Below are 56,004 nucleotides of genomic sequence, written 5' to 3'. Positions count from 1 at the left end.
GCAGCGGCTTCCATGCGGGCGCTGCCGGCGGGCTGAAGGGTTTGAATCAGCAGCGAGCCGCTGCTGCAGGCTACCTGAATACTGTTTTTATCGGCTTGCAACACGCTGCCGGCCACGCCATTGGCCGGGCAGATTTGTGCAGCCCAGATTTTCAGCGGTTTGCCGTGGTAGTCGCACCAGGCGCCGGGCACGGGGTTGAAGGCACGGATGCGGCGTTCGATAGTTTTGGCGGGCTGCGTCCAATCGATTTGGGCATCGGCTTTACTTAATTTGTGGGCGTAAGTGATACCGTGTTCAGGCTGGGGCTGGGCGTTGCGTTGAGAATAGTGTTGCAAATCGGCAACAATGGCGCGCGCACCGATTTCGGCCAGTTTGTCGTGCAGGGTTTGGGCGTTGTCGCTGGGGAGAATCGGGCAGGGATGGCGGCTGATAACGGCACCGGTGTCAAGCCCGGCGTCCATTTGCATGATGCAGATGCCAGTTTCGCTATCGCCTGCTTCAATAGCGCGCTGGATGGGTGCGGCACCGCGCCAGCGCGGCAACAGCGAAGCATGGATGTTGAGGCAACCGTGGTGCGGAATGTCGAGCACGGCTTGCGGCAGTAACAGACCGTAGGCGGCCACCACCATGACGTCGGCTTCCACAGTGCACAGCATTTCTTGTGCAGATTCGCTTTTCAGGCTTTCGGGTTGGGCTACCTGAAAACCGAGTTCGAGCGCGGTTTCTTTCACGGGCGAAGCTTGCAGCTTCATACCGCGCCCTTTGGGGCGGTCTGGCTGGGTGAGCACCAGCGGGATGTCGAAGCCGGCCTGGGCAATGGCGCGCAGGGCGGTGGCGGCGAAATCGGGGGTGCCGGCAAAAATGACTTTGCGAATCATGGTTTCAGGTAGCCTCTTGCTCGGGTTAGAGCGTGTGTTTGTCGAGTTTCTTCATTTTGGTTTTGATGCGTTCCTGCTTCAGGCGTGACAGATATTGCACGAAAACTTTGCCGTCAAGATGGTCGACTTCGTGTTGGATGCAGATGGCTTGTAGGCCGTCGGCATGAATGGTGTAGGGCTTGCCTTCGGCATCCAGCGCTTCGGCCACGATGCTTTCGGCACGGGTTACTTTGTCGTATACACCCGGCACCGAGAGGCAGCCTTCTTCATACACGGTTTCGCCGTTGCGCTCCAAAATTACAGGGTTAATCAGCACTTGCAGCTGGTCGCGGCTTTCAGACAAGTCCATCACCACCACACGCTCGTGCACGTCCACCTGTGTGGCGGCTAGGCCGATGCCCTTTGCTTCGTACATGGTGTCGGCCATGTCGGCCACCAGTTTTTTGATGCGTTCGTCCACTTGTTTTACCGGTTTGGCCACCAGGTTTAGGCGGGGGTCGGGATAGCGCAAAATATTTAGTAAAGCCATTTGATTTCTCTCTTAAGTGTGCATAGATAGATACGTTCTTATTGCAGTTGTAACGGTTTTTTCGCCTGAATACTGGCGCAAGATACCTAAAATGTTCTATGATTCCGTTAATTTCATCAACAACAACGTAAATAAAGCGTTATCAGGTTCGTTAATCCTAAAGGGAAGCTCTCTCATGAGAAAACATATTATAACCTTGCTTTGCGCCATTGGCTTGACTGTTTCTGTTCTGCCCGCCGAGGCCGCGCCTCTGCGCGTACGCCCCAACGCCCCCGCACGCTATACCGTGCGTACTGGCGACACCTTGTGGGGCATTTCCGGCAGATACCTTTACCGTCCGTGGAAATGGCCGCAGCTGTGGGGCGCCAACCGTCGCACCATCCGCAACCCTCATCTGATTTATCCAGGTCAAGTGCTGGTGTTGCACTATGTCAACGGACAGCCGCGCCTGCGTGTGGATAACGCCGGTGGTATTCCCACCGTTAAACTGCAGCCGCGCGTGCGCGAAACTTCTTCCGGCTACGGCATCTCCACCCTCAATCTGAACTACTACCGTATGTTCATGAAACACCCACAGGTGATTGCCCGCCGCGCCACCCAAGATGCACCGCGCATCATCGCCGGCCCGGAAGGCAAAACCATGTATTCTCTGGGCGACCGCATTTATGCCTACGGCGTTACCGAATCAGGTGAATACCTAGTTTACCGCCCGATTAAAGATATTCGTGATCCCGAAACAGGCAAATTCATCGGTCAGCTGGTAACCTTTAGTGGTAAACTGGCTACCTTGCCGGTAACCAGCACCGCCTTGGCCGAGCGTTCCGAGCGCGACCGCCGAGCCCTGCCTGACAACCAATACTACACCCGCCTACACCCTTTGGTGAAAGTGCCGACCGAAACCGCACAGGCATTGCAGATTCGTGAGCAAGTGGCTGAAATCCGCCAAGGCGATTACCTGCTGCGTTATAACGGCGAAGAAAACGCTTTCAATATGATGCCCCACGAGCCCGAAAACCAGGTGCGTGCCCGCATCGTGGATGTGTTGGACGGCATCAGCGAAGCTGGTCGCTTCAGCACTGTTATCCTGAACAAAGGTTCGGCTGATGGTTTGGATAAAGGTACTGTGGTGAGCCTGTACCGTCAGAGCCGCCAAGTGCGCACCGATATCAATCCGAGCCCGACTGTGAAATACGTGAGCATCCCGGCTGAAGAAATTGGTTTGGCCATGGTGTATAACGTGGGCGAACACGTTTCTTCTGCCATTGTGCTGGAATCTAGGGTAAACGTATCAGTGGGCGATTTAGCTACTGAGCCCGGCCACGATTTGGATGACATGGGTCATCAGTACCGCCATGCACCCAATGACCCGCAAGGCCCGTATGAATACGACCACCATCAATACGACTTCCGCAGCAATATCGATCCAACCCGCTAAGCATGAAACAGTGTGATTGAATAAAAGGCTACCTGAAAAGTTCAGGTAGCCTTTTTGTTGCGGGAGAGGGCAGAGTGTTGAATAAGGAGTAGGGATACAGTTGAAGCAGACAGCGGGTAGTGTGGGTTTGAGCTCGCTGTGTACTAATCTATATTCACATTGTTGTTGATGGGTGTGTGTTAGTGGGTGTGGTTGGCATTGCGATATCGATATTTTGTTTTACCTGCTGTTTCCAGGTTTCAGGTAGCCTTGAGTTAAGCATTATATCGGACATAAGTATCCAAGCTATGGCTAGTTGAAATGCTGTGTCCAAAGTTTCTGCATGGTAGGGGTGATGTGGAATTCGTCGTCCGAGTCTTCGTCGAGCAGTGCCAATAGTGTACGAGCGGATGGGAATTCTGCCATTGCTGCTCCAGCAGGGCGGAAATGGTATGTTCGATTGCCGGATCGTGGATGGCTTCTACAGCTAGGTAGATATTGAATGAGGCAAGGTGAGCCCCATCAGGGTGTGCTGTTCTTGGCATGAAAAACTGCCGGTTTCGTAGGCAGAGATGAATTCGGGCAGGTGTCTGGGGTTGGCGTTCCCAATTCCCTGTCTTGCATATCGGGGAGGTAGACAAGGCCGGGAAGGCTGCTGAGTTTTCCATAGAAGTACATAGTTTAGATATGTTTTTCTATTAGAAGGCTACCTGAAAACCACTTGCGGTTATTTCAGGTAGCCTTTTGCTATTTGGACTGGCAGAATCCGCTTACCAAATCGATTTAATAGTTCAGCCGTTGCAGGCGGGCGATGCGGTCGTCGAGGGTGGGGTGGGTGCTGAACAGAGAACGCAGGGTGTTGTCGTTGATGCCCATGGCGGCCATGGGGGGCGGCAGGCTGCTGTGGCTGCCTTTGAGCCGTTGCAGGGCACAGATCATTTTGGGCGCCCCCACCAGTTTGGCAGCTCCGGCATCGGCACGATATTCGCGCTGGCGGCTGAACCACATCACGATGATGCCAGCCAGCCAGCCGAAGATCACTTGGAATACCATGCTGACTACGGTTTGGATGGCGCTGCTGCCGCCATCGTGCTGCCGGTTTTGACGCAGGGAGGAGGCAATAACGGAGGCGATGATTTGGGAGAAAAACAGTACAAAGGTGTTCACCACACCTTGAACCAGGGTGAGCGTAACCATGTCGCCGTTGCCGACGTGTGCCATTTCGTGTGCGAGCACGGCTTCCACCTCGTCACGGTTCATGATTTGCAAGAGGCCGGTGCTGACGGCAACCAGTGAGCTGTTGCGGCTGGCGCCGGTGGCGAAGGCGTTGGGCTCAGGCGACTCATAAATGGCAATTTCGGGGGTTTGCAGGTTCCATTGTTTGGCCTGGACTTCCACCACGCGCACGAGCCAATCTTCGGTTTCGTTGCGCGGCTGGCGGATAACGTGGGCGCCCACGGCCTGCTTGGCGCTGCTTTTCGACATGATGAGGGCAATCAACGAGCCGGAAAAGCCGGTGATGGCGGAGAGCAGCAGCAGGCCGGAGATATCTTGCGGATTGAGGCCGAGCAACCCGAACAGCAGGCGGGCAGCCAGGAGTACGGCCATATTGGTGAGGAGAAAGAGGATTATGCGCTTCACGGTATTGGTCTGGGCGGTTTGATTTCAGGTAGCTTTTTGGCTTCTGCTTTTGTTTACTGCAGGCTGCTGCGGCATAGTGCCGCTGTGCCGCTTTAGCGGGAATGCTGTTTGGTGTGCTGTTTGACGTGGCAGTTTCTTGGCGAAACTGGTTTATTGCTTTTATGCGGTAAAGCTGAGGTTTCAGGTAGCCTTTTATTGTTGCGGCAATCAGGCAATATATTGCCATAAAATCGCTGCTTTGAGGCTACCTGAAAATCAGTTTCTTGGTTTCTTATCGTTAAATCAACCGGCCATCAATCCAGCTGGGCGACGGTTTTGCCGATGCCGCGCAGTTGGGCGAGTTTTTGTTCCACAGTTTGCTGCTGGCGACGGAATTCGGCCAGCTCGGCAGTGGTGAGCCGTTTGGCGGGCAGGGCGACACCGGCGGGGTTGACCGGCACGCCGTTTAGGCGCACTTCATAGTGCAGGTGCGGGCCGGTACTGCGGCCGGTGGTGCCGATGAAGCCGATGATGTCACCGGCGCGCACGCGCTGACCGGGGGCGGCGTTGGCGGAAAACGCGCTCATGTGGCCATAGAGCGTTTGCATGCTGTCGCTGTGGCGCAGGATCACGGTGTTGCCATAGCCGCCTTTGGGGCCGCGGAATTCCACGATGCCGTCTGAGGGGGCGTGAATCGGTGTGCCGGTGGGGGCGGCGTAGTCAATGCCGGTGTGCATGCGCAAATAGCCCAATATCGGGTGGACGCGCACGCCGAAGGGTGAGCTGATGCGGCTGCCGGGCACGGGTTGGGTTTCGAAGCCTTTTTTCAGTGGCTGGCCGTGTTCGTCGTAGTAGCGGCCGTTGCCGTCTTCGCCGAAATAGTAGGCGCGGTAGAGCTTGCCTTGGTGGCTGATTTCCACGGCGAGGATGTCGCCCATGGAAATCTGCTGGCCGTGAAAGTAGTTTACCTGATAAAGGATGCGCACGGTGTCGCCAGCTTCGAGCTTATAGAGATCTAGCCGGTTGCTGAACAGTTCGCGCAGGGAATCGCGTACTTCGGCAGGGATTTCGGCACGCGACATGGCGCCGGCGGTGGTGCCGCTGGAGCGGATGATAACGGATTTGAGCGTGGACAGGGTGGTGGTTTTCACGTCATCGGTTTTGGCCTGCCAGCGGTTGCCGGCATAGGCTAAATCAACCAGTTGGGTTTCGCCGTTATCGTCGTCGTTGAAAAATTGCACTTGCACGGGGCGGCGCTGGGCATCGAGCCTGAGGCTGACGGTTTGGTCGGGGTGCAGGTGGGGCTGTTTGCCTTCTGAGGCGGCAGCTTGGGTGATGTCTTGAATTTGCTGGGCGGAAAGGTTGAAACGCTCCAACACGTTGCGCAGGGAGTCGCCGGGCTGGATGACTTCATCGCTCCAGTAGCCGGTGGCCGGGGTTTTGCCTTTGGCGCGCACGGTGGCGAGTTTTTCCACAATGCGTTTGCTCTGCATCGCGCCTTCCGGCTTGGCGGAGGCGGCAGCGATGATGGCAATTAAAATGAACACGCCCAGCAGCGCAGCGGCCGCAACAAGGACGATGCGGGCACGGCGTGGCAGGCGGGAAAATAGGGCGGATGGGGACACGATTTGGCAGGATGCCGTTGTGGCAAACGGGTCTATCAGAAGCGCGCTATTTTAATGGATAGGCAGGGCAGGGCGGGTGCCGCTTTGCGGTTTTTTACTTGTTATTGAACTAGGGTGCGGCTGGAAACCGACACAGGGGATGCAAATGGTTGGGCTTAATTGGGGATTTTGGCTTCAGGTAGCCGGTTTTTTGCGTAAAGGGCTACCTGAAATCCATATAACGCTTTCGTGTGTTAACCATCTTACTGCTGATTGAGCTGGATAAATTCGGCCATGGTCATATCAGCGGCGGTGATGGCTGGGGTCATGATTTGCTGCACGGTACGGCCGATGGAATCGTTGGTGTGGGTATGGCTGCCATACACGAACAGCTGGAATAAGTCGGCCACGCGGATGGCTTCGGGGCTGGTTTTCAGCATCCAGCCGTTGCGCAGGCTTTGCGCAATGTAGCCGCGTCGGGCAAGTTGTTCCAACAGATCGCCAAGCTCGTCGTAGCCCAGCTGGATGTGGCGTCGGAACTGTTGGGTTTTCAGGCTTTTGCCTTGGCTTTGCGCTTGGGCGAGCAGGGTGAGGATGCCTAAGGCGTCGTGAAACCGCGTGCCGTGGCAGCCTTGGCGGCGGAAAGCGTCGCCCTCCCAATAGGAAAGCGAGGCGGCCAGGAGCGCGCCGCTGAGGATGACAATCCAGTTTAAGTTGAGCCACAGCAGAAACATTGGCACGGCGGCAAAGGTGCCGTACACCAACTGATAGTTGTTGAAGTTGGCCACATACACGCCGAAACCGCGCCGCAACAGCTCAATAGACACCGCCGCCAGCGCGGCGCTGATCAGGGCGTGGCGGATGGGCACATAGCGGGCGGGCACGAGCTTGTAGAGCAGGCAGAGCATGCTCCAGGTGGCGGTGAGCGCCACGCCGAACTGTACGGCGGATGCGAGGAGCGGGTAGTGCAGGTAAAACAGGGTGCGCCGCAGAAACACGCCCCACAGCGAGAGCCCGAGCCCAACCAGCAGGGGGCCGATGCTCAGCAGCGCCCAATACACCAACACGCGGGTTACGATGCTGCGCGGGCGTTTCACCCGCCAAATTTGGTTGAATGTGCGCTCGATGGTGTGCACCAGCATTAGCGAGGTGATGATCATCATGGCGATACCGATGGCGGTGAGGCGGCTGGCGTGGTCGCGGAATTGGAAAATGTAGTCGCTCACCGCCGCCACGCCTGCCGGCATCATGATTTCCGACACCAAGCGGTGAAACTGAGCGGAAAAATCAGCAAACACGGGAAAGGCAGATACCACCACCACGACCACGGTAAACAGCGGCACCAAGGCCAGCAGTGTGGTAAATGTGAGGCTTGACGACACCTGCGGAATGTTCACTTCATAAAAACGCGTATAGAGGAAACGGGCAAACGCCAGCGTACGCGAGTGGCGCAGGGGTTCGGGCAGGGAGAATTTGGGCAGTAGGCGCATGGCGTGTTGGGGCTGCCTGAAAACCTGTTTTGGTTTTTCAGGTAGCCTGTGTATTTGGTTTAAATGATGCTGGCTGAATGTTTTAAAATAATAGAGTTGCGGGCCAACCGAATCAGTCGGCCTGCCGTATTGTAAAATAATGTTATTGAAAAGACAAAACCACCCTGCTAGGGCAGGGCGGGAGCGAGGCAAACCATGAACATCACCATATTGGCCGTGGGCAGCAAAATGCCCAGTTGGGTGGACAAAGCCGTGAAGGAATATGCCAAACGCTTCGGCCGCGACATCAAATACACCCTGAAAGAAATCAAGCCGGAAAAGCGCGGTGCGGGCGTGAATGCGGCGCAGGGCATGGCGGCGGAAGAAAAACGCATCTTGGAAGCCATGCCGGCCGATGCGTTTTTGGTGGTGTTAGACGAGCGCGGCGTTGCGCCCACTTCGCAGGAGCTGGCAGGCTACCTGAAAAAATGGCAGCAGAACGGGCGGCATGTTTGCATGGTAATCGGCGGGGCAGACGGGCTCACCAAGCGCATCAAACAACAAGCCGGCCTGATGCTGCGCCTCTCTAGCCTCACCCTGCCGCACGGCATGGTGCGCGTGTTGCTCACCGAACAGCTGTATCGGGCGGTGTCGATTCTGCATAATCATCCGTATCATCGTGAATAATGTTTCATTTTTAATATGATTTGAATATAGCTAAAGCGCTTATTTCTTCCTACTGCATAGGCTCGCCTTGTCGTAACTACTCGTACTGTCTGTGGCTTGCAGCCTTGTATAAAAATATGTTTTAGCTATTTACATATACCTATGCCGCACATAAAAAATTGCCCCGGCAAAAGCGGGGCGCAAAAAGGAACACAAACCACTACCAAAACTAAACATCTCGTAACAGAGCGAAATGCTGAAATTTAGCAGTTCAGCACAAGATAGAACCGTCTTACTTTACTGAACGTGCATGTATTATACCGAAGAATGGCTATATCATCAAATGATAATTATTACTATTAACGTAGATATCGTGTAATAATTTGTTAATCCTACAAATCATTTTTACTGCCAGATAAGCTAATTCGAAGTATTGCCGCATTGCCGGCCAAGCAGTCTTTGCTGCAGTCTAACAAACTAGTATGTGTTGGCTTGCCTTACTGCATGTGTGTACTATCTGCGGCTCGCTGCCTTGCCTTGATTTAAAGTTAGTCCGCTATGAGTTAAGATGCTTCCCATTTGCCAACATTATTAAAGCTATACTCCGATGAAACATTTGCGCCAAATCATTCTTGATACAGAAACCACCGGTTTTTATTATGATCGCGACGATCGCCTCATCGAATTTGCCGGCCTGGAAATGATCGACCGCCGACTTACCGGCAACTATCTGCATTTATACGTCCACCCCGAGCGCGACATTCCTGAAGAAGCCGTCAAAGTGCACGGCATTACGCTGGATAAGCTCGAAGGCAAACCCAAGTTTGCCGAAATCGGGCAACAGATTGCCGATTTTATTGCCGGTGCCGAGCTGGTTATCCACAACGCTCCCTTCGATGTGGGCTTTCTCAACGCCGAATTCCGCCGAGCCGGCCTGCCGAGCGTGGAGGAGCTGACTGCTAATGTAGTGGATACGCTGGTGATGGCGCGCGCCATGTATCCCGGCCAGAAAAACTCACTGGATGCCTTGTGTACCCGCCTCGAAGTGGATCGCAGCAAACGCGTATTCCACGGCGCATTAATCGACTGCGAACTGCTGAGTGAAGTTTATCTGGGCATGACCCGCTCGCAATTCAGCTTGGCCGACCAGTTTGCCGAAGAAGAAAGTGCCGAAGCCGATGCGCCCGCTGTGGTGATCGCGCCTACCGAACGCCCGGCGCAACTGAAAGTGCTGGCTGCCAATGCCGAGGAAAACGCTGCACATGAAGCCTACCTGGACGAGTTGGACAAAAAAGCCGAAGGCGGCAGCATCTGGCGGAAAACGCCATGAGCCGCTATTTCGCCCTCGTGCCCGCGGCCGGCGTGGGCAGCCGCTTCGGCGCCGCCCTGCCCAAACAATACGTGCGGATAGCAGGCCGCACCGTGCTGGAGCACACCCTGTGTCGCCTATTGGCCGAGCCGCAGATTGTTCAGGTAGCCGTGGTGTTGGCGCGGGATGATGCGTGGTTTGAACAGGAAGTGGGGGTACCTGAAAACTTGGCTGCCAAACTGCGAACGCTGTATTGCGGCGGCGAGAGCCGTGCCGAAAGCGTGTTTAACGGGCTGAATTCGCTGCTGAAACACGGCGTGATGCGGCCGGACGATAAAGTGCTGGTGCACGATGCCGCCCGCTGCTGCCTGCCTGCTGAAGCCTTGCGGCGGCTGTTGCAAGAAGCAGGGCAGCATCCGGTTGGCGGCATTTTGGCTTTGCCCGTGGCCGATACCCTCAAACGTGGCAACGGCGAAAATCACATTGCCGAAACGGTGAGCCGAAGCGGTTTGTGGCAGGCACAAACCCCGCAGCTTTTTCCCGCCGAGTTGCTGCAACGGGCGCTGGCTGCCGCCAATCCGGCGGAGATTACCGACGAGGCCTCCGCCGTTGAACAGCTGGGTTTGCAACCCCTGCTGGTGCAGGGCGACAGCCGCAATTTGAAACTGACTTGGCCGGCAGACGAGAGGATTGCACGGCTGCTGTTGCAAGATGAGGCTACCTGAAAAAGCCAAGCTTCTTTTGCTTGGCTGAATATTTTTCAGGTAGCCCTTATTGTGCTTGAGGCTACCTGAAAGTTCCATCTGGTTTTCAGGTAGCCTGAAATAACGGGCAAACTGCTATTTGGAAGCGGTTTGCCCGTTGGTTTTGGCTGGATGGTTTAAGCGGCTTCCCCGGAAGTCACCGAATACACCTTACCATCATGCCCGTCTTCATCGATGATTTGGCGCACGGCGGTGGCGAGGGCGGTGCGGGTCATGTATTGGCGGGGGATGGCGGGGAGCTGTTCGTGCAGCTGATAGGTGGTGTCGTCGCCGTTGGCAAGGCCGCAGGGGCGCAGGATGGTCCAGGCGAGGGGGCTTTGGCGCAGGGCGTTTTCGGCTTCGGTTTTGGCGGCCACGGCTTCGCCCAGAGCTTGTTTGAACATGTCACTCATCAGCGCGTATTGTTTGCCACAGCCCATGCTGGTAACGAGGATGAGGTAGGCTTGGGGGGCGTGCTGTTCGAGGGCGCGGATGATGTGGATGTTGCCGGTGGCGTCGCTGCGGATGCCTTGTTCGTTTTTGCCGCCGACAAAGCTGACGACGGTATCGGGCCGGTATTGCTGTATGGCTTGGGCGACGGCTTCTGCGTCGAGTGCGTCGGCAACGGTGGTGCGGATGTGGTGTCGGGCGAAGAAGTCATCGGTTTCAGGTAGCCTTAATGCGGCTACAGCAGCTTGGGGGTTGGGAAGCCGTTGGATGAGTTGGCGGCCGCTGGAGCCGTTGGCGCCGAATATCATCAGCATGGTGGTGCTCCTGTGGGGAAATGGTTGGGAGGTTTGCGCGGATAAATATTCCGGCAAGAGTGCAGGCTGCCTTTTGGTTTTAGCTTCACAGAAACTACGCCTTCACTATGTGAAGACTGCATTTCCAGGTAGCCTTCAAACTATCCGGGTGGGTTTAGGCGAACAGGGCGCGCATGGCTTGGATTTGGTTTTGTTTGAGTTCGCCGGCTTCATCGCGGCCGACGAAGATTTTGAACATGGCGCCGCCGTTGCGGTTGACGAAGTTGAGCGACACGGTGTCTTTGCCCATGAAGGGGCGTTCGATCAGGTAGATGGCGGCGCAGTTTTCATAATAAATGTGGCCGTGGATGCCGCCTTCTTCGGCATGTTCGAAGTTGTAGAAGCCGCGGCCGACTTTACCGTTGGGGATTTTCCCGGTTACTTCGGCAATCACGTCGGGGGTGTGGGCGATGAAGGTAACGGCTTCGTCCCAGCCGGCAAGGGCTTGCATGATTTCGACAAAGCGGTTGCCTTCGGTTTTCTTGATGAGCTGTGCAGGCAGGCAGTTGATCACGTCTTCAAAGCTGCATTGGTGCTGGCCGGCAAGCATTTCGAGGATTTGGCCGGGTTTTTCGGCCAGAGAGTTGCGCAATACGGTTTGCTGTTCGGTAGAGAGTTTTTGCATAGTGCTTTCCTTTTCATCAGGTGGGAGGGATATCATCAGTTTACGGGTGAGGGTGGGCGACCAGTAGCGGCCGCTGGTGTTGAGAATGGCCTGGCCGTTCTCGTGGATGGTTAGGAGCTCGGCTTGCTGCCATTGGCGCAGTAGGGTTTGCGCTTCGGCGTTGTCGGCAAACAGGGTGGTGTCGATGCGGCCGAGTTCGATGTCGTGCTGCACTTGGCCGAGCAGGGTTTTGTGTCGGCCGTGGCGGCTCATGAAGGAGAGGGCTTTTTGGCCGGCAGGGGCTTTCAGGTAGCCTTTTAGGTCGCTCTGCACTTGGTAGCTGAAGCCGCCGAAGTTGCCGCCTGCGCCGGAACCGAAGGCGAGGCAGGGCATATTGGATTTGACGAGGGTGTTGTAGCGGTTGCGCTCGCCGCGGCCGGGATAGGCGAAATGGTTGTTGCTCACTTGCTGCCAGCCGAGCCGTGCCAGTTCGCGCACGGCGTAGGCGTAGTGTTGGGATTGCACATCAAAACCGAACAGCGGCGGGAATGCGCCTTTTTCAATCATGCGGTTGATGGGCAGGAAGGGGTAGCAGTTGAAGGCGTAGGTGTCGAGGCCCGACAGGGGCAGGCCGGCGGCGCGTTCGATGTCGTGCGCCCAAATTTCATCGGTTTGGCCGGGCAGGCCGAAAATCAGGTCGGCCACAATCACAGCATCGAGGCCGCACAGTTCTTTCAGGTAGCCATAGGCTTCTTCGCCGCTGTGTTTACGGCCAAGGCGGCGGCGGATGGTGGTGTTGAAGGTTTGAATGCCGATGGAAATGCGGTTCACGCCGGCTTCAACGGCGGCGCGGGCTTTGTCGAGCCCGAAATGGCTCATGCGGCCTTCAAGGGTGAATTCGCAATCGTCGGCCAGCGGCAGGTATTGGTAGCAGGCGCGGATGAGGCGAACTAGGTCGGGCGTGTCGAGCGCGGTGGGCGTGCCGCCGCCGAAATACACGGCTTGGATTTTGCCGCTGCCGCTGCGCTGTTCGGCTTCAGCGGCCAGCTCATCAATCACTTTGTCCACATACGCGCCGCCATGCTCTTCTTTCCAGGCGTTACGGTAGAAACCGCAGAACACGCAGTGGTTGGCACAGAAGGGGATGTGGAGGTAGGCCAGGCCGTCTTCATTGAGCGAATGGGCGATTTGGCTTTGCCACAGTTTCTGCCATTGCGGCATCGGCACGGGCACGCCGCCCCAAATCGGCATCAACGCCTGCCTTTCGGGAAAGGCTTGCGGCGCAGCTTCTTTCGACGGCCAGCGGATGGTTTTGATGGTTTGTGGGGTGGTGGCAGCAGACATAGACTTTATTTATTGGCAGATAGTAAACAAAATAGGAATTGATTCTACTACATGGAATGGTGTTGCTGAAATAGCAGAGTAGAAGCGTTTTCCTTTACCTTATTCTAGTGGTTTATTTTTATAAGATTTCTGTATATTTAAAGCAATTATTTCTTCATGCTGCGTTGGTTCGCTTCTCCATACTCCTGTACTGTCTTCAGCTCACCGCCTTGTATGCAAAAATAATTGTTTCAGCTATAGGGAAGGCTACCTGGAAAACGAGGTGGTGGTTTCAACTAGCCTTTGGTATGCTGAGCGGAATTGTTGAAGCTTAATTTTGCTTTACTGTGGTTTACAAAAAATAGGCAGCTGGTGTAGACCGAGCTGCCCATTTTTTGCCTTGCTGCCAACTACTGTTTCTCTTCCCGCAGCTCGCGGCGCAGGATTTTGCCCACGTTGGATTTAGGCAGCTCGTCGCGGAACTGAATGTCTTTTGGCACTTTATAAGCGGTGAGCTGGGTGCGGCAGAAGGCGATGATTTCTTCGCGGGTGAGTGCCGGGTCTTTTTTCACCACGAAAAGCCGCAGGGCTTCGCCGGTTTTGTTGCTGGGCACGCCGATACAGGCGGCTTCCAGCACCATCGGGTGTTTCGCCACCACTTCTTCCACTTCGTTTGGATACACATTGAAGCCGGATACCACAATCATGTCTTTTTTGCGATCCACTAGTTTGATGAAGCCTTGTTCGTTCATTTTCACTATATCGCCGGTAGCGAGGAAGCCGCGCTCGTCCAGCACAGCGGCGGTTTCTTCAGGGTGTTGCCAGTAGCTCTGCATGATTTGCGGGCCTTTAATATACAATTCACCGATTTCGCCCAGTGGCACTTCGTTTCCTTCACTGTCACGGATTTCTACCTCGGTGTTGGAGATGGGCAGGCCTACGGTGCCATTGTAGTCGCTGATGTTCAGCGGGTTGGCGCATACGCCGGGACTGGCTTCGGTGAGGCCGTACACTTCCACAATCGGCTGGCCGGTGAGCGCTTTCCATTGTTCGGCCACGTTTTCTTGCACCGCCATGCCGCCGCCCAGGCACAGTTTCCAGCTGGAGAAATCCACGCTTTGAAAATCGGGATGGTGGAGCAGGGCATTGAACAGAGTGTTTACGGCGGGCAGCACGCTCACGCGATATTTTTTCAGTTCTTTGATGAAAAATTTAATATCGCGCGGGTTGGTGATGAGCAGGTTTTGCGCGCCGATGCGGGTGAAGATCATCAGGTTTACCGTGAGCGCGAACACGTGGTACATCGGCAGCGCGGTTACCACCAGTTCGCCCTCGACAGTAAGGTTGGATTGAATCCACTCTTCGGCCTGCAGCATATTGGCGCAGATATTGCCGTGCGAGAGGATGGCGCCTTTGGATACGCCGGTGGTGCCGCCGGTGTATTGCAGAAAGGCGGTGTCTTCGAGCGTAACCGGCACGGGATGGAAGGTGTGCGCCGCGCCTTGCTTGAGTGCGTGGTTGAAGCGCACGAAGTGGGGCAGATCGTAGGGCGGCACCATTTTTTTCACATGGCGCACAATCAGATTCATCAGGCCGCCTTTGAAGAAGCCGAGCAAATCGCCCACCGAGGCGAGGATAATGTGTTTCACATCGGTTTCGGCCACCACTTCGGCCAGCGTGTGGGCAAAGTTTTCCAACACCAGGATGGTGGTGGCGCCGCTGTCTTTCAGCTGGTGTTGCAATTCGCGCGGGGTGTAGAGCGGGTTTACGTTCACCACGATGCCGCCGGCCTGCAAAATGCCGAATACGGCCACGGGGTATTGCAACAGATTGGGCAGCATCACGGCCACGCGGCTGCCTTTTTCCAGCTTGAGTACGTTTTGCAGATAGGAGGCGAACTGCTCGGCCAGGCGCGCAGTTTGGGCATAGGTTTGCACCTTGCCGAAGTTGGTGAAGCCGGAGCGCTTGCCATAGAGGTAGGCGGTTTCGTGGAATACTTCGCAGATTGAGCTGTAGCGGCGCACGTCGATTTCGGGGCGTACACCTTCCTGATAGCTTTGCAGCCAGATTTTTTCCAATTTGGTCTCCTGATAGGGGCTACCTGAAAATTCAGCTTCGCAGCAACTTGCCGCACTGTGCTTTCAGGTAGCCTTTAAGGTTTGTGTTGCTGGGTTTTATGTTTGGTTTAAAGGGGTTAAACGCCTGCGCCGGCTTGGTCGATAATGCCGCCGCCCAGACAGACGTCGCCATCATACAGCACGGCGGATTGGCCGGGGGTAACCGCCCATTGCGGCGCGTCGAATACCAGCTCGGCAGAGTCATCACCCAAATAGCGCAGTTGGCAGGGCGCATCGGCCATGCGGTAGCGGGTTTTGCAGGTGTAGCGGCCTTCGGGTGGGCGGCTGCCGTGTGCTTCGCCGGGGTTTTCAGGCAGCGTCCAGCTTAATTGGCTCATGGTGAGGCTACCTGAAAATAATAGCGGGTGTTGGTGGCCTTGCACCACGATTAAGCGGTTGGCGGCCAAATCTTTGCCGGCCACAAACCACGGCTCGCCTGCGCCGCCGATGCCTAAGCCTTTGCGCTGGCCGAGGGTGTAGAACATCAGGCCGACGTGTTTGCCCACGACTTTGCCTTCGGGCGTAACCATATCGCCTTCGCTGGTGGGCAGGTATTTTTGCAGAAACTCGCGGAAGGGGCGCTCGCCGATGAAGCAGATGCCGGTGCTGTCTTTTTTGGCAGCGGTGGGCAGGCCGGCTTCGGCGGCAATGCGGCGCACTTTGGGCTTTTCCAAGTGGCCGAGCGGGAAGAGGGCGCGTTCGAGCTGGGAGGGCTGAAGGCGGTAGAGGAAGTAGCTTTGGTCTTTGTTGGCATCCAAGCCTTTGAGCAGGTAATGCTTGCCGTTGCGCACTTCTTTGCGGGCGTAGTGGCCGGTGGCGATGGCTTCGGCGCCTTGCTCGATGGCGTAATCCAAAAAGCATTTGAATTTGATTTCGGCGTTGCACAGCACGTCGGGGTTGGGGGTGCGGCCGGCTTGGTATTCTTGCAGGAAGTAGGCGAATACTTTGTCTTTGTATTGGGCGGCGAAATTGACGATGTCGATGTCGATGCCGATGATGTCGGCCACGGCGATGGCGTCGAAAGAATCCTGCTTGATGCTGCAGTATTCGTCGTTGTCGTCGTCTTCCCAGTTTTGCATGAACACGCCGTGCACTTGGTGTCCCTGCTGCTTGAGCAGGTGGGCGGTTACGGAGGAATCGACGCCGCCGGACAGGCCGACGATGATGTTTTGCGGGGTAGGCATAATGTTTGGTTTCTAGGTGGGGCTACCTGAAAGTTTTCAGGTAGCCTTTTAATTTTAAGATTGGCCTTGCCGTTTTTTCACGCTCACTTGGCGTTTTTTGGTTTTGGCTTTGCTGCGGGCTTTTTCGTCGCGTTTGGCGATGCGGTTGCTCAAGGTGGTGCGGCGCAGGGGTTTGTTTTTGGTTTTTTCCGCCGTATCTTCGTAGGGGTTGTCGGAAATATTGTATTGGATGCGCAGCGGCGTGCCTTGCAGGTTGAAGGCTTTGCGGAAGGTTTGTGTGAGGTAGCGGGTGTAGCTGTCGGCCACGTGTTGCAGCGAATTGCCGTGAATCACGATCACGGGCGGGTTCATGCCGCCTTGGTGGGCATAGCGCATTTTCGGGCGCACTAGGCCGGCGCGGGCGGGCTGCTGGCGTTCGATGGCCGATTGCAATACGCGGGTGATTTTGGGCGTGGGCATTTTGATGAAGGCCGCGTCGTAGGCCGATTGGATGCTGGCAAACAGGCCGTCGATGCCGCGTTCTTTCAGGGCGGAAATGAAGTGGAATTTGGCGAAATCGAGGAAGTGCAGCTTGCGCTCGATGTCTTTTTTAATCGCGTTGCGCCGCTCTTCGGAAATGCCGTCCCATTTGTTTACCGCCACCACCAGCGCCCGCCCGGCCTCCAGCGCGAAGCCGGCGATGGTCGCGTCTTGGTCGGCAATGTCTTGCTGCGCGTCCAGCACCAATACGGCCACATTGGAGGCTTCTACTGCCTGCATGGCTTTGATGACAGAAAATTTTTCCACCGCTTCTTCCACCTTGCCGCGGCGGCGTACGCCTGCGGTGTCGATGATGGTGAAGGGCTTGCCGTCGCGTTCGAAGTCGATATGGATGCTGTCGCGGGTGGTGCCAGCCATATCGAAGGCAATCACGCGCTCTTCGCCCAAAATGGCGTTCACCAGCGTGGATTTACCCACATTAGGGCGGCCGATGACGGCGAACACAGGGTGTTTGACTTCGCTGTCTTCTTCTGCGGCTTCGGGGAAGTTTTCCAGCACTTCTTCCATCAGATAATACACGCCGTCGCCGTGCGCGCCGGAAATCACGTGTGGTTCGCCCAAGGCCAGTTCGTAGAATTCGGCAGCCAGCACATCGCGGCGGCCGCCTTCGCCTTTGTTCACGGCCAGATACACGGGGCGCGGACTTTGGCGTAGTCGGTCGGCGATGATTTTGTCTTGCGGCGTAAGGCCGGCGCGTGCGTCCACCAGGAAAATCACGGCATCGGCTTCATCTACGGCCTGCAGGGTTTGCTTGGCCATTTCGTGCAGAATGCCGCTATCCACCACGGGCTCGAAGCCGCCCGTGTCCACTACCAGATAAGGCTTGCTACCGACTTTGCCGTGGCCGTAGTGGCGGTCGCGCGTGAGGCCGGGCAGGTCGTGCACCAGCGCGTCTTTGGTGCGCGTGAGGCGGTTGAACAGGGTGGATTTGCCCACATTGGGGCGGCCGACTAGGGCGATGGTGGGTTTCATGATGTTAGTCTTTCTGTATCAGGCTGCCTGAATGCGGGTTCGGGCGGCGAGCAGGTGTTTTATGAATAACACAAGATAATAGATGGAGACTATTGTTTTAATTTAAGATTAATGTTTTTTAGAGTTTCAGATATCTGTTTAATGCTATTTGAAATAGTTATTTCTGGAGTATCTCCCAACCTTCCAAAAACCTCATAATCATTCATGCTTAGGATATATTTATTATATTCTTGCTTGGTATCAGTAGGGTGTCTTTTCCATTTTATCAAGATTTCAATTGATGAAAAATCGTAAAGGTATTCATAAGTTGCAAAAGAACAGGTTAGTTTTTGATTAGGCTTTAATATACTAATTTTTCTAAAAGGTAAGCTATCTGTATTTGATCCCATCTCTCGCTTAAGTGATGGTGGATATACGATTTCGATATCATAGGCTGTTGCGTTGCCGGTATTATCTACATGAATATCAAAGTGGTTCATTGACCATTGGTTTGGTATAAAGGTTACAACGACATGAGGCTGTGAAACAGCATCTGCCATTTTTTCAGTGGCAATTGCTAATGTTCTTGTTAATTTGCCAATATATAATGCTGCAATAGCAGAGATAATTGTTGCTATGAGGCTTAAAATTTCTGACCAATTTATTCCTATAGGTGTCATTTTTTAAATGAATTATTTACTGGAGAATAAGATTATAGCTTGTTATGGGTTAGTACGGATAAGTATTCTTCAGGTAGCTTGGTGTGGGAGTAAGGCTACCTGAAACCAAAAACCTGCCGTTCCTAAAAAACGGCAGGTTTCTATTTGGCTTACAGCAAGGTGTCCGACAGCGGAATATCCTGCGGCTGCACGGGCGTGGCGGGCAGGGGGCGTTCGCGTGGCTCGGTGCGGCGGCGCGGGGCAGGGCGGGCGCTGGCGGGAATCGGGGTTTCAGTGCTGCCGGTACCGTCGGTGAGTGCTTCCACAGCACTGCCTTCAGGCAGGATTTCGTCCTGCTGCTGGGGCTCGGAGGCTTCCACAGCTTGCGGACGGCTCAGCTCGGCAGCGCCGTTTTGCCAGGCCACAGATTGTAATTTGCCCTGCACGCGGGCATTGGCGTTTTGGCAGGTGATGCAAACCAAGCGGCCGTTGCGGCTGCGCAAAACGCTGTTGATGCGGGCTGGGTTGGCGGTGAGGCCGTTGGCCTGCGACCAGGCGGCGATGCTTTGGCGCAGGGCGGTGGTGTTCAGGTTGCGCTGCTGGTAGGGGTCGGCATAGGCGGCGAGCCAGAGGTGGTTGTTAGCATCGGCATTGAGGCTGGCCAGCTGGTAGATCACGGCGGCGTTGGCACCGGTGTGCACGCTGCGGGCGAATTGCAGCGCGTTGTTGCTGTGCATGCGCACGCAGCCGTGGCTGCGGATGCCGGGCACGCTGGCGGGGGCGTTGGTGCCGTGGATACCCAAGCCTAAGCGCGGCGGGCCCAAGCGCACAAATACCGGGCCCAGCGGGTTGCTCGGGCCGGGCGGGATGCTGCTGATTGCGGGCAGACCGGCGGCAGCGCGCTCGCGGCGGATGCTTGCAGGGATGGCCCAAGTGGGGTTGTAGGCTTTGGAGCCGATGTTGTAGTTGCCCAGCGGGGTGCGGGTACGGTTTTTACCCACGGCCACGGGATAGATGTTTTTCAGTTGGCCGTTTTCATACAGGAAAAGGCGCATCTGCGGGATGTTGATGACGACGTGCTGGCCTTCGGCCACCGGTGAGAAATCGGGCAGCGGGGTGTTGTTGGCGGCGGCGGTGCCGACGGTGGCCAGGAGGCAAAGTAATGCGAGTTTTTTCATGTTAATCGTTGGGAAAAATAAGTTTGCGTGTTGTAAAGACGATAATGGTGTCATGATACCCGAAACTGCCACCGCTCGATGCGGCAGGCTACCTGAAAGCGGTAAAACGTGTTTTAATGCCACACATTGTTCCGATTACGGCGCATAGTTTATGCACGGCCGGCTCGGTTTGATTTGTTTAAATGTAATAGAATAATAAGTTAGCAAAAATTTCAGGCTACCTGAAAGCCCAGCGTCTTACAAAACCCAAACCACATTCACTGCTTTTCTGTTCACTCACTTCACGGAGCAGCCATGCAACACCACATCATCCAATCCTTGCTGGACACCGACCTCTACAAATTCACTATGCTGCAAGTAGTTCTGCACCAATTTCCACAGGCGCACGGCGTGTATGAATTCCGCTGCCGCAATCTGGAAGAATGCGTGTATCCGCTGGTGGATATCCGCAGCGAGCTAGAAGCCGAGCTCGATGCCCTGTGCACCCTGCGTCTTACTCCCGAAGAACTCAACTATCTGCGCAGCCTGCGCTTTATCAAAAGCGATTTTGTTGATTATTTGGAGTTATTCCAGCTCAAACGCCGCTTCATCCAAATTTCTGTGGATGAGCAGAACCGGCTCTGCGTCCATGTGGAAGGGCCGATTATCCAAGCCATGTTTTTCGAGATTTTCGTGTTGGCGATTGTGAACGAACTCTACTCCCGCCGCCTTGAGACTCCTGCAGTGCTGGCTGAAGGCGAACGCCGTCTACAGGTTAAGGCTGAACTGTTGCGGGGCTATGCTGCTGCCCAACAGATAGGCGAGCCGCCTTTCCTCGTATCCGATTTCGGCACACGCCGCCGTTACAATCTCGCCTGGCAGGAACACGTGGTGCACACGCTGAACCAAGCCGCCCCCAGCTGCCTGCGCGGCACCAGCAACGTTTATCTGGCCAAAAAACTCGGCCTCATCCCCATCGGCACCATGGCGCACGAATTTATGCAAGCCTTCCAAGCTTTAGACGTGCGCCTGCGCGATTTCCAAAAAGCCGCACTGGAAAGCTGGGTGCGCGAATACCGCGGCGACCTCGGCATTGCGCTCACTGACGTGGTGGGCATGGATGCCTTCCTGCGCGATTTCGACCTTTATTTTGCCAAACTCTTCGACGGTCTGCGCCACGACAGCGGCGATCCCTATGTGTGGGGCGAAAAAGCCTACGCCCACTACCAAAAGCTCAAAATCGACAGCCGTACCAAAATGCTCACTTTCTCCGACGGCCTCGATTTGGAAAAAGCCTGGGCGCTGCACCAATACTTCAAAGACCGCTTCAAAACCAGCTTCGGCATCGGCACCAACCTGACCAACGACATGGGGCACAAGCCTTTGAACATCGTGCTCAAACTGGTGGAGTGCAACGGTCAATCCGTAGCCAAACTCTCCGACAGTCCCGGCAAAACCATGGGCGATAACAATACCTTCCTCGCCTATCTGCGCCAAGTGTTCGAAATTGCCGACATGCAATAGGACGTGAAAAATTTTCAGGTAACCTCTTGCTGCTAGCATTTAGATGCTACCTGAAACTTTATCCATGCCCTTCGGATTTCTACTAATATGAAATGGCTGGCTACCTGGCCGTCATCATTAAAACTATGTACCGCTGCTTCGGGCTGGCCGATCTTTATGGCTGTGTGTGGCAACCAGCATCGTTTACCTTGGCTCTGGTTCGGACTCCGATATGCTGTGTACGATGGCACGGAACAGATTGGATTTTCTGTGCCTGCTGGCTATTGGTTATGATGAAATCTGCCGAGGTGATTTGCTGCTGTTGCCACCCAACCATAATAAAGACAAACTTTTTGTCAAACCCAACCTGCCTTTTGTTCTTGGGTGGAAAATACTTTCCACACCACTGTTCCTGAGTTTGGAACGGAGATTATGACGCCGGTTTTGTTGATGGGGCAGGGAAATGCAGACAATATGTTTGTTTGTTGGGTTAAGCAGCAGGTAGCGGAATAAATGGGTAGCGGCTTGCTGCCTTATGTCGGGTGATGCTAAGCCGCTCTGCCCGATATGGCTCCTGAAAATTTGTAAGGGTGGGTTTTATATCCGCCTGCAACGTTAGTACGGGCTATCTGCAAACGTAAGTTGCACCCGCAATGTTGGTTGTGCTAAAGGCTGCCTGAAAGTTTCAGGTCCTTTCCCATCCCAATCTGCTAAATACTCCCAATCTTCATTGGATGCGTGCGTATGTGTCGGGAAAAGTAAATTGTTCGTGCCGCATTAGCCCCAAAATGCTGCTTCAAACCCTGCCGCTCTTGTTCGAAGCGGGTGTATTGCCAGTAGCGTTTGCATTAAGACAGCCACGGATGGCGCAACAAAGCGGCGGTTTTCCACGGTGCCGTGTCCAGTCATCAGCCAATAAACGAGGCTGCCGGGCACGGCGGTGTCGGCGAACAGTATCGAGTCGTCAAACATGTTGCCAAATACCGCCCATTTTCGCGCCAGCCGTCTATTGGCAAATATTGTTTCACCTTGTTGTTTCAGCCAAACGCCCAATCGTTCCAAATATCGGGCAAACCTGCATAAGGCAGCCATTGCAGGAACAAGGTTTGCATTTCCAGCCAGTAGTCGGCACACGGATTTTCGCCCGGTCATGTACTGTCTATAATGGCAGTAGAAATCCGTCAGCTTGCCTAAATGCAGGTGGCGCTTGTCGGCTAAGGCAGATTTTGCGGCTCTGGTGTGTAAGGCAGGCCGAAGGTTTGGGCGAAAGTGCGGATAAGGTTGGTGTTTGGCATGGGGTTTTATTCCTGTTCGGGCAGTTTTGCCTGGTGTTTATATTTTCAGGTAGCCTCGCGGGTAGGTTCTACATTCGTGGTGCGGGCTACCTGAAACTGTAGGCTGTAATCCTTAATGGTGTTTGGATTGAAGGCTACCTGAAACCCTATTCGGCTGCTCTGGGATTAAATTCGTCCAGTTTCTGCTCTACCCAAACTCGGGCGGTATTGGGGTGTCGGGCATGGTTCGGCTTCGCCGAAGTGGGAGACGGCGGGCAGGGAGTGCAGGTCGGTATCGATGTCTAGGCTTAAAAAGTAGTCATGCAGGTCAAAGCTTACGTTGAGGACGCAGCCGGGGAGGGACGATGCGGTCGTGCAGGTGGCTGAAAAGGCAGTGCTGCTAGTCAGCGCAGATTGTGCTGCACTTGACAGCGATGTCTGGTACGCCGAAGCGTTCGTTGAGTTTCCAGCAAGGCTGGCGGCCTTGGCTGATTTTGAATTGGACGTTGCCAATTTGCTGGTCGCTGAGGCAAACTTGCTATTCGTCTGTGCCTTCGATGCAGAGGTTTTTGCCGAAGCTGGCTGCTGATTTGGCTGTATTCAAAGGGTTCGGGCTAGGCAATGCGGATTTCGCGGATGGTGTCGATGGTTTGGGGTATGATGGGTCCCTCCACAAGGTTGGGGCGGATTATAGCGGATGGGCTTGGTTTCCTCTTTTACAGGCTATGGCTGAAGCGCATTTTTCCCTACAAGGCGGCGAGCTGCAGATAGTATAAGAGTACGGTAAGGCGAGCCGACACCATATGAAGAAATAATTGCTTTAGCTATATCTGAAAGTTTCAGGTAGCCTTTCATTTGGCAGCCTGAGCCAAGGCAATAAAAAACAGGCAAGCTTGCAGCCTGCCTGTTTGCATGGTTTGGCATAATTAATCGTTGAATATGTTGCGGCTGCCAACAAATACTTGGCTGCTGTATTTACAACTGCCAGCAGTTTGGCAGCCGGGGATGGTTACACTCAAAGTGTAGCGGCCGGTATGGGTGGCGCGAAAGCCGAACATAGGGGCGTCGTCTTCTTCAGTGTCGGCTTTGATTATGCTGCCGTCGGCTGATTTTAGGGTCAGGTCGATGTTGTTGCAGCCAAGGTCACAGGCGGCGAAGAAGGAGTAATATTTGCCGGCGGTAAGCTGAACCTGGTGGTTTTTGGTTTCACCTGATTTGGCGCTGCCTTGGAACAGGTTGGCTTGGCGGGCGCCGGGATCTTTCTCCTGAATAACTTGTTTGTAGAGCTGCTGGGCTTCAGGCAGCCATGAACTGCCAGGCGCGGCCAAGGCGGCAGGGGCGGCGATTAGGGTAACCAGGCCTAAAACGGCAAATTTTTTCATGTTTCTTCCTTTTGTTTGGTTATATTATGAGTAAAAGTGTACGCATTATAATGTAAACTTGAGAAATGCTCTACTTTCCTATATTTTTAAAATCACTGGTTTATGGTTATGTACTTTGTGTTTTCGGACGGGTTAGGGAAGGCAAAAGGCTACCTGAAATTTTAGCTTCGCAGAAACTCGCGAGCTCGTTTTCAGGTAGCCTTCTTTAAGTGCACTCGAGTTCAGCGATTGAATACGGGTTTGGTGCCCATGAATACCTGGCTGCTGTATTCGCATTGTTCGGTGCTGCATTTCGGCATGGTAACAGTGAGGGTGTAGCTGCCGGTGCGGTTAGCACGCCAGCCGAACATGGGGAAATCATCGTCGTCGCTGTTTTCTTTAACCACGCGGCCATTGGCTGATTTTAGGGTCAGGTCGATGTCGCTGCAAGAGTAGTCGCAGTCGGCGAAGAAGCTGTAGTATTTGCCGGCGGTAAGCTGTACCTGGTGGCTCCGGTTTTGCTCTTTAGCAGCACGGCCGCTAAACAGATGGATTTGACGAGCTTGGGCGTCTTTTCTGTGCACTATATCGCGGTTGATTTTTTGTGCTTCGGGCAGCCAAGGGCCGTTTTCAAAGGCTTGGATGCTGTAGGCACAGCCGGAAGAGGCTTCGCATTTGGCCATGCTGGCGGTGAGGGTGTAGGTACCGCTGGTTGCAATAGTGCTGTTGATGACGGGGTTGTCGTCGTCGTCGTTATCTTCTTTGATGGTTTTGCCGTTGCTATCGGTCAGCTTGAGGTCGATGTTGGAGCATTGGCGGTCGCAGTCGGCAAAGAATACGTAGGATTTGCTGGCCTCGAGCTGAATGGTGTGGTTTTGGCTGCGGTTTTGTGCCAGATTGCCGTTGAACAGCTGGAGTTCTCGCGCATCGGCACTCCGTTGACGCACGATTTCGCGGTTGATTCTTTGTGCTTCGGGCAGCCAGTTATCCGCCTGCGCAGGTGCAGCGAAGGCGGGGGCAGCAGCCATCAGAGTGGCGATGGCGGCAAGAGTAAATTTCTGCATGGAATGCTCCTTCTGGTTAAGAAAGTAATAAAAGGGGAACAACAGACAGATTATAGCCAATGTGCGGGAATTTAACTAATCTTTTCTTATGTTAATCAGGCTACCTGAAAAACCATTTTCAGGTAGCCTGATTGGGGCTTAACGTACCGAGCGGATTGGTTCGGCTTGCAGGAGAACATGCTGCCTGCGGTCGAGCAGTTCCAGCCTGTTGCCGTTGATGCGGTAGGCGGCGGTGCGGGCAAAGGCGGCAGAGAGCCGCTCTTCCTGCGCCTGAACGTTCGGCGGGCAGAGCATCAGAGTGGTGGCGAGTTCGCCGATTTGCAGATTTTGGCCTTGGTGGCTGAAGTGGCCGGATAGGGAGTTACAGCCGAACGAGGCGTTCACGCGATTGTTGGCGTTGAACTCCAACGATCCGTTGGCGGCGTGGCGGCCGATGCGGGTGATGCGCCAGCCGTGGCGGGAGAGTTCTGCTGCGGGTGCGCTTGGTGCTGTGGCGGCAGGTGCAGGCCGGTCTGGCCCAGCGGGGGGCGGTGGTGCGCTGTCGGCAGGGTTGGGGTGGGCGGCGCAAGCGGTGAGTAGGAAGGCGGCAAGATAAATCGGTTTCATCGTGTGGGCTCCTATCTGGTGGAAAATTATTGAATCCAATATATTTGGATTATACACCCGAGGGTGTTGTAGTGTTAATTGAAATATAGCAATTTAAAAACATTTTGTTTTGAGAAAGGCAAACAGTATGGCAAAGGCTGCCTGAAAACTATAGTATAGTCGCCCCAAATAGGAACGATACGGCGTTGGTTCATTTAGCTGTGCTGCCTGTGGCTCGCTGCCTCGCTTCCTTCCTATTTGGAACAACCCGAATATTCTAACAAACACAAGGACACACCGTGTCAGTCGGACACTACGAAAATTTCCCCGTCGGCTCGCTGGTTTTACCGCGCCGCCTGCGCCGACCGGTGCACGCCATTTATGCGTTCGCCCGCACTGCCGACGATATAGCCGACGAAGGCGATTTGCCCAACGAAGAGCGCCTGCGCCAGCTTGATAATCTGCGCGCCGAGCTCGACCGCCTAGCCGCCGGGCAAACCCCGCACAGCGAATTGATGCAGCGGCTCGAGCGCGAAGCTATCCGGCCGTTCAATCTTCCGCTTGAACCTTTCTACCACTTGCTTTCCGCCTTCAGCCAAGACGTGGTGAAAACCCGCTATCAGCACTTTGGCGAGCTGGTGGATTACGCCCGCCGCAGTGCCAATCCGATCGGCCGGCTGCTGCTGCATCTCTACGGGCACACCGATACACTCAGCTTCGCCCAAAGCGACGGCATCTGTACCGCCCTGCAACTCATCAACTTCTGGCAAGACGTGGCCGTGGATTGGCAGAAAGGCCGCGTTTATCTGCCGCAAGACGATTTAGAGAAATTCGGCGTGAGCGAAGCGCAAATCGCCGAAGGCCGCGCCGACGCCGCCTTCCAACGCCTGATGGCGCACCAATGCCAGCGCGCCCACAAAATGCTCAAAGCCGGCTCCCCGCTGGGCAAAACTTTGCATGGCCGCATCGGCTTCGAGCTGCGCCTGATTATCCTCGGCGGGCAAAGCATCCTGCGCAAGCTGGAGGAAAACTACTACAACGTCTTCACCCGCCGCCCTGTACTCGGCGCGAAAGATTGGTGGCTGATGCTGAAACGGGCTTGGCTCAAGAAGTGAGCAGTTTTATTTAGCCCAGCCAAAAGGCTACCTGAAAATTTTAGCTTCGCAGAAACTTGCGGGCTCGTTTTCAGGTAGCCTTTTTGTTGCACGGCAATATTGTTAACTTCAAGGATACTCAATCAGCGCATAGGCTGAATGGTTGTGGATGCTTTCGAAGTTTTCGCTTTCCACGCTGAAGCGGTCGATGCGTGGGTCGTTTTTCAGCGCCACGGCGATGTCGCGTACCATGTCTTCCACGAATTTGGGGTTTTCGTAGGCGTGCTCGGTAACGTATTTCTCATCGGGGCGTTTGAGCAGGCCGTAGAGCTGGCAGGAGGCTTTGTTTTCCACCAAATCGATGATTTCTTCAATGGAAACTTCCTGCTTGTGGCAGGTGAGGGTAACGGTAACGTGCGAGCGCTGGTTGTGCGCGCCGTATTGCGAAATTTCCTTGGAGCAGGGGCATAGGCTGGTAACCGGAGCCAATACTTTGATTTGGTGGCTGTATTCTCTGCTGGCCGACACTTCGCCTTGCCAGGTGACGGCGTAGTCGAGAAACGAGGTGATGCCGCTCACGGGGGCGGCCTTTTTGCGGAAGAAGGGGAAGCTGATATTGATGCGGCCGGCTTGGGCATCGAGCCGCTCCAGCATATCGAGCGTGAGCTGGTGCAGGCTGGTGAAATCGAGCACCAGGTGCTGCCGCTCTTCCATCAGCGCCACAAAGCGCGACATATGCGTGCCTTTTTGCGAGGCAGGCAGGGCAACGGTCATGCCGATGCGGGCGATAGTGTGCTGCACGCCTTCTGCGCCCTGGATTTGCAGCGGGAAGTGCAGGTCTTTGATGCCCACTTGGTTGATGGGCATATTGCGTTGGTCGGGGCTGCTTTGCACGTCGGCAATGGCATTCATCCGTGGTTTCCTTATCGGGTGTGTGTGGCGGTGGATTAAGGGGGCGAAGTATAGCCCTGCCGCTGCCGCCGGGCAATTGTTGGCGTGAGTTTATAGCTCAGATTTATGGCCACAATTTTGTGCAATCGGGTGTGTTGCCTGGTTTTGGTTTATCATACCGCCCGCACCCCCCTGTTTAAAGGACTGCCATGAACATCCTCTTCATCGCCGACCCGCTGGCCACCTTCAAAACCTACAAAGACACCACCTACGCCATGATGCGCGAAGCCGCCAAGCGCGGGCACAAATGGCACCACACCCTTGCCGGCGAACTCTCCGTGCAAAACGGCAAAGTAGTTGCCCAAGCCGCGCCTTTTGAATTCATCGGCGCGAAAGATGATCATGACCACAACTGGTTTCAGGTAGCCTCAGCCGAACAACGTGCGCTTGCCGATTTTGATGCCGTGATTATGCGCACCGACCCGCCGTTCGATATGCAATATCTCTACAGCACCCAACTGCTCACCCTCGCCGAACAGCAGGGCGCAAAAGTGTTCAACAGCGGGCAGGCCATGCGCGACTTCAACGAAAAACTCGCCATTTTGAATTTCGCCCAATTCACCGCGCCCACCCTCGTTTCCACTCGAGCTGCCGACGTGCGCGCCTTTTTAGCCGAACACGGCGACATCATCGTGAAACCGCTCGACGGCATGGGCGGCATGGGCATTTTCCGCCTCACCGAGCGCGACCCGAATATCGGCAGCATCCTCGAAACCCTGATGCGGCTGGATACGCGCACCATCATGGCGCAACGCTACATCCCCGAAATCGTGCACGGAGACAAACGCATCCTCGTGATTGACGGCGAAGTCGTGCCCTTTGCCCTTGCCCGCATTCCGCAGCAGGGCGAAACGCGCGGCAATCTGGCCGCAGGTGGGCGCGGCGTGGCGCAGGAATTGAGCGAGCGCGACCGCGAAATCGCCGAAACCCTCGCCCCCGAGCTGAAGCGGCGCGGCATTTTGCTGGCGGGTTTGGACGTGATTGGCGAAAATTTGACTGAAGTAAACGTCACCAGCCCCACCGGTTTCCAAGAAATCACCAAGCAAAAAGGCTTCGACGTAGCCGCTAAATTTATCGATGCAGTGGAACGGAACGCACGGTAGTTTCGCTTCATTGGAGCCCACGTTTTAGCTTTGCAGAAATTCCGCTGTGCTGCATTTTCAGGTAGCTTTTAGTTCATTCGGAGTACACAAAATGACCAAATCACACACATTATTGTTGCCCGGCCTGTTGGCTGCGCTGTGTTGGACGGTGGCGGATATGCTGCTGGTGGGCTTTGTGCAGTCGCCGGAGCAGTATCCGCTGTTTTCGCACACACTGGCCGCAGGCCTGGGCGACGATGTGGATTTGGCAGTGCTGATGCTGGCCGGATCGCCGCATCGGCTGTTTTGGGGCGTGTTGCCCGCCACTTTCAGCCTGCCATTTTATTTGGCCTCGGCTTTCGGTGTGCGCCGTTTGCTGCGCGGCAGGGCGGCAGGTGCGGTGTTGTGCCTGCTCTCGGCAGGCTATGCACTCTCGCCTTTGGGGCATGCGGGCTTTTATTATATGGGCATCAGCGCGCAAACCCTGCTGCATAGCCCGCCTGAAGCCTATCTGCTGCTACTGGCGCAATTTCGGGCGTTTCATGCCATGCTGACGGTGCATTGGTTTGCCTCGGCGGGGCTGCTGGCCGCGGGCTGGCTGGTGCTGCTGGTGCAAACCGTGCGTGGGCAAACCGCCTTGCCGCGTGCCTCGGTATGGGCAAACCCCTTGCCGGTGGGCGCTGCGGTGGCGGGCGTGTGCAGCCGGTTTCCACAATCTGCTGCAGCGGCCTGCATCGGCGGGGCAACGTTCAATATCGCCCAGGCGGTGTTTTTCGCCTCCGCTTGGTATTGTCTTTATTCCAACCGCCAACATCAAAAGGAGCATCGATGAAACCCGGCAAACGCGGCCTCGCGCGCCTTATCGCCGCCGCCCAATATTCCTGCGACGGCCTCGCCGCCGCCTACCGCAACGAAGCCGCCTTCCGCCAGCTGGTGTGGCTGCATGCCGTGCTGCTGCCCTTGGCGTGTTGTTTCGATTTTGATACCCCCGTGCGCATGCTGCTGGTGGGCGCATCGCTGCTCTCGCTGATTGTGGAGCTGTTCAACACCGCCATCGAAGCTGTGGTGGACAGGATTTCCGAAGAGCTGCACCCGCTCTCCAAAATCGCTAAAGATGCTGGCTCCGCCTCGCAGCTGGTGGCGTTGCTGCTCGTTAGCGTTTTTTGGCTGATGGCCTTAAGCACCCTGTAGTCCAGCCCCGTTTAATAGAAAGGATAGCATATGAAACTTAAGCAAATCGTTATCCTCTCCGGCCTGCTTTTGGCCGCGGCCGCCTAGGCAGAAGTGCGCGCCAGCCCTGTGGCAGAAAGCATGGTGGGTGGAGGCTACCTGAAACCACAACTACCTGATTCAAAATCATGAAAGACAACTTCCAACTCCTCGACGACACCCGGCATATGTTGCAATGGTTTGCCGACGAACCCTATGCAGAAATCCGACGCAGCATCGAAAGCATTCTGCGCGAACAAGTGGCCGACAGCCGCCTGCTTGATTTTGCCGTTACCTCCCCGCCCGATTGGCTTACCGTCGGCACCCGCTCCGAAAGCAATCCCGAAGCCGTAACCATAAACCGCACCGCCGTGGCCTTTGAATTTTGCCTGCACGTGTCCGGCGGCGGCCGCACCCACGAACTCCAAGGCGTGTATAGCTGGGCGGCCTGGCATTTGGACGGCAGCGGCGAACCAAACCAGCAAGTCTGGTTCGATATCGGCGGTACGCTGGCCGAATTCGGCAAAGACGGCGCACTGCTCGAGCGGTTGAACCAAGAGGCAGCGGCATGAGCCGGGCGGATAATCGGATTTGGGTGTTTCAAGGCAGCGGCAGCCGGAATGTGTCGGCCTGCTTTTCCGGTAAAGAAAACGCAGAGCGCTGGATTCGGCAACACGCCCTCAGCGGCCTGCTCACTGCCTATCCGATTGACCAGCCGGTGTATGATTGGGCAGTGCAAAGCCAAATCATCCGCCCCACCAAAGACGAGCAACAAACCGCCCAATTCATCCAAAATTTCAGCAGTGCCCATTTGGAGCACTATCACTACGAAGCAGGCAAAGAAGCCTAAAGGCTACCTGAAAACCGAATCTTCAATGCAGTGGAAACGAGCCACGCGAGTTGCGGTAAAGCTCAAATCGATGCCAAACCCATGAATAAAAAACCGCTCCTTGCCCTGTTCGGCACAATTCCTCTGCTGCTTGGCGGCGGCTATGTTTTTCTGCGACACAGCAGCAATCCGCCCGGCAGCCTGCCCAACACAGGCAACAGTGCCGGCCTCAGCCCCAGGCAGCAAAGCCTATTGCAACAGCCCGCCCTGCCGCCGGGCAGCGAAATTGCCAAACTCATTGTGCGCAAAGCCGAGCGTGAAATGGATGCCTACGACGCGCAAGGCAATCTGCTGAAAACCTATCCCATCGCACTCGGCTTTAGCCCGGTTGGCCACAAACAATTTGAAGGCGACGGCAAAACCCCCGAAGGCCGCTACACCATCAACGACCGCAATCCCCACAGCAGCTACCATAAAAATCTCGGCGTTTCCTACCCCAATGCTGCCGACCGCGCCCATGCCGCTGCACAAGGCAAAAGCCCTGGTGGCGACATCAAAATCCACGGCCTGCGCAACGGCTTAGGCGTTATCGGCGCGCAACACCTGCGCCGCGACTGGACCCACGGTTGCATTGCCGTAACCGATGGCGAAATCGACGAACTTTACGCTCACGTCAAACCGCATGCTGAAATTGAGATTTTGCCTTAGCGGGCAGGGTAGTCCGGCATGGCAAGAGGCTACCTGAAAACGGTAAATCGTTTTTCAGGTAGCCTCTTATGTGGTTAAGTTGTTTCTATTCCCGCTTCTGCGCCACCGCCCATTCATACAGCGCCTTCTTGTTTGCCCCGCTGATTTCCGCAGCCAGCGCGGCGGCTTTTTTCGGCGGCAATTCGGCGGCAAGCAGGCTCATGATGTGCCGCGCCTGGTCGTTCAGTTCGTTGGCAGCGGCGGCTTCGGGCGGGTGCAGCACCAGCACCATCTCGCCGCGCGTTTGGTTGGCATCGGCACGCACGGCAGCCAGCACTTCGGCCATGCTGCCGCTGATGAAGGTTTCAAATGTTTTGCTGATTTCGCGTGCCAGCACCAAATGCCGGTTGGGCAGGATTTCTGCCATTTGGGCGAGTGCCGCCCCGATGCGGTGCGGCGTTTCAAACATTGCCACGGCATAGGGCACTTCGCGCCAACGCTCAAACCATTGCGCCCGCTCGCCCGCTTTGGGCGGCAGAAAGCCGGCAAAATAAAAATCCGACTGCGTTACCCCGGCCACGCTCAAAGCCGCCATCACAGCGCTGGCTCCGGCCACCGGCACCACCTTGAAGTCCGCTTCCCGCACGCCCGCGGCTAGCCGCGCCCCGGGGTCGCACACTGCAGGCGTGCCCGCATCCGATATCTGCGCCACCACCTGCCCGGCGGCGAGCGCGGCGGTGATGGTGTCAGTCATTTGCCGCTCATTGTGTTCGCGCACGCTCACGAGCTTGGCGCGGATGCCGTAGGCCGAGAGCAGCTGCTGGCTCACGCGCGTATCTTCCGCGCACACCAAGTCTGCCCGCTGCAACACCGCCAGCGCGCGCAGCGTGATATCGGCCAGGTTGCCGATGGGCGTTGCCACCACATACAGCGTTTGCGGCTCAATCTGCGCGGCCGCCTTATCCAATATTTTTTGCCACATGGTCTTCGGGTATGATTGCGTTTGAAACGCCGCAAACTATAGCAAATTAAATTCGCTTCCGATACAAGGCGGGATAGGCCGTGGCGGAAGCGGAGCTGATTTGCGGTATCGCACGAAAGGAAAACCATGCGCCTCAACCACGCTGCCGGCCAAGCTGCCGAAGATACCGCCGCAGGCTACTTGAAAAAACAGGGTTGCCGTATCCTGGCGCGCAACTGGCATTGCCGCTATGGTGAAATCGACATCATCGCCGAGCAGGGCGGGGTGTATTTGTTTGTGGAGGTGCGGCAGCGGCGCAGCCAAAGCTTCGGCGGCGCAGCAGCGAGCATCACTCCGGCCAAACTGGCCAAACTCAGCCGCAGCGCTGAAACCTGGCTCCAGCAAAATGCGCCGAATCAACCTTGCCGTATCGATGCCATCTTGATTGAAGGCGATCAGCCGCCGCAGTGGTTGCAGAATATCGGCGGGTATTGAAGCGGCAGTCGGTGCTGGCGCAAGGCTACTTGAAAGAGGATTGGATTTTTTGGCTTTGCAGAAACTTGCGTTACTGGTTTTCAGGTAGCCTTGGCGCTTGCAGTGAGGTTGGTATTGACCACACCGGCAAGCCTAAACGGTGCTTTGCTCGCCCGAGGTGGTAAAGGCCACCTGAAAATGCGGATGTGTTTTGTGCTTGACAGCAACTGGCGCTGCTTGTTTTAGCCGTGTCGCAGGCGATGTTTCAGGTAGCCTTTACCCGCTTGCCCGTTGCCAGCAATTGTTCAAACCACCATATGCCGCTACAATAGCCGACGTTTTCATTTTTTATTTTTCAGGTAGACTTTATGAACCCAGCCGCCCAACGCGTATTGCAGCATTTTCAGGAAAGCATTGCCGCCAAACAGCAGTGTGCCGAACAATTGGCCGAGCCAACGGCGCGGGCGGCAGCGTTGCTATTGGATTCGCTGATGGCCGACGGCAAGATTTTGGTGTGCGGCAACGGCGGTTCGGCAGCGGATGCGCAGCATTTTGCCGCCGAGCTTACCGGCCGTTTTGAAAAGGAACGTATGCCGCTGGGCGCCATCGCGCTCACCACCGACACTTCCGCGCTCACCGCCATCGGCAACGATTATGCCTTTGATCGGATTTTTGCCCGCCAAGTGTCTGCACTCGGCCGCCCGGGCGATGTGCTGGTGGCGATTTCCACTTCCGGCAATTCCGGCAATGTGCTTGCCGCCATTGATGCCGCCCGCGAGCAGGGCATGAGCGTGGTGGCGCTCACCGGGCGCGACGGCGGTAAAATCGCCGGTGTGCTTACAGAAGGCGATGTGCTGCTCAACGTGCCGCATAATCGCACGGCGCGGATTCAGGAAATCCATATCCTGCTGATTCACGTCCTGTGCGATCAAATCGATACCGCTTTGTTTGAAGAATAAACGCTTCCCCCATTTCCGCCCAAAAGGACAATAAACCATGAAAAAAAGTTTCCGCCTCCTGCTGCTGTGCCTGCTGCCGCTGCCGCTTTCCGGCTGTTTTACCGCGCTGGTGGGCGCGGGCGCATTCGGCGTGATGTCGGCCACCGACCGCCGCAGTACCGGCGCGCAGGCTGACGACCAAGTGATGGAAGTGCGTATCCAAAACACGGCGCTCACCCATCTGCGCAGCAACAACACTACGCAGGGCTTTGAGCCGAAGCTTTCCGTGGTGAGCTTCAACCGCCAGGTGCTGCTGATGGGCTTGGTGGCCAGCGAGGCCGATAAGGCATTTGTGGAGCGCGTGGCTCGCGCCCAGCCCAATGCCGAGAAGATTTACAACTATATTCAGGTAGCCACCAGCGCACGCGGCTTCGGCGAGGTAAGCAACGATTCGTGGGTTACTTCCAAAGTACGCACCACTTTGCTCGGCACCAAGGGCGTGTCGGCCAACCATGTGAAAGTGGTAACGTATAACGGCGTTACTTATGTGATGGGCATCCTCACGCCCGAAGAGCAGGCGCTGGTGAGCAATACCGTGAGCACTACCGCCGGCGTGCAGCAAGTGGTTACGCTGTATGAAACCTTCGTGCCCAGCAATGTGCGCTAAACACGCTTATCTTTGAATTGTAAGGAAAGTTCATGACCGGCAAAGAAATGCCTTCTTCTTCCAAAAAGCCGCAGCGCAGCACGTTTAGCCGCATTGTGTGGATAGCGTTTATTGTGGCCTTTATCGTGGTGTTCGCGCTGGTGGCCATGGCTTGGCTCACGATACAAAAATCTGATTTCGGGCCAAGCGCCGGTGATGCTTCCACACCGCAGCAGGGCGTGGAAATTTGGCAGCCCAACGGCGCATCAGCCGCGGCCGGCCAAACCTACAGCCTGCCACCGGCTGCCGATATGGATGTCGCTTCCCAGGCATCCGAGCCGGCACAAGAGCGCCCCGCCGCGTCGCGCCGCGTTACACCGGCCACCCCTGCTGAGGAAGAAGTGCCGATTCAGCCGGTTGCCCCGCAGCAGGAAACAGAAATCCGACCGATTGAGGTGCCGGTGAAACCTGCGCCGCAACCCCAGCCGCGCCAGCCTGGAGGCGATGGCAGTGGCAATCCGGTGGATAGCCTGTTTTAAAACGGAGGTTACCTGTAAAGCGCAGTGTAGCGAAGTTTTAGGCAGCCTGTTTGTGGTTATGGTTGCAGCAATGTTTCATGGCCGGCTATTGCTATAGTTACACGTATTTCTTCCTACTGCGTTGGCTTGTTTTGCCGTATTGCGTTGTACTGTCTGCGGCTTGCTGCTTGGTATGAGAAAATGTGCTTCAGCTATAGTTAAGAGGAGAGAGATAGTGAAAGTTTACCGCTTGCTTACCGGCACAGACGATTCCGTGTTCTGCCGCCGCGTAACCGAAGCCTTGCAACAAGGTTGGGAGCTGCACGGCAGCCCGACCTTGGCGCACACCGACAACGGCGTGCACGTGGGGCAGGCGATTGTGAAAGAAGTGGTGCAATACGACCCGAATAAGCCGTTGAGCGAATATTGATATGCAGCAAATAGCAAAGGCTACCTGAAAACTTTTCAGGTAGCCTTTATGGTGTCTGGGCGCGCAATCAATTGCTCTGCACTTGAACCCGGCTCGGAAACTTCGCAGCCACTTGGGTGATGATGCTGTGTGTGCGGGTGCCGCGTTCAACCACCTGTTTTAGCCGCGCTTCGTCCAGCCCCTGTTTTTCCACTTCTTGCAGCACGCTGTGGTATTCGCTAAAGGCACTGGTGCATTCGGCAAGCAGGGCATCATCAGGAATCGAGTGGCAGCCGCCTCGGTCGGAATTGGCCATAAACCCAGCACTATGCCGCACCGGCATCATCACAGCTTCGGGCACACTGCCGAAATCGGTACGCTCATTTAGATGGGTGAGGAAGCGGTTTTCGTTGTTGATGAACACATTGTAGTGTTCTACAAACTCTTTCAGCTTCACGGTTTTAACAGCATCGTAGCCGCGCCAGCCTAGAAGGACGATGGAAAGGGCGCCGCTGATGAGGATTTTTTTGGCTTTAGGGAACATGGTTTCTTCTTGGTTTGCTTGAAAAAAGTCATGATTAGATTGCTATATTGTTGGCGGGTATTTTCAGGTAGCCTCTACAGTGTGCGGGAGGCTGCCTGAAAATATAGTCGCCCTAGGGGGGGGAACGATACGGTCTTGGTTCGCCTTGCTGTATCGTTCTTATTGTTGTGACTTACCGCTTTGTTTCAATCCCTATTGGAAGCAATATATATTATACTGGATTGCATCGATACCCATTATCCGGCCAAACTCACCAGCAGCTGCCGGATGGCGGGCCAGGCTTCGCCGGTTTCTGCGCCTTTGATGATGCGGTCGATGCGGGCGCATTCTTGCAGGGCGGTGATGAGGCGCGGGGTGGGGATGCGGCGCACAGCCAGGGGGGCGAGTTGCTGTTTGCTGCCCCACAGGCGCAGGCTGTTGCGCACTTGGGCTACGGTTTGCCCTTGTTTGAGGGCGGCGGTGAGGCGGATGAGGGTGCGGATGTCGTCGGCCAGCATCCACAGCAGCATTACGGGTTCTTCGCCGTCGGCTTCGAGGCCTTCGAGCAGGCGCACCACGCGGGCGGGTTCGCCGCTCATCCAGGCGGCGGCAAGCTGGAATACGTCGAAACGGGCTACGTCGGCCACGGCGGCTTCGGTTTCGGCAATGCCCAATTCGTGGCCTGCGGGGTAGAGCAGGGCGAGTTTGTCGATTTCCTGCTTGGCGGCCAAGAGGTTGCCTTCCACGCGTTCGGCAAACAGGGCAAGCGCCTCGTTGCCGATGGATAATTGATGCTGCGCGAGGCGGCCGCGTATCCAGCCGGGCAGGGCTTGGGCATCAACGGCTTTGGCTTCAACCACGGTGCCGCTGCGGCTGAGGGCGGCAAACCATTTGGCCTGGGTTTGGGCACGCTCGAGTTTGGGCAGGAGGATAACGGTTACGGTGTCGGGCGGGAGGTTGGCGGCCAGTTGTTCGAGGGCTTCGCCGCCGGCTTTGCCGGGCTTGCCGCCAGGCAGGTGGATTTCGAGCAGTTTGAGTTCGGCAAACAGGCCGATGCTGTTGGCGGAGGCGAGGAGGTCTTGCCAGTCGGCGGCGGTGTCGGGGGTGTGGGTTTCGCGGTTCAGGTAGCCCTGCTCTTTGGCAGCGGCGCGGATGGCGTCTAAGGCTTCTATCCGCAGCAGGGCTTCTTCGCCATGCAGCACATACAGCACTTGCAGGGGCTGTTTGAGTTGCGGCAGCAGGCGTTCGGTGCTGATGGCGGCCATTATTCGGCTTTCAGGTAGCCTAGGCGGCGCACGAGCTGGCGGGCGGCATCCACGCGCATATCGGCCCAGAGTTGGGCTTCTTCTTCTTGTTTACCGAGGATTTCGCTGTCGCTATAGTCCAGCGTGCGGTATACGCTGATGAGCATGGGCTCGCCCAGGGCTTTTTCGCCGCGCCAGGCTTGGGCGGCTACTTTGAGCTCCAGCCGGTATTCGGTTACTGTGCCGGAGAGGTTGAGGGTTTGGATGTTTTTATTGGTTTGGATATCGGTTACTTTGACCACGGCATCGGCAAAGGCGCTGTCGAGCTTGGCGTGGCGGCGCAGCAGTTCGGTTTCGATATTTTGCTGCAATTCGCGCCCTTGTACGGCCCAGGTTTGGTAGGGCAGGGGCGGGTTGAGCGCGGGGTCGCTGCCGGCCAGGCGGAAGCCGCAGGAGGCCAGCAACAGCAAAAGGGGCAGCATCAGATATTTTTTCATGGTGTTTCCTTGGCTTGCGCCGCAAGAGGCGGCGGCTAGGGGCGTATTCTAGCGGATTGTGGACGGGAGAGGCTACCTGAAAAGCGGCAGCATGGGCTTTCAGGTAGCCTTTGCTATAGAGATACCACCACCGAGCCCATAAACCGGTCTTGCAGGGTGCGCCGTTCGAATTTGAGAATCAAGAGTATGGCCAGGCAAATGAGATATGCCAAGCTGGCCGGCCAACGGAAGAAAATCAGCAGCAACACAAAAGCCGCTTCCCGAGCCAATACCGTGCCGAGAAAGCCGGGATTGCTGCCGTTTTTGTCTAGCACACGGATGCGGAACAGCCATTTGCCGAACGACTGCCCTTTCAGCGACATCAATATGGTTTGCAGTAGCATATAAGCCAGCATCGGCAGCAGCACCAGATGGAAATCGTTGTTGCCGGGGAAGCAATACAGCAAGGCTTGCAGCAGGGCATAGGCTAGGCCGAAGTTTAGGGCGGCGGCCGAGATTCGTTTCCAAGCAGGGGCAAGCCGATATACCTTGCCGTTTTTCAAGCGGACTTCTGGGTTCATAAGGTGGCTGTGTATGTATGGTGGATTAAAATCAGAATGGGACAAGGTGAACTAGCGCAGCAGCATCCTTATCTTAATTCACTATGATATTAAGAGCTAAACAGGCTACCTGAAAATTCTGCAGCATGCTCATCCTTTAAAACCAATAGTCCTGCATGGCTGCCAATAATTCCGGGGTGATTGCGTATCCGCAATTTTCACCGATGACGCTGTCGATGCCGCAATAAGGGCAGCATGCCGTGTATTGCCCGTCGTCTTCCGGCACAAAGTCGCCTTCCTCCAGCTCGGTGGAGCGGAAGATAGCGAGGCAGTAGAAGCAGCCGCAACGCTGGGGTGGCAGCAGATACGCTTTATTCTTGAAAGAAAATTGGTGCGCAGCGATGGCAGCGGCGCCCAATGCTGCATCTATTGATAGGTTGGTCATCTTGTTTCCAGAAGAGGAGGCTACCTGAAAACGGCTGGGCATTTTCAGGTAGCCTTTCAGGATGGTTTAAGGCTGCATCTGCAAAGTTTGCGCAGAATAGGCAGCACCAATCCGTTTTGCCCGGCATTTATGCTGTTGGGCATACATATACGGGCGGCAAACTTTATTTGCGCCCGCATCAGCGCAGGCGGTTTAAGCCCAACGCATAGGTTCGCCCGTTTTGCCAAGCAAACCACCAATACAGGCGCATATTCGGATTATCGGGCTTGCTCATGCGGCAAAACGCAAAGGCCTGATTGTGGATACACGCCATCGGCATCGCTCGGAGCTCAGATGGCAGCAAGGTTTTCCATTCGTGAATTTTCTGTGTGGAAGAAGTTTGCAGGCGGCATTCGCCCGTGCCTTGGCACACCGGCGACCATGGGCTGTTGCCATTTTTCCCGTCCATCATCCATTGCGCGCCGCGCTGGTAATAGCGCATCTGCATTTGTGTGGGGCGTTGGTCTTTATCCAGCAGCACATATTCGCCGGCATCGGATGCGTCCAAACCGGCTGCGAATGCGCTGCCGGCCAAAGCCAGCCACAAGACCATGATTTTGGCAATTTTCATAACAATCTCCCAAGATGAAACCCTTGCTTATTCCTGCAGAAGCGCGGGTTGATTGGGCAAACGGTGCAGCTTGCTTTTTAGCAGGCCAAAGCAGCCTGCACCTTAGTTTGCAGTTTAGACAGATACTCAAGCGGCATTATTAAGGCTACCTGAAAAACCTTTTATCGTTTTCAGGTAGCCTTATCCTTGCTTTAAGCCAACTTTGCTTTAATCAACTCCTGCACCTGCGCAGGATTCGCTTTGCCTTTACTAGCCTTCATCACTTGTCCCACAATCGCATTCAGGGCTTTTTCGTTACCGGATTTGAACTGCTCCACGGCTTTGGCGTTGTTGGCCAGTACTTCATCCACCATGGCTTCAATCGCGCCGGTATCGGTCATCTGCTGCAAGCCGTGTTTTTCAATGATTTCGGCGATGGTGGCTTCAGGTTCTGCCCACATGGCTTCAAAGGCTTTTTTCGCTAACTTGCTGCTTAATGTGCCGTCGGCGATCTTGCCCACCAGTGCGGCGAGGCGTGGGGCGGTAATCGGGCTGTCGGCAAGTTCCATGCCTTCTTTGTTCAGCGTAGCGGCGAGCTCGCCGTTCACCCAGTTGGCAGTCAGCTTGCCTTGTCCGCTGGCTTTGGCGGCTTCTTCAAAATAGGCAGCCTGCACACGGCTGGCGGTGAGTAGGCGCGCGTCGTAGTCGCTCACGCCATAATCCGCTACGAAACGCGCCGCCATTTCTTTCGGCAGCTCGGGCATTTCTGCTTTGGCTTTTTGCAACCGGTCGTCTGAAATGATGACGGGCAGCAAATCTGGGTCGGGGAAGTAGCGGTAGTCGTGCGCGTCTTCTTTCAAACGCATCACGCGGGTTTCGCCTTTTTCAGGGTCAAACAGCATGGTTGCCTGCTGTACTTTGCCGCCGTCTTCCAAAATCTCGATTTGCGCTTCCACTTCGTAATTAATCGCCTGCTCCAAGAAGCGGAAGGAATTGAGGTTTTTAATCTCGCGGCGCGTGCCGAATTCCGCTTGACCTTTCGGACGCACCGATACGTTGGCATCGACGCGGAACGAGCCTTCCGCCATATTGCCGTCGCAGATGTCCAGCCAGGTTACCAAGCTGTGCAAGGCTTTGGCGTAGGCAACGGCTTCGGCAGCGGAGCGCATTTCAGGTTCGGATACCACTTCCAATAGCGGCGTGCCGGCGCGGTTCAGGTCAATGCCGGTCGCGCCGTTCAAGCCTTCATGCACGGATTTGCCCGCATCTTCTTCCATGTGCGCGCGGGTTACGTTAATGGTTTTCACATCGTCGCCGACCACGATTTCCAATTTGCCGTGTTCAACAATCGGCAAATCCAACTGGCTGATTTGATAGCCTTTGGGTAAGTCGGGATAGAAGTAGTTCTTGCGGTCGAACACGTTTTTCTGATTGATTTTCGCATCCAAAGCCAAACCTAATTTGATGGCTTTTTCAACGACTTCGCGGTTCATTACAGGCAGTACGCCCGGCAGTGCGCATTCCACCATGCTGGCGTGCGCATTAGGTTCCGCACCGAACGTAGTCGATGCGCCGCTAAAGATTTTGGATTGAGTGTTGAGTTGGACGTGGATTTCCAGTCCGATTACGGTTTCCCAGGTCATAAGGGGTCTTTCTGTTGAAGAAGGGTTAATCGGTTTGTAAGGGTTTCCGGGTGGGCAGAGGCTACCTGAAAACCTATATTCTATCTTTCAGACGGCCTTTTACCGCTATTTTCTGCGCGGCTGAAAGCCGGGAAGCTGCCAGTGGAAGCGGTAGGCGGCCAACCGCAGAAACAGGCCGGCGGCAAACAGCAGATGCAGGGTAAAGGCGTTTATCCAGCCGATCCGCGCGAGGAAATACATTAGCCCGCCGATGAAGATGGCAACGCTGCCGTAGAGGTCGGCACGCAATACGATGGGCACGTCGTTCACCAAAATATCGCGGGCAATGCCGCCGCCCACGGCGGTGACGAAGGCGAGCACGATCACGCCGAACAGGTTTAATTGCAGGCTGATGCCGATTTGTGCACCGGTGATGCTGAAGGCGGCCAGGCCGATGGCGTCTGCAATCAGGAAGGCGGCGGCAAGGTGGGTGCGGCGGTAGCGTTGCACGTGCAGCAGCCAGGCGATAACGAGGGTGGCGAATACCACAATGAGCGCGTCGGTGTGTCGGAATACCTGCGGCACATGCCCTACCAGCGCATCGCGCATCATGCCGCCGCCCACAGCGGTGAGCAAGGCGGTGATGATCACGCCGAGCACGTCGAGCCGCTTGCTGTAGCCGACGAGGTAGCCAGACACGGCGAAGGCGGCGGTGCCAATGATTTGGATGAAGTCGGTGGTGGTCATGGTTTCAGGTAGCCTTGCAGGCAGTGTTAGGTGGTTGAATAGGTTTTCAGACGGCCTTAGAGGCTACCTGAAAAACGGTGGATTGGGTTTTTACATCTGATATTTGGTATAGCTGAAATAGAGTTGTTAGATTCGAATATCGAGCTTTCTACTACTTATATATTTTTTGCTCCACCGTCCACCAAGTTTGCTGGTAGTGGTTTAGAAAATCTGCAGCTTCCCATTTTGTTTCTTCACCATCAATGCCTTCATCTATAACGGTATCTCCTTGCCGCATCAGAAAGTGTGTTGCTCGTGCATGACCTTTACGGATGGAGGCCTCGCAGATAGCCAATACTGGATTATTCAATAATTCAAGCAATGCTTGGGTATGGATGCCTTGGATATTCTTTGCTTTATGCATTGGATGTTCTATTCAATTGGTAGTTTCCGATAATGCCTGTTACCGAGAAACTCAATCTTCCATTGGTCGCGCAATATCTGCAACTGTTGGTAGATTTTATCTTTGATATGTTTGTTTTCGGGAAACTGGGCGGCCAATTCAGTTTCAAACTCATACATTTGCTTCAAAGAAAATTTTTCAGGTAGCCTGTCAGCGCATTTCATTATGGCCAGCAACCAGCCTTTTTTCTCCGTTTTTTGCTGCCTTAAGAACAGGTATTGCCGCCATTGTTTGAACACGGTTTCGGGTGGCATGGCCTGCCCTTGGTTTATCAGCAGAATTTTTCCACTTTCCGGCAGGCTGCCGATATTCATCGAACACATGATGTAATTGGGGGTGGTTCGGAATACCTTGTTTGCGCGGCACAATCATCGCGGGGGTAACAAAATGTTTGGGTATCAGCACCAGTTGTCGTACGGCGTAATCCACTTTCCGATATGACAGACAGAAGAAATTCGGGTTTTGCTCGGATTGTATGCGCTCAATCATGGTTTGATACGCACCGTCTGCCACGCTTCGGCCTGCCGACTGACCGCTTTTACTTTTTAGTTCGAACTGTTCTGCACAATCCTGACAGTAAAAATCGGCAACTGGGCGGTTATTTTCAAATTGTGTAATCGGTTGCCGACCACAATTCGGACAATAAGCATTCTGCCCCAACCAGCTTTCGGTCATCACCCTTACTTGCTGGCTTGCACTTTTGTATTGCCGCATCAATGATTGGTCTAAATAGAGGTTCACTGCAGTGTCCTATTTTCAGACGGCCTTCCAGGTCTTTTAAAGGCTACCTGAAAATCGCCACACAGCAATTCTATCCTCTCTGATTTGGCGATAAATCCCTGCATTTCCTTTTCGGGGAAGTAAGGAGATTTATCGTGGCCGAATGGTACGTTGAATTCGCCTTTACTGTTGTAGCGGCACAAGCCGTTGAAGGCATGGCGGTTTAAGTAGACAAACAATGCCGAGCGCTCGTGCCTGTCCGTGCTAAGATTGAATTGGGCGCGCAGTTCGTAGAAGTGGGCTTCCCGATTATTTTCGGGAAGGAAAAAGGAGCGGGCATAATCGATAAACTGCTGCTTTTCCTGCTTCAATGTTTGAAACAGTCCGATGAGGTCGTGATTGCTGTCATTGAGCAGGTAGCTGTCAAACTCCAAAGCAAGCGACAATGCGGCTGAACCTGCAAACGGCTCAATCAGGCGTTTGCGCGGGCGTTTGGGCAGGCTATGTTCTATAAAGGGAACGAGCTTGGATTTGCCGCCCGCCCATTTTAGAAAGGATTTAGTTTGCATAATATGTTCCCTATTTTTCAGGTAGCTTCAAAACAGAGGCTACCTGAAAACTTCACACCGGCACTTTCGTATGCCAATCGCTCGCCAGTTGTACTTGATGCGCTGCGCCAAGGATTTTGGCTTCAGAGAAATGATTGCCGATAAATTGCACGCCGATGGGCAGTCCGCTGCTGCTGAAACCTGCGGGCAGGGTCAGGGCAGGCAAGCCCGCCAGATTTACGGCGATGGTGTAGATGTCGGAAAGGTACATCTGCACAGGATCGTGGATGTCGCTGCCGAGTTTCGGGGCGGCGGTGGGCGCAGTTGGGGCGAGGATGAAGTCGCATTGTGCGAAGGCCGTCTGAAAATCGTTGGCAACGAGGCGGCGCAGTTTTTGGGCTTTCAGGTAATAGGCGTCGTAGTAGCCGTGCGACAACACATAAGTACCAATCATGATGCGGCGTTTGACTTCGCTGCCGAAGCCTTCGGCGCGGGTGTTGCTGTACATTTCTTCAAGGTCGTTGAATTTTGCAGCACGATGGCCGTAGCGTACGCCGTCGTAGCGGGAAAGGTTGGTGCTGGCTTCGGCGGAAGCGAGGACGTAGTAAGCGGGGATGGACAGGGCGGTTTGCGGCAGGGAAACTTCAATGGTTTCCGCGCCTTGCGCTTTTAAGAGGTCGATGACGCTTTGCAAAGCAGCCTGCACATCGGCATCCTCGCCTTCGCCGAAATATTCTTTAGGCAGGCCGATTTTCATGCCTTTGAGCGGTTTGTCCAAATCGCGGGTGTAGTCTTCTTTGCTGCGTTCCAAGCTGGTGGAATCGCGCTCATCAAAGCTTGCCATCACATTGAGCAAAATCGCGCAGTCTTCGGCGGTTTGCGCCATCGGACCGGCTTGGTCGAAACTGGATGCGTAGGCAACCATGCCAAAGCGGGAAACTGTGCCGTAAGTAGGTTTGATGCCGGTGATGCCGCAGTGTGAAGCAGGCTGGCGGATGGATCCGCCGGTATCTGAACCGAGCGCAACAGGGGCAAGACGCGCTGCAACAACGGCTGCGGAACCACCGGACGAACCGCCTGGAACGTGTTCGGGATTCCACGGATTTTTGGTCGCGCCGTAGAACGAGGTTTCATTGGTCGAGCCCATGGCAAACTCGTCCATATTGGTACGGCCGAGCGTTACCATACCTTCATCAAGCAGGTTTTGTACGACGGTGGCAGTGTAGGGGGAGACAAAGTTGTCCAACATTTTGGAGCTGCACGCACTGCGCCAGCCTGTTTGGCAGAAAATATCTTTGTAGGCGATGGGTACGCCAGTGAGCGCGGTGGCGTTACCCTGCGCGATACGCGCATCGGCGGCACGGGCTTCGGCGAGGGTTTTGTCTTGGTCGAGGGTGATGTAGCCGTTGATTGCCGGGTTCTGCGCGGTAATAGCGGCAAGATATTCGGTTGCCAGTTCGACGGCGGAGATTTGTTTGGATTGTAGCAATTGGCTGGCTTGTTTGAGGGTGTATTGGGTCATGAGGGTCTTTCGGTTGAAAATAAGTGAAATTTTAAAGGGTTAATAGTGCAGGCTGCTTTTTGAGGCTGTCTAAAAATATCAGCCTATCAATTTTTGGTAAGTATCCAGTTGGTTGAGCTGCGTGGCGGAACGGTAAAGCAGCGATTGTTCGTCATTTTCATCATAATCATCAATATAAAATGCAAACAGCAATATGCCGTTTTCAGCACGGTTGCCGAACAGGCCTTCTTGGTCGCATTGTTGTAGTGCGGCTATTAGGGCAGTTTCGTATTCGGCACGTTTTTGCTGATAGGTATCGTCATCATCTAGATTTTCTATGCTGCGGTATGCAACTTGGTAGAGCTCGCTTTGGTTTTCCAGCCAGTTATCTGAAGCATTCTGGATTTCGGTTTGGCCTTCATAAAGTGTACATCTGCCATCCCAAATCGCCTGCAGGATGGTGCAGTTTTTGTATTTTTTCCTGTGCTTGGCAACAAAGGCTGCTAAATCCTGATAGGTAATCGCGGCGTTGCCTGCGGCAAAAAAGTCGTCCACCAAATAGAAATAATACGCGGCAACTTCCTTGCCTGCCTGTTCAACCTGCTGCTTGATACGGTTGAAACATTGGCGGATGTGGCTAACGGCGGCGGTGTGCAGGTGTTGTTGCTCGGTGGACATGGGGTTCCTTTAGTTTTCAGGTAGCCTTTGCTGTTTTGAGGCTACCTGAAAATTTTGCGGGCAGGTTTATTTGGCTGCGCTAATGTGGCCGCACACGGCTTGTATCATTTTGGCGGTGTGCTGGTCTTCGCCGCCCACGGCGTTGAGTTCATTGATAGTTTCTTCGCTCAGTTCGGCAGGCTTGGCATAGGGGTGGGTATCTTTTAAGCCGTTTAGGCTGCCGTTGGAGTTAAACAGGGCCAGTGCGCTCATCACGGATTGGTGTTTGCCGCTGCCGCAGAATACCCAGTCGGATACCAGCATATAGGGCTCAGCGCCAGTGCGTTGCGAGCGGTGGCGGGATACGACGGAATACCAGCCGCCGCCGAGGGCTTGGATGGTGTCGGGATAAAGATAGGCAGTGTAGGCGCCGTCGCCGTCGCTTTGGTAGCTGTAGAGGAGCACGTCTTCGCCGAGCTTGGTTTGCGCTATGGCGGCAGCTTTAGGGTTGGCTTCACGTTCGGCCGGGCTGGCTCCGGCGTGGGCAGTGGCGGCGAGAATGCCCAAGAGGGCGGTGAGGAAGAGTTTTCTCATGATGTTTGCTCCGTGGGGGGGGTGCTTCAGGTAGCTTGAGGCCTTTGCTAGAGTTGCCGAATTAAGAATGCAGTTTAGGGCATTTCACTAAGCACCTTCTTTATCTCACTGTGGCGTTAGTTCACCTTGTCGTACTAACGTTGTACTGTCTGTGACTCGTTGCTTTGTAAAGGAAAAGAATTTGTTTGGCTGTCGCAACACAGCGAGCGCAGACATGCCATTAGGTGGGTGAGCGATCTGGCACAACGTTCCAAATATGCTGCTGGTGGTAGTTTTGTAAAGGACTCAGCCTGAGAAAAAACTACCTGAAAATTTATTCCTCAATTACTTGCGGCACGATATACAGGCGGTTGCGCACTTCGGGGGCAACGGCTTGGTATTCGGCAGTGTGGTCGGCTTCGGTGATTTGGTCGGCACGCAGGCGCAGGGCGAGTTCGTGCGGGTGGGTCATCGGTTCGATGCCGTCAGTGTTCACGCTCTGCATTTGCTCTACCATGGCGAAGATACCATTTAGCTCGTCGAGAGTGGTGGCTTTCTCAGCTTCGGTCAGGCTCAAACGCGAGAGGCGGGCGATTTTTTCAACGTCGGAAAGTGTAAGCGACATAAAAATTCCTTAAATTATGTTTAGCAAACAGCTCAATCTCAGGTATGATTGCATATTTCAATTGAGACTAGCTTGCAAAGCTTAAATTATAGCCTAAAAGCCTGCTTCTCGGCACGGCACAAGAATTAGGGCTGCCCGAAGCAGCACCGGTTTCTCCGCAGGTTAGGTTTCTTTAAAAAATATTCATCAGTATTTAAACGCTAGGATTTAAGGCATGTTCCGCTTTCTCACCAGATATTTCTCTAATGATTTGGCCATCGATTTAGGTACGGCCAACACCCTGATTTACATCAAAGGCCGCGGTATTGTTTTGGACGAGCCTTCGGTGGTGGCTCTCCCCAACGACATGAGCAACAATAAGAACGCCACGGTGGCGGTGGGTGCGGAAGCCAAGCGTATGCTGGGGCGTACGCCAGGCGGCATTCAGGCGGTGCGCCCGATGAAGGATGGGGTGATTGCCGACTTTAATGTTACCGAGAAAATGCTCAAGCACTTTATCCGCAAGGTGAACAACAGTCGCTTTGCTGCCGCTCCGCGCATCGTGATTTGCGTGCCCTGCGGCTCAACCCAGGTGGAACGCAAGGCGATTCACGATTCGGCGCAACAGGCTGGTGCGGCCTCTGTAAATCTGATTGAAGAGCCGATGGCAGCAGCCATCGGTGCAGGTTTGCCGATTGAAGAACCGACTGGCTCCATGGTAGTGGACATCGGTGGTGGTACGACCGAAGTTGGCATCATCTCTTTGTCTGGTGTGGTGTATTCCCATTCTGTGCGTGTGGCAGGTGATGCGTTTGATGAAGCCATTATCAATTATGTACGCCGCAATTACGGCATGCTGATTGGTGAAGCCACCGCTGAAGAAATCAAAAAAACCATTGGCACGGCCTTCCCGGGCAATGCCGTGCGCGAAATCGAAGCCAAAGGACGCAATCTGGCCGAAGGTATCCCACGTGCTTTCACTATCAGTTCCAATGAGGTGCTGGAAGCCTTGGCTGAGCCGTTAAACCAAATCGTGCAGGCTGTGAAAAACGCATTGGAGCAGACTCCGCCGGAATTGGGCGCAGATATTGCTGACCGTGGCCTAGTGCTCACCGGTGGCGGTGCACTGCTCAACGGTTTGGATCGTTTGCTGGCCGAGGAAACTGGCTTGCCGGTGAGCATTGCCGAGGACCCGCTTACCTGTGTGGTGCGTGGCTCCGGCAAGGCGCTGGATTTAATCGGCAAGATGAACTCTGTGTTTGTGCCCAATCCTTGATTTATCCTGGTAGCATCCCATGTGCTGCAGAATCGGCGCGGGATGCCACTTAAGTTTGTTTTGTGTCAGACCTGCCTGCACGGTGTCTTCAGTTTCCAGGTAACCTGCCTGTTATTCTCCCTTATGTCGCAAGAAATCAATTTTGTCAGCCCGATTATCAGTTCTACCAGCAAGCTGGTGTTGCTGGGGATTGTCTCAATGGCATTGATGGTACTGGACAACCGTTATGCGGCATTGCGGCAGGCTAAATCTTATGTAGCGACTGGGCTTTATCCCTTGCAGTGGGTGGCACGCCAGCCGGCAGAATGGGTGAGTGGCGGCATGGCATTTATGCGCGACAAACAGCAACTACTCGCCGAAAACACACGCCTGAAAGAAGAAAATGCCCGTCTGAATATGCAGTTGCAGCTGCAAGCGCCGACGGTGCGCGAATTGAGTGAGCTGAAAACACTGAACCGTTTGCAGCCGCTGCTTGCGCCCAAGGCAGTGCTGGCGGAAATCGTATCTAATGGCCGTATCCCGCGAGCCGATCGTCTGTTGATTACTAAAGGCAGTAACAGCGGGATTCAGGTAGGTGATCCGGTGAGTGACGAAAAAGGCTTAATTGGCCAGGTAACCGCTGTACAGCCGGCCACAGCGGAAGTGGCGCTGATTAACAACCGCCAGTCGGTGATTCCGGCGATGGTGGCTGAAACCGGCGTACGCACACTGGTGTACGGGCGCGGTGAAACGCTGGATTTGCGTTATTTTCCAGTGTCGGCCGAATTGAAAGAGGGCGATTTGCTGGTTACTTCTGGCATTGACAGTATCTACCCAGCCGGCATTCCGATTGCCAAAGTGGCACATGCTGACCGAAATTCCGGTACGCCGTATTACCGTACTGTGCTGACGCCGTCAGCCAGTCTGAGCAGCAGCAGCTATGTGTTGGTGATTCCGCAGAAGCCGCAAGTGTTTGCAAGGCTACCTGAAGCCGCTTCCGAGCCGCTAACCGAACAAGATACGCAGGAATAAGCATGTCTCCGATCTCCCCGCTTAAAAAATCCACACCCAAATGCTGGGTGGCATTCAGCTTTTTGCTGGCGTTGCTCTTCGATTTCGTCCCAGTGCCCCCGCCCTGGGTGTTTCCTTTGCCTGATTTCACATTGATAATGCTGGCTTATTGGCTGCTGCACCGGCCACGGCTTATCGGCATCGGTGTGGCGTTCTGCCTTGGCTTGCTAGTGGATATCGGCACCAATTCACTACTGGGGCAGCACGGCTTGGCTTATAGTGTGGCCGCATTTTTGATTGAACGCAACCGGCGGCAGGTTGTGCTCAATTCCTTCGGCTGGCAGGCCGTAGCAGTGGCGGGTGCAGTGTTGGTTAGCCAGCTGGTGGTTTTCCTGGTCAGCCTATTTCAGCAGCAGCCGTTTCCTTTGTGGCGGTTGTGGCTGCCTTCGCTCCTCACCGGCCTGTTGTGGCCGCAGTTGAACAACATGATGCTCGCCATCGACCACTACCGCCGTTCCCGTAAATGAAGTCGCGCCGCCATTACACGCCCGCTAAAGCGCCGTCCCGCAGCCGGCAGAAGGATTATCTGCTGCGCTTGATGGTGGCATTTGCTATAATTTTAATATTCTTCAGCGTGCTGGTATGGCAGTTTGTGCGACTTCAGGTGGCCAGGTACGATGAATTTGTGGACAAGGCCGTTGCCAACCGTATCTCCCTTATCCCTACCCCGCCGATTCGCGGTGAAATCACCGATGTGAACGGCGTGGTACTGGCTCACAATTATCCAGCCTATTCACTGGAAGTCATCCCCAACGAATTGGAGATGAAAGTTGAGGATTTGATACCGGTTTTGCGCCCGTATGTGGAAATCAGCGAGGCCGATGTGAAGCGCTTCCAGCGTTTCCGTGCCGAATCCCGCTCCTACGAACGCATCCCTCTGAAATTGAAACTGAGCACCGAAGAAGCCGCTCGGTTGGCAGCGGTGCTGTTCCGCTTCAAAGGTGTGGAAGTGAATGCACGCACTTTTCGCGAATATCCCTACGGTGGGCTCACTACTCACATCATCGGCTACATCGGCCGCATCAGCGACAAAGACCGTGACCAGTTGGAAAGCGAAGACCGCTACGAGCTTTATCGCGGCACCACCCACATCGGCAAAATGGGTTTGGAGAACTATTACGAGCAGCAGCTGCATGGCGTGCCCGGTTATCAGGAAGTGGAAAAAGATGCGCAGGGCAATATAGTGCGTACCTTGAAAACTGCACCAGCCGCGAGCGGGCAGACCCTGCGCCTGTCGCTCGACATCCGCATGCAGCAGAAAGCTAGTGAACTGTTGGGCAACCGGCGCGGCGCAGTGGTGGCTATTGATCCGCAAACAGGCGGTGTGCTGGTTTTGGTATCGAAGCCGACTTACGATGCCAACCTGTTCATTGACGGCATCGACAGCGATACGTGGAAAAGCCTGAACGACGATTGGCAACGTCCGCTCATCAACCGCGTTACCCAAGGTCTGTATCCGCCCGGCTCCACCTTTAAGCCGTTTATGGGCATGGCTGCGTTGCAAAGCGGGCAGATTACGCCCAATACTGTGCTGCCTGCGCCCGGCGCATGGAGCATTCCCGGCAGCCGCCACCAGTTCCGTGATTCGGTGCGCAGCGGGCACGGTTCGGCCAATCTGGGTAAGGCCATCCAAGTATCATCCGACACCTTTTTCTACCGCTTAGGCTACGAAATGGGCATAGAAAAAGCTTATCCCTATTTGGCGCACTTCGGCTTTGGCCAGCCAACCGGCATTGATTTGCCTAATGAATACAAAGGAATATTGCCTAGCCCCGAATGGAAGGCGCGCCGTTTTGCCAATTCGCGCAATGAATCTGCCCGCCAGTGGCGCGCCGCTGATATGGTTACTATCAGCATCGGGCAGGGCTATAACGCTTACACGCCGCTACAGATGGCGCACGCCACTGCCATACTGGCCAACAACGGCGTGAGGTATCGCCCGCACTTGGTACGCGAGCTCACCGACCACCAAAAGCAAACTCGCATTTTAGTCGGTACCCAGTCCAGTGCCACCCTACCGTTCAAGCCGGAATATTTCGCTTTTGTGAAGCAAAGCATGGAGCGCGTGTTGCGCCCGGGCGGCACGGCTTGGCGCATGGGCGTGGGGCTGAAATACAGCATGGGAGGCAAAACCGGCACAGCGCAGGTGGTGCAGATTCGGCAGGGCGCATCGTATAACGCGGCCGCGCTGGCCGAACGCCACCGTGACCATGCCTGGTTTATTGCCTTTGCGCCGGCACAGAATCCAAAAATCGCCATCGCTGTGCTGCTAGAAAACGGTGGCTGGGGTGCGAATGCCGCGCCGGTGGCGCGCCAGTTGGCCGATTTTTACCTGATGCAACTACAGGGCGAAAACGGTAAAAACCTGCCGCTGCCCAAGCTTGCTGTACCGAGAGATAGTGCGATGAGGCAGGTAGAGTATCCGCTGATTAACGTCCAAGCGGTGCGCACCCTGTCTGCCTATCGGGCGGTTTCAGGCAGCTTGCCGGCTGCCGCATCCGAGGTCCGATAATATGCAGCACCCGTCTAAACACGCTATCCGCCGCTACTGGCGGAAAATTTGGGATCCGATGGATATGTGGCTGTTTTACAGCATGCTGGCCATCTATGTGATGAGCCTATTTTTGCTGTATTCGGCCGACGGCCAGAACATCGGCCAGCTGGAAAACAAAACCCTGCACACGATAGTGGGCTTTGTACTGCTGTGGTGCATTGCCCGTACTCAGCCGCAGGTGCTGAGCAACTTTGCCATCGTGCTGTATGGGGTGAGCCTGCTGATGTTGGTGGGGGTGCACTTTTTCGGTGTGATTGTGAATGGTTCGCAACGATGGCTGAATTTGGGCATCATCCGTTTGCAACCCTCAGAGTTGATGAAAATTGCGCTGCCAATGACGGTGGCGTGGTATCTGCAGAAACACGAAACGGAGCTGGGCTGGCAGCATTATTTGGCTGCATTGGTGTTGATAGTTGTGCCGGGCTTCTTGATTTTGAAGCAGCCTGATTTGGGTACGGCTGTGTTGATTATGGCGTCCGGGCTGTTTGTGATATTTTTTGCGGGGCTGCCATGGCGGGTGATTGCGGTGGCTGTGGTCGGTTTTTTTGCTTCGCTGCCTCTGTTGTGGCAATACGGTATGCATGATTACCAGCGCACCCGCGTGCTGACCCTGCTCGATCCGACTAAAGACCCACTCGGCGCGGGCTACCATATTTTGCAGTCAATGACTGCTATCGGCTCCGGCGGCGTGTGGGGTAAGGGCTGGCTCAATGGCACACAGACGCATCTTGACTATATCCCGGAGTCCACCACGGATTTCATCTTCGCTGTGTATGGTGAAGAGTTCGGTCTTATTGGCAATCTCCTGCTGCTATCGGTGTATGCCATCATGTTGGGGCGTGGTCTCTATATTGCTGCCAAAGCCCCTACGCTCTATAGCCGCACCTTGGCCGGTGCACTCACTATGACGCTGTTTTGTTATGTGTTTGTGAATATGGGCATGGTGAGCGGTATCCTGCCGGTAGTGGGTGTGCCGCTGCCATTGGTGAGTTACGGTGGCACGGCCACGCTTTCTATCATGATCATTGTTGCTATGTTGATGGGCATCAGTAATCAGCAGAGCAAGATGTAGGGCGGTGGAGGCTACCTGAAATTTCAGGTAGCCTTTGTTGCGGATTGTATGTTTGCTGGCAGAAATATGATATATGTGTTGAATCTGCAATACATTTGACATAGTGTGGTGTCTGGTAATGGCAAAGGTTGCATTGCCTGTATAGAATAGTGGCAGTTCTCCGGCCAATGCTGAGGGGTATTCTTTTTGGTTACTCAGATCAGAAATGGGTATTTTAAGCTTTATTGCGGCGAGTATTTTCAGGTAGTATTAGCCACGGAAAGAGCATAATGAAGAAAATGGTTTTGTTGGTTATAGACACCCAGCAGGCATTGCTGGATATGGGAGCTTATCGCGGGGTGGAAATGTTGGATGCCATCAGCCGAATGTTGCTTGCTGCCCGTACGCATGGGCGCGAAGTCATCTATGTGCGGCATAACGAGGCGGATTCGCCCTTTGCGCCAAACTCGCCCGGTTGGCAGATTGCTGCCGCTGTTGCGCCGCAGGCCGGTGAGAAAGTAGTGGATAAATGGTATAGCAGCGCTTTTCGCGGTACGGATTTGCTGGATTACCTGCGTGGCAACGGAGTTGAGCGCTTAGTGGTGGTTGGTATGATGACTGAATACTGTGTGGAAACTACTGTGCGGGCTGCCAGCGATTTGGGCTTTGAAGTGATTTTGCCAGAAGGTGCCAACAGTACACTGGATAATGGCCGCTGGTCGGCTAAAGAGCTGTATGAGCATCATAATTTCGATATTATGCGTGGGCGCTTCGCAGCCATGCCGAGCGTAGATGAAGCCGTGGCGCTGTTATCTGACTGATTTGATGTTTTGAGAGAAATGATGATTACTCATATCCTGTATTTGTTCACTGGCCTGATTGCTCTAAATAATCCATTGATTGCACTTGGATATTTTGTTGATAAAACGGTGGATTTTACTTTGAAGGAGCAGCGTAAAACCGCGCGCCTGGTAGCGATTAGCGCCTTTGTCTGTATGGTGGTGGCCGGGGTAATTGGTACGCCGTTGTTGAAAGCTCTAGGCATCGGCATTCCGGCCTTCCAAATTGCTGGTGGCATTTTAGTATTTGTGATTGCCATGAACATGATGGGAGGCGAGGATAATCCGGTGAAACCTAATTTAAATAAGGAGCATTTAAGCCTGCCGCCGGAGAAACAATTTACCTTTGCCGTGGTGCCGATGGCTACGCCGATTATCGTTGGTCCGGGCGGATTTTCTATCATTATCATTTATAGCAGTCATGTGGAAACGTGGGTGGGTGCACTACAACTTCTGGCCGCCTGTTTTATGGTGGGGGTAACCTGTTATTTGATTTTGGCCTGTTCGGCCAGACTGAGCAAAATACTTGGCAGTGTTGGCATCAAGATCATCAACCGCGTGTCTGGCCTGCTGCTGGCAGCAATTGCGGTGGAGATTGTATTGGCTGGTTTGCGAGGCTTATTCCCGGCTTTGAAAATAACGGGTTAAGTTTGAGTGAGTATAAAAAGGAAGTGATGAAGGGCGGGGGCGTACCCGCCCTTTTGTTTGTATCTCAACTTTCACTTTGCCATTTTGCATCAATATTTTTTAGTGATTACATGATATGTTGTATCTATAATGATGAATATTCGCTTCTTATCAACTAATTTAGAGTACAATACCTAGAGCTACGCTCTTCTTTTCCAACTCTTTATTTGGAGACCGTTATGCCCCAATTGTCCGACGTTCAAATTGCTCAAGCTGCCTCCATCCGGCATATTGACGAAATCGCCGCCAAGCTCGGCTTGAAACCGGAGCAGTTGGAGCATTATGGTAAATATAAAGCCAAAATCCATCCTGTGGATGCATTCAGGCTACCTGAAAAGCAAGGTAAGCTAATTTTGGTGACTGCCATCAGCCCCACACCGGCCGGGGAAGGCAAAACTACAGTAACCATTGGCTTGGCCGACGCGCTCAATCGCATCGGTAAAAATGCTGTCATTGCCCTGCGTGAGCCTTCACTCGGCCCTGTGTTTGGTATCAAAGGCGGTGCGGCTGGTGGCGGCTATGCCCAAGTGCTGCCAATGGAAGATATTAACCTGCACTTTACTGGCGATTTTCACGCTATTGGTGCCGCAAACAACCTTTTGGCTGCTCTTATCGACAATCATATCTACCATGGTAATGCGCTCAATATTGATCCAAAACGGATTCTGTGGCGGCGTGCAGTTGATATGAATGATCGCCATTTGCGTAATATTATCGGGGGATTGGGTAAAACTACCGATGGTGTGATGCGTGATGATGGTTTTGATATAACTGTTGCCTCCGAAGTGATGGCGGTATTCTGTTTAGCCCAAGATGTTGCCGACCTCAAACAGAGGTTGGGTAATATGTTGGTGGCGTATGCCAAAGACGGTAGTCCAGTGTATGCACGCGATTTGAAAGCACAAGGTGCAATGGCGGTGCTGTTAAAAGATGCGATTAAGCCAAATCTTGTTCAAACTATTGGAGGTACGCCTGCTTTTGTGCATGGTGGTCCGTTCGCTAATATTGCCCACGGTTGCAATTCAGTTATCGCCACACGCTTGGCTTGTCATCTGGCCGATTATGCTGTTACCGAAGCTGGGTTTGGTGCGGATTTGGGTGCCGAGAAATTCTGTGACATCAAGTGCCGGTTGTCCGGTTTACGGCCGGATGCTGCAGTGGTAGTGGCTACCGTGCGGGCATTGAAATATAACGGTGGCTTACCAAAAGATGAGTTGTCCGGTGAAAATCTGGCTGCACTGGAAAAAGGGTTACCCAATCTGTTGCGTCATATTGATAATCTGAAAAATGTGTTTGGCTTGCCGGTGGTGGTAGCGCTCAACCGATTCAGTGTTGATACTCAGGCCGAATTGAATTTGGTGGCTGAAGCCTGCCGACAACGTGGTGCGGAAATATCATTTACCGAAGTGTGGAGTAAAGGTGGTGCCGGTGGTGAGGATTTGGCGCGTAAAGTAGCTGCTGTTATCGAACAATCATCTGCACAATTTAGCTTCTCTTATGAAGTAGAGCAAAGTATCCCGGAAAAAATCCGCATGGTTGCCCAGAGAATTTATGGTGCAGATGATGTGGATTTCAGTGCGGAGGCGCTGGCTGATATCGCTAATTTGGAAAAATTGGGGTGGGACAAGTTGCCCGTTTGTATGGCAAAAACGCAATATTCATTCAGTGATAATGCTAAGTTGCTGGGCGCACCACAAGGTTTCCGCATCATTGTGCGTGGGCTGACGTTGTCTGCTGGAGCAGGGTTTGTTGTGGTGCTGTGCGGCAATATGATGAAAATGCCAGGTTTGCCAAAAGTGCCGGCTGCAGAGCGAATTGATGTGGATGATGATGGGGTAATTAGTGGATTGTTCTGAATGGTTTTAGTGTGGAAAGAATTCATAGCCGGACAGTTGCCCGGCTATTTTTTGTGCAAGTATCTTCAGTAGCCAGTGGTCAGTTGTATTTATGCCGGGTAAATTTCATTTCACCTTAGTGATTTAGTTTTTGTTTGTGGATATTTTGTTTTCCGGTATTTGACAAAATATTCTGGTAGGCGTATAGTCCGCATCTTCGCTGTTCCTTACGGCACGGTTTTGTTGTCGGTTTTACGGTTCAGCAGCTCTTTAACAATCAGATTACCGATAAGTGTGGGTGTTTTA

At 54.5% G+C, this 56,004-nt stretch carries 58 protein-coding genes and 2 pseudogenes (1 of these 60 only partly in view); 26 read left to right on the top strand and 34 right to left on the bottom strand.

What is annotated here, in order from left to right; all coding sequences use genetic code 11:
• Window positions 1-878, bottom strand: partial view of a methionyl-tRNA formyltransferase gene (fmt, locus tag A7P99_RS07350; protein WP_067687095.1) — the 5' portion only. It extends 58 nt beyond the left edge of the window; the window shows 878 of its 936 coding nt (coding positions 1-878); its start codon is at window positions 876-878; the stop codon falls past the left edge of the window.
• A 25-nt stretch (window positions 879-903) separates the two neighbouring features.
• Window positions 904-1,407 carry a peptide deformylase gene (def, locus tag A7P99_RS07345; RefSeq protein WP_067687092.1) on the bottom strand — a complete coding sequence of 168 codons (504 nt, stop codon included), beginning with the start codon at window positions 1,405-1,407 and terminating at the stop codon, window positions 904-906.
• A 175-nt stretch (window positions 1,408-1,582) separates the two neighbouring features.
• Between def and A7P99_RS07340 the strand changes: the two genes are divergently transcribed.
• The gene (locus A7P99_RS07340) at window positions 1,583-2,842 is read left to right on the top strand and encodes a LysM peptidoglycan-binding domain-containing protein (RefSeq protein WP_067528565.1); all 1,260 of its coding nucleotides are present in this window, start codon (window positions 1,583-1,585) and stop codon (window positions 2,840-2,842) included.
• Window positions 2,843-3,604: 762 nt separating this feature from the next.
• Here the strand turns inward: A7P99_RS07340 and htpX are convergent.
• From htpX to A7P99_RS07325, 3 genes are all read right to left on the bottom strand, one after another.
• Entirely contained in the window at window positions 3,605-4,462 is an 858-nt protein-coding gene (gene htpX / locus A7P99_RS07335; protein WP_067448107.1) for a protease HtpX, read from the bottom strand.
• A 293-nt stretch (window positions 4,463-4,755) separates the two neighbouring features.
• Window positions 4,756-6,066, bottom strand: coding sequence for a M23 family metallopeptidase (locus A7P99_RS07330; protein ID WP_082880699.1), 1,311 nt, complete (start codon window positions 6,064-6,066; stop codon window positions 4,756-4,758).
• Between the two features lie 242 nt (window positions 6,067-6,308).
• Entirely contained in the window at window positions 6,309-7,535 is a 1,227-nt protein-coding gene (locus tag A7P99_RS07325) for a YihY family inner membrane protein (protein ID WP_067448109.1), read from the bottom strand.
• Window positions 7,536-7,730: 195 nt separating this feature from the next.
• Here A7P99_RS07325 and rlmH point away from each other — a divergent pair, with 195 nt between their 5' ends.
• From rlmH to ispD, 3 genes are all read left to right on the top strand, one after another.
• Window positions 7,731-8,201 (top strand): 23S rRNA (pseudouridine(1915)-N(3))-methyltransferase RlmH, encoded by a 471-nt coding sequence (gene rlmH / locus A7P99_RS07320; protein ID WP_067448112.1) that lies wholly within the window; start codon window positions 7,731-7,733, stop codon window positions 8,199-8,201.
• Between the two features lie 586 nt (window positions 8,202-8,787).
• Window positions 8,788-9,510 (top strand): DNA polymerase III subunit epsilon, encoded by a 723-nt coding sequence (dnaQ, locus tag A7P99_RS07315; RefSeq protein ID WP_067448114.1) that lies wholly within the window; start codon window positions 8,788-8,790, stop codon window positions 9,508-9,510.
• Window positions 9,507-10,214, top strand: coding sequence for a 2-C-methyl-D-erythritol 4-phosphate cytidylyltransferase (gene ispD, locus A7P99_RS07310; RefSeq protein WP_067448116.1), 708 nt, complete (start codon window positions 9,507-9,509; stop codon window positions 10,212-10,214). The genes dnaQ and ispD overlap by 4 nt, the downstream gene beginning before the upstream one ends.
• Before the next feature lie 155 nt (window positions 10,215-10,369).
• On the opposite strand, the gene A7P99_RS07305 is transcribed toward ispD, so the two are convergent.
• The 7 genes from A7P99_RS07305 to A7P99_RS07280 form a co-directional block, all read right to left on the bottom strand.
• On the bottom strand, window positions 10,370-10,996 hold the full coding sequence (locus tag A7P99_RS07305) for an NAD(P)-dependent oxidoreductase (protein WP_067448118.1): 627 nt from the start codon (window positions 10,994-10,996) through the stop codon (window positions 10,370-10,372).
• A gap of 154 nt (window positions 10,997-11,150) precedes the next feature.
• Window positions 11,151-12,983, bottom strand: a complete 1,833-nt coding sequence (gene hutW / locus A7P99_RS07300) for a heme anaerobic degradation radical SAM methyltransferase ChuW/HutW (RefSeq protein WP_067448120.1) — start codon at window positions 12,981-12,983, stop codon at window positions 11,151-11,153.
• 389 nt (window positions 12,984-13,372) lie between these two features.
• A complete protein-coding gene (locus tag A7P99_RS07295; RefSeq protein WP_067528564.1) occupies window positions 13,373-15,040 on the bottom strand; it encodes an AMP-binding protein in 1,668 nt (555 codons plus the stop codon).
• Window positions 15,041-15,156: 116 nt separating this feature from the next.
• Entirely contained in the window at window positions 15,157-16,263 is a 1,107-nt protein-coding gene (gene mnmA, locus A7P99_RS07290) for a tRNA 2-thiouridine(34) synthase MnmA (RefSeq protein ID WP_067528561.1), read from the bottom strand.
• A gap of 54 nt (window positions 16,264-16,317) precedes the next feature.
• Complete coding sequence (der, locus tag A7P99_RS07285) at window positions 16,318-17,775, bottom strand: ribosome biogenesis GTPase Der (protein WP_067528559.1); 1,458 nt, start codon at window positions 17,773-17,775, stop codon at window positions 16,318-16,320.
• A gap of 89 nt (window positions 17,776-17,864) precedes the next feature.
• Window positions 17,865-18,434, bottom strand: coding sequence for a hypothetical protein (locus tag A7P99_RS10090; RefSeq protein WP_153705541.1), 570 nt, complete (start codon window positions 18,432-18,434; stop codon window positions 17,865-17,867).
• Window positions 18,435-18,583: 149 nt separating this feature from the next.
• Entirely contained in the window at window positions 18,584-19,591 is a 1,008-nt protein-coding gene (locus tag A7P99_RS07280; protein ID WP_067528557.1) for a L,D-transpeptidase, read from the bottom strand.
• A gap of 294 nt (window positions 19,592-19,885) precedes the next feature.
• Here A7P99_RS07280 and pncB point away from each other — a divergent pair, with 294 nt between their 5' ends.
• Both pncB and A7P99_RS10085 read left to right on the top strand, forming a co-directional pair.
• On the top strand, window positions 19,886-21,094 hold the full coding sequence (pncB, locus tag A7P99_RS07275) for a nicotinate phosphoribosyltransferase (RefSeq protein ID WP_067448130.1): 1,209 nt from the start codon (window positions 19,886-19,888) through the stop codon (window positions 21,092-21,094).
• A 166-nt stretch (window positions 21,095-21,260) separates the two neighbouring features.
• A complete protein-coding gene (locus tag A7P99_RS10085) occupies window positions 21,261-21,509 on the top strand; it encodes a hypothetical protein (protein WP_153705692.1) in 249 nt (82 codons plus the stop codon).
• Between the two features lie 341 nt (window positions 21,510-21,850).
• Here the strand turns inward: A7P99_RS10085 and A7P99_RS10475 are convergent, their stop codons facing one another.
• The 5 genes from A7P99_RS10475 to A7P99_RS07245 all read right to left on the bottom strand — a co-directional run bounded on the left by A7P99_RS10475 (window position 21,851) and on the right by A7P99_RS07245 (window position 25,378).
• The gene (locus tag A7P99_RS10475; protein WP_231866525.1) at window positions 21,851-22,165 is read right to left on the bottom strand and encodes a hypothetical protein; all 315 of its coding nucleotides are present in this window, start codon (window positions 22,163-22,165) and stop codon (window positions 21,851-21,853) included.
• A 582-nt stretch (window positions 22,166-22,747) separates the two neighbouring features.
• Window positions 22,748-22,840 (bottom strand): hypothetical protein, encoded by a 93-nt coding sequence (locus tag A7P99_RS10695; protein WP_345840833.1) that lies wholly within the window; start codon window positions 22,838-22,840, stop codon window positions 22,748-22,750.
• 433 nt (window positions 22,841-23,273) lie between these two features.
• On the bottom strand, window positions 23,274-23,729 hold the full coding sequence (locus tag A7P99_RS07255) for a hypothetical protein (protein ID WP_067448136.1): 456 nt from the start codon (window positions 23,727-23,729) through the stop codon (window positions 23,274-23,276).
• Between the two features lie 221 nt (window positions 23,730-23,950).
• Window positions 23,951-24,772, bottom strand: coding sequence for a hypothetical protein (locus tag A7P99_RS09740; RefSeq protein ID WP_082880700.1), 822 nt, complete (start codon window positions 24,770-24,772; stop codon window positions 23,951-23,953).
• Between the two features lie 138 nt (window positions 24,773-24,910).
• Window positions 24,911-25,378 (bottom strand): META domain-containing protein, encoded by a 468-nt coding sequence (locus tag A7P99_RS07245; protein WP_067441286.1) that lies wholly within the window; start codon window positions 25,376-25,378, stop codon window positions 24,911-24,913.
• 278 nt (window positions 25,379-25,656) lie between these two features.
• Between A7P99_RS07245 and hpnC the strand changes: the two genes are divergently transcribed.
• Complete coding sequence (gene hpnC, locus A7P99_RS07240) at window positions 25,657-26,472, top strand: squalene synthase HpnC (RefSeq protein ID WP_067528552.1); 816 nt, start codon at window positions 25,657-25,659, stop codon at window positions 26,470-26,472.
• 108 nt (window positions 26,473-26,580) lie between these two features.
• Here hpnC and folE2 read toward each other — a convergent pair whose 3' ends face one another.
• Complete coding sequence (gene folE2 / locus A7P99_RS07235; RefSeq protein WP_067448140.1) at window positions 26,581-27,363, bottom strand: GTP cyclohydrolase FolE2; 783 nt, start codon at window positions 27,361-27,363, stop codon at window positions 26,581-26,583.
• Between the two features lie 188 nt (window positions 27,364-27,551).
• Here folE2 and gshB point away from each other — a divergent pair, with 188 nt between their 5' ends.
• The 6 genes from gshB to A7P99_RS07205 all read left to right on the top strand — a co-directional run bounded on the left by gshB (window position 27,552) and on the right by A7P99_RS07205 (window position 31,230).
• Window positions 27,552-28,505, top strand: coding sequence for a glutathione synthase (gene gshB / locus A7P99_RS07230; RefSeq protein ID WP_067448142.1), 954 nt, complete (start codon window positions 27,552-27,554; stop codon window positions 28,503-28,505).
• Between the two features lie 91 nt (window positions 28,506-28,596).
• Complete coding sequence (locus A7P99_RS07225; protein ID WP_067448144.1) at window positions 28,597-29,316, top strand: DUF6796 family protein; 720 nt, start codon at window positions 28,597-28,599, stop codon at window positions 29,314-29,316.
• Window positions 29,313-29,675 carry a diacylglycerol kinase gene (locus A7P99_RS07220; protein ID WP_067448146.1) on the top strand — a complete coding sequence of 121 codons (363 nt, stop codon included), beginning with the start codon at window positions 29,313-29,315 and terminating at the stop codon, window positions 29,673-29,675. Before A7P99_RS07225 ends, A7P99_RS07220 begins: the two co-directional genes overlap by 4 nt.
• 167 nt (window positions 29,676-29,842) lie before the next feature.
• Window positions 29,843-30,265: a hypothetical protein gene (locus A7P99_RS07215; RefSeq protein WP_067448147.1), complete on the top strand. Its 423-nt coding sequence runs from the start codon at window positions 29,843-29,845 to the stop codon at window positions 30,263-30,265.
• The gene (locus A7P99_RS07210) at window positions 30,262-30,543 is read left to right on the top strand and encodes a hypothetical protein (protein ID WP_067448149.1); all 282 of its coding nucleotides are present in this window, start codon (window positions 30,262-30,264) and stop codon (window positions 30,541-30,543) included. Before A7P99_RS07215 ends, A7P99_RS07210 begins: the two co-directional genes overlap by 4 nt.
• An 81-nt stretch (window positions 30,544-30,624) precedes the next feature.
• Complete coding sequence (locus A7P99_RS07205; protein ID WP_067687086.1) at window positions 30,625-31,230, top strand: murein L,D-transpeptidase family protein; 606 nt, start codon at window positions 30,625-30,627, stop codon at window positions 31,228-31,230.
• An 85-nt stretch (window positions 31,231-31,315) separates the two neighbouring features.
• On the opposite strand, the gene rsmI is transcribed toward A7P99_RS07205, so the two are convergent.
• Window positions 31,316-32,191, bottom strand: a complete 876-nt coding sequence (gene rsmI, locus A7P99_RS07200; protein WP_067687083.1) for a 16S rRNA (cytidine(1402)-2'-O)-methyltransferase — start codon at window positions 32,189-32,191, stop codon at window positions 31,316-31,318.
• A gap of 126 nt (window positions 32,192-32,317) precedes the next feature.
• Here rsmI and A7P99_RS07195 point away from each other — a divergent pair, with 126 nt between their 5' ends.
• From A7P99_RS07195 to A7P99_RS07175, 5 genes are all read left to right on the top strand, one after another.
• Window positions 32,318-32,665 (top strand): YraN family protein, encoded by a 348-nt coding sequence (locus A7P99_RS07195; protein WP_003823326.1) that lies wholly within the window; start codon window positions 32,318-32,320, stop codon window positions 32,663-32,665.
• A 347-nt stretch (window positions 32,666-33,012) separates the two neighbouring features.
• Window positions 33,013-33,603: a phosphoheptose isomerase gene (locus A7P99_RS07190; RefSeq protein ID WP_067448155.1), complete on the top strand. Its 591-nt coding sequence runs from the start codon at window positions 33,013-33,015 to the stop codon at window positions 33,601-33,603.
• A gap of 37 nt (window positions 33,604-33,640) precedes the next feature.
• Window positions 33,641-34,249 carry a BON domain-containing protein gene (locus A7P99_RS07185; RefSeq protein ID WP_064106386.1) on the top strand — a complete coding sequence of 203 codons (609 nt, stop codon included), beginning with the start codon at window positions 33,641-33,643 and terminating at the stop codon, window positions 34,247-34,249.
• Window positions 34,250-34,281: 32 nt separating this feature from the next.
• On the top strand, window positions 34,282-34,767 hold the full coding sequence (locus tag A7P99_RS07180) for a hypothetical protein (RefSeq protein ID WP_067448157.1): 486 nt from the start codon (window positions 34,282-34,284) through the stop codon (window positions 34,765-34,767).
• A gap of 214 nt (window positions 34,768-34,981) precedes the next feature.
• The gene (locus tag A7P99_RS07175) at window positions 34,982-35,176 is read left to right on the top strand and encodes a DUF1737 domain-containing protein (protein WP_067687081.1); all 195 of its coding nucleotides are present in this window, start codon (window positions 34,982-34,984) and stop codon (window positions 35,174-35,176) included.
• 67 nt (window positions 35,177-35,243) lie between these two features.
• Here A7P99_RS07175 and A7P99_RS07170 read toward each other — a convergent pair whose 3' ends face one another.
• The 15 genes and pseudogenes from A7P99_RS07170 to gatC form a co-directional block, all read right to left on the bottom strand.
• Window positions 35,244-35,699 carry a hypothetical protein gene (locus A7P99_RS07170; RefSeq protein WP_067448161.1) on the bottom strand — a complete coding sequence of 152 codons (456 nt, stop codon included), beginning with the start codon at window positions 35,697-35,699 and terminating at the stop codon, window positions 35,244-35,246.
• A gap of 236 nt (window positions 35,700-35,935) precedes the next feature.
• Entirely contained in the window at window positions 35,936-36,943 is a 1,008-nt protein-coding gene (gene holA, locus A7P99_RS07165) for a DNA polymerase III subunit delta (RefSeq protein WP_067448163.1), read from the bottom strand.
• Complete coding sequence (gene lptE, locus A7P99_RS07160) at window positions 36,943-37,419, bottom strand: LPS assembly lipoprotein LptE (protein ID WP_067448165.1); 477 nt, start codon at window positions 37,417-37,419, stop codon at window positions 36,943-36,945. Before lptE ends, holA begins: the two co-directional genes overlap by 1 nt.
• Window positions 37,420-37,532: 113 nt before the next feature.
• Window positions 37,533-37,979 carry an RDD family protein gene (locus A7P99_RS07155; RefSeq protein WP_067687079.1) on the bottom strand — a complete coding sequence of 149 codons (447 nt, stop codon included), beginning with the start codon at window positions 37,977-37,979 and terminating at the stop codon, window positions 37,533-37,535.
• A gap of 136 nt (window positions 37,980-38,115) precedes the next feature.
• Window positions 38,116-38,445: a hypothetical protein gene (locus A7P99_RS07150; RefSeq protein ID WP_231866524.1), complete on the bottom strand. Its 330-nt coding sequence runs from the start codon at window positions 38,443-38,445 to the stop codon at window positions 38,116-38,118.
• Between the two features lie 136 nt (window positions 38,446-38,581).
• Window positions 38,582-39,013, bottom strand: a complete 432-nt coding sequence (locus tag A7P99_RS07145) for a hypothetical protein (RefSeq protein WP_067448171.1) — start codon at window positions 39,011-39,013, stop codon at window positions 38,582-38,584.
• Window positions 39,014-39,204: 191 nt separating this feature from the next.
• A complete protein-coding gene (gatB, locus tag A7P99_RS07140; RefSeq protein ID WP_067448173.1) occupies window positions 39,205-40,635 on the bottom strand; it encodes an Asp-tRNA(Asn)/Glu-tRNA(Gln) amidotransferase subunit GatB in 1,431 nt (476 codons plus the stop codon).
• 105 nt (window positions 40,636-40,740) lie between these two features.
• Window positions 40,741-41,361, bottom strand: coding sequence for a trimeric intracellular cation channel family protein (locus A7P99_RS07135; protein WP_067528545.1), 621 nt, complete (start codon window positions 41,359-41,361; stop codon window positions 40,741-40,743).
• Window positions 41,362-41,512: 151 nt separating this feature from the next.
• Window positions 41,513-41,764: a hypothetical protein gene (locus A7P99_RS07130; RefSeq protein WP_067448177.1), complete on the bottom strand. Its 252-nt coding sequence runs from the start codon at window positions 41,762-41,764 to the stop codon at window positions 41,513-41,515.
• Window positions 41,765-41,772: 8 nt separating this feature from the next.
• Window positions 41,773-42,544, bottom strand: a pseudogene (locus A7P99_RS07125) (DpnI domain-containing protein).
• A gap of 41 nt (window positions 42,545-42,585) precedes the next feature.
• Window positions 42,586-43,092 (bottom strand): annotated as a pseudogene (locus A7P99_RS07120) (DNA adenine methylase); the annotation flags it as partial.
• Between the two features lie 52 nt (window positions 43,093-43,144).
• Complete coding sequence (gene gatA / locus A7P99_RS07115) at window positions 43,145-44,593, bottom strand: Asp-tRNA(Asn)/Glu-tRNA(Gln) amidotransferase subunit GatA (protein ID WP_067687076.1); 1,449 nt, start codon at window positions 44,591-44,593, stop codon at window positions 43,145-43,147.
• Between the two features lie 78 nt (window positions 44,594-44,671).
• Complete coding sequence (locus tag A7P99_RS07110; protein WP_067448182.1) at window positions 44,672-45,250, bottom strand: DUF4303 domain-containing protein; 579 nt, start codon at window positions 45,248-45,250, stop codon at window positions 44,672-44,674.
• Between the two features lie 66 nt (window positions 45,251-45,316).
• The gene (locus A7P99_RS07105) at window positions 45,317-45,823 is read right to left on the bottom strand and encodes a hypothetical protein (protein WP_067448184.1); all 507 of its coding nucleotides are present in this window, start codon (window positions 45,821-45,823) and stop codon (window positions 45,317-45,319) included.
• Between the two features lie 313 nt (window positions 45,824-46,136).
• Window positions 46,137-46,427 (bottom strand): Asp-tRNA(Asn)/Glu-tRNA(Gln) amidotransferase subunit GatC, encoded by a 291-nt coding sequence (gene gatC / locus A7P99_RS07100; protein WP_067528543.1) that lies wholly within the window; start codon window positions 46,425-46,427, stop codon window positions 46,137-46,139.
• A gap of 214 nt (window positions 46,428-46,641) precedes the next feature.
• Between gatC and A7P99_RS07095 the strand changes: the two genes are divergently transcribed.
• From A7P99_RS07095 to A7P99_RS07060, 8 genes are all read left to right on the top strand, one after another.
• Window positions 46,642-47,682 carry a rod shape-determining protein gene (locus A7P99_RS07095; RefSeq protein WP_067441210.1) on the top strand — a complete coding sequence of 347 codons (1,041 nt, stop codon included), beginning with the start codon at window positions 46,642-46,644 and terminating at the stop codon, window positions 47,680-47,682.
• A 123-nt stretch (window positions 47,683-47,805) separates the two neighbouring features.
• On the top strand, window positions 47,806-48,693 hold the full coding sequence (mreC, locus tag A7P99_RS07090) for a rod shape-determining protein MreC (protein ID WP_067448188.1): 888 nt from the start codon (window positions 47,806-47,808) through the stop codon (window positions 48,691-48,693).
• Window positions 48,694-48,695: 2 nt separating this feature from the next.
• Complete coding sequence (gene mreD, locus A7P99_RS07085; protein WP_067448190.1) at window positions 48,696-49,199, top strand: rod shape-determining protein MreD; 504 nt, start codon at window positions 48,696-48,698, stop codon at window positions 49,197-49,199.
• Complete coding sequence (mrdA, locus tag A7P99_RS07080) at window positions 49,196-51,244, top strand: penicillin-binding protein 2 (RefSeq protein ID WP_067528541.1); 2,049 nt, start codon at window positions 49,196-49,198, stop codon at window positions 51,242-51,244. The genes mreD and mrdA overlap by 4 nt, the downstream gene beginning before the upstream one ends.
• Before the next feature lies 1 nt (window position 51,245).
• Window positions 51,246-52,358, top strand: a complete 1,113-nt coding sequence (rodA, locus tag A7P99_RS07075; RefSeq protein ID WP_067448194.1) for a rod shape-determining protein RodA — start codon at window positions 51,246-51,248, stop codon at window positions 52,356-52,358.
• 269 nt (window positions 52,359-52,627) lie between these two features.
• Entirely contained in the window at window positions 52,628-53,158 is a 531-nt protein-coding gene (locus A7P99_RS07070; RefSeq protein ID WP_067441202.1) for a cysteine hydrolase family protein, read from the top strand.
• Window positions 53,159-53,179: 21 nt separating this feature from the next.
• Entirely contained in the window at window positions 53,180-53,824 is a 645-nt protein-coding gene (locus tag A7P99_RS07065; protein WP_067448196.1) for a MarC family protein, read from the top strand.
• 218 nt (window positions 53,825-54,042) lie between these two features.
• On the top strand, window positions 54,043-55,719 hold the full coding sequence (locus A7P99_RS07060) for a formate--tetrahydrofolate ligase (protein WP_067448198.1): 1,677 nt from the start codon (window positions 54,043-54,045) through the stop codon (window positions 55,717-55,719).
• Window positions 55,720-56,004 lie beyond the last annotated feature (285 nt).

Source organism: Eikenella sp. NML120348 (assembly GCF_001648435.1).
GTDB lineage: Bacteria > Pseudomonadota > Gammaproteobacteria > Burkholderiales > Neisseriaceae > Eikenella > Eikenella exigua.
Note: the sequence above shows the minus strand (reverse complement) of the source record. Positions and strands in the feature narration are given on the sequence as shown.

Bases quoted from the DNA above. Each gene is read 5' to 3' on its own strand.
- A7P99_RS07245 (WP_067441286.1), bottom strand. From the start codon at position 25,378: ATGAAACCGATTTATCTTGCCGCCTTCCTACTCACCGCTTGCGCCGCC.
- mrdA (WP_067528541.1), top strand. From the start codon at position 49,196: ATGAAGTCGCGCCGCCATTACACGCCCGCTAAAGCGCCGTCCCGCAGC.
- A7P99_RS07065 (WP_067448196.1), top strand. From the start codon at position 53,180: ATGATTACTCATATCCTGTATTTGTTCACTGGCCTGATTGCTCTAAAT.
- dnaQ (WP_067448114.1), top strand. From the start codon at position 8,788: ATGAAACATTTGCGCCAAATCATTCTTGATACAGAAACCACCGGTTTT.
- A7P99_RS07280 (WP_067528557.1), bottom strand. From the start codon at position 19,591: ATGAAAAAACTCGCATTACTTTGCCTCCTGGCCACCGTCGGCACCGCC.
- holA (WP_067448163.1), bottom strand. From the start codon at position 36,943: ATGGCCGCCATCAGCACCGAACGCCTGCTGCCGCAACTCAAACAGCCC.
- A7P99_RS07095 (WP_067441210.1), top strand. From the start codon at position 46,642: ATGTTCCGCTTTCTCACCAGATATTTCTCTAATGATTTGGCCATCGAT.
- ispD (WP_067448116.1), top strand. From the start codon at position 9,507: ATGAGCCGCTATTTCGCCCTCGTGCCCGCGGCCGGCGTGGGCAGCCGC.
- A7P99_RS07255 (WP_067448136.1), bottom strand. From the start codon at position 23,729: ATGAAAAAATTTGCCGTTTTAGGCCTGGTTACCCTAATCGCCGCCCCT.
- rodA (WP_067448194.1), top strand. From the start codon at position 51,246: ATGCAGCACCCGTCTAAACACGCTATCCGCCGCTACTGGCGGAAAATT.
- mreC (WP_067448188.1), top strand. From the start codon at position 47,806: ATGTCGCAAGAAATCAATTTTGTCAGCCCGATTATCAGTTCTACCAGC.
- mreD (WP_067448190.1), top strand. From the start codon at position 48,696: ATGTCTCCGATCTCCCCGCTTAAAAAATCCACACCCAAATGCTGGGTG.
- A7P99_RS07215 (WP_067448147.1), top strand. From the start codon at position 29,843: ATGAAAGACAACTTCCAACTCCTCGACGACACCCGGCATATGTTGCAA.
- A7P99_RS07060 (WP_067448198.1), top strand. From the start codon at position 54,043: ATGCCCCAATTGTCCGACGTTCAAATTGCTCAAGCTGCCTCCATCCGG.
- A7P99_RS07155 (WP_067687079.1), bottom strand. From the start codon at position 37,979: ATGAACCCAGAAGTCCGCTTGAAAAACGGCAAGGTATATCGGCTTGCC.
- A7P99_RS07195 (WP_003823326.1), top strand. From the start codon at position 32,318: ATGCGCCTCAACCACGCTGCCGGCCAAGCTGCCGAAGATACCGCCGCA.
- A7P99_RS07210 (WP_067448149.1), top strand. From the start codon at position 30,262: ATGAGCCGGGCGGATAATCGGATTTGGGTGTTTCAAGGCAGCGGCAGC.
- A7P99_RS07135 (WP_067528545.1), bottom strand. From the start codon at position 41,361: ATGACCACCACCGACTTCATCCAAATCATTGGCACCGCCGCCTTCGCC.
- A7P99_RS07205 (WP_067687086.1), top strand. From the start codon at position 30,625: ATGAATAAAAAACCGCTCCTTGCCCTGTTCGGCACAATTCCTCTGCTG.
- A7P99_RS07340 (WP_067528565.1), top strand. From the start codon at position 1,583: ATGAGAAAACATATTATAACCTTGCTTTGCGCCATTGGCTTGACTGTT.
- A7P99_RS07150 (WP_231866524.1), bottom strand. From the start codon at position 38,445: ATGCCCAGCCGTTTTCAGGTAGCCTCCTCTTCTGGAAACAAGATGACC.
- A7P99_RS07170 (WP_067448161.1), bottom strand. From the start codon at position 35,699: ATGTTCCCTAAAGCCAAAAAAATCCTCATCAGCGGCGCCCTTTCCATC.
- gatC (WP_067528543.1), bottom strand. From the start codon at position 46,427: ATGTCGCTTACACTTTCCGACGTTGAAAAAATCGCCCGCCTCTCGCGT.
- A7P99_RS07225 (WP_067448144.1), top strand. From the start codon at position 28,597: ATGACCAAATCACACACATTATTGTTGCCCGGCCTGTTGGCTGCGCTG.
- A7P99_RS07325 (WP_067448109.1), bottom strand. From the start codon at position 7,535: ATGCGCCTACTGCCCAAATTCTCCCTGCCCGAACCCCTGCGCCACTCG.
- rlmH (WP_067448112.1), top strand. From the start codon at position 7,731: ATGAACATCACCATATTGGCCGTGGGCAGCAAAATGCCCAGTTGGGTG.
- A7P99_RS07305 (WP_067448118.1), bottom strand. From the start codon at position 10,996: ATGCTGATGATATTCGGCGCCAACGGCTCCAGCGGCCGCCAACTCATC.
- lptE (WP_067448165.1), bottom strand. From the start codon at position 37,419: ATGAAAAAATATCTGATGCTGCCCCTTTTGCTGTTGCTGGCCTCCTGC.
- A7P99_RS07145 (WP_067448171.1), bottom strand. From the start codon at position 39,013: ATGAAAATTGCCAAAATCATGGTCTTGTGGCTGGCTTTGGCCGGCAGC.
- A7P99_RS07180 (WP_067448157.1), top strand. From the start codon at position 34,282: ATGACCGGCAAAGAAATGCCTTCTTCTTCCAAAAAGCCGCAGCGCAGC.
- def (WP_067687092.1), bottom strand. From the start codon at position 1,407: ATGGCTTTACTAAATATTTTGCGCTATCCCGACCCCCGCCTAAACCTG.
- gshB (WP_067448142.1), top strand. From the start codon at position 27,552: ATGAACATCCTCTTCATCGCCGACCCGCTGGCCACCTTCAAAACCTAC.
- A7P99_RS07190 (WP_067448155.1), top strand. From the start codon at position 33,013: ATGAACCCAGCCGCCCAACGCGTATTGCAGCATTTTCAGGAAAGCATT.
- pncB (WP_067448130.1), top strand. From the start codon at position 19,886: ATGCAACACCACATCATCCAATCCTTGCTGGACACCGACCTCTACAAA.
- A7P99_RS07105 (WP_067448184.1), bottom strand. From the start codon at position 45,823: ATGAGAAAACTCTTCCTCACCGCCCTCTTGGGCATTCTCGCCGCCACT.
- der (WP_067528559.1), bottom strand. From the start codon at position 17,775: ATGAAACCCACCATCGCCCTAGTCGGCCGCCCCAATGTGGGCAAATCC.
- A7P99_RS09740 (WP_082880700.1), bottom strand. From the start codon at position 24,772: ATGCAGAAATTTACTCTTGCCGCCATCGCCACTCTGATGGCTGCTGCC.
- A7P99_RS07220 (WP_067448146.1), top strand. From the start codon at position 29,313: ATGAAACCCGGCAAACGCGGCCTCGCGCGCCTTATCGCCGCCGCCCAA.
- A7P99_RS07110 (WP_067448182.1), bottom strand. From the start codon at position 45,250: ATGTCCACCGAGCAACAACACCTGCACACCGCCGCCGTTAGCCACATC.
- gatB (WP_067448173.1), bottom strand. From the start codon at position 40,635: ATGACCTGGGAAACCGTAATCGGACTGGAAATCCACGTCCAACTCAAC.
- A7P99_RS07185 (WP_064106386.1), top strand. From the start codon at position 33,641: ATGAAAAAAAGTTTCCGCCTCCTGCTGCTGTGCCTGCTGCCGCTGCCG.
- rsmI (WP_067687083.1), bottom strand. From the start codon at position 32,191: ATGTGGCAAAAAATATTGGATAAGGCGGCCGCGCAGATTGAGCCGCAA.
- A7P99_RS07130 (WP_067448177.1), bottom strand. From the start codon at position 41,764: ATGCATAAAGCAAAGAATATCCAAGGCATCCATACCCAAGCATTGCTT.
- A7P99_RS07070 (WP_067441202.1), top strand. From the start codon at position 52,628: ATGAAGAAAATGGTTTTGTTGGTTATAGACACCCAGCAGGCATTGCTG.
- folE2 (WP_067448140.1), bottom strand. From the start codon at position 27,363: ATGAATGCCATTGCCGACGTGCAAAGCAGCCCCGACCAACGCAATATG.
- mnmA (WP_067528561.1), bottom strand. From the start codon at position 16,263: ATGCCTACCCCGCAAAACATCATCGTCGGCCTGTCCGGCGGCGTCGAT.
- gatA (WP_067687076.1), bottom strand. From the start codon at position 44,593: ATGACCCAATACACCCTCAAACAAGCCAGCCAATTGCTACAATCCAAA.
- A7P99_RS10475 (WP_231866525.1), bottom strand. From the start codon at position 22,165: ATGGCTGCCTTATGCAGGTTTGCCCGATATTTGGAACGATTGGGCGTT.
- A7P99_RS10090 (WP_153705541.1), bottom strand. From the start codon at position 18,434: ATGACACCTATAGGAATAAATTGGTCAGAAATTTTAAGCCTCATAGCA.
- hutW (WP_067448120.1), bottom strand. From the start codon at position 12,983: ATGTCTGCTGCCACCACCCCACAAACCATCAAAACCATCCGCTGGCCG.